50 protein-coding genes and 2 pseudogenes are annotated in these 56994 nt (G+C 69.1%); 34 read left to right on the top strand and 18 right to left on the bottom strand.

Annotation, left to right across the window (positions count from 1 at the left end; all coding sequences use genetic code 11):
• The first annotated feature begins 91 nt into the window (after positions 1-91).
• From ACZ4W9_RS33190 to ACZ4W9_RS33180, 3 genes and pseudogenes are all read left to right on the top strand, one after another.
• A pseudogene (locus ACZ4W9_RS33190) lies at positions 92-1317 on the top strand (PP2C family protein-serine/threonine phosphatase).
• 130 nt (positions 1318-1447) lie between these two features.
• On the top strand, positions 1448-3292 hold the full coding sequence (locus ACZ4W9_RS33185; RefSeq protein ID WP_467942057.1) for a thiamine pyrophosphate-requiring protein: 1845 nt from the start codon (positions 1448-1450) through the stop codon (positions 3290-3292).
• A 99-nt stretch (positions 3293-3391) separates the two neighbouring features.
• Positions 3392-5167, top strand: coding sequence for a glycoside hydrolase family 15 protein (locus tag ACZ4W9_RS33180; RefSeq protein ID WP_467942055.1), 1776 nt, complete (start codon positions 3392-3394; stop codon positions 5165-5167).
• Positions 5168-5183: 16 nt separating this feature from the next.
• Here the strand turns inward: ACZ4W9_RS33180 and ACZ4W9_RS33175 are convergent, their stop codons facing one another.
• Together ACZ4W9_RS33175 and ACZ4W9_RS33170 are read right to left on the bottom strand one after the other, a co-directional pair.
• Positions 5184-8240, bottom strand: a complete 3057-nt coding sequence (locus ACZ4W9_RS33175; RefSeq protein ID WP_467942054.1) for an FAD-binding and (Fe-S)-binding domain-containing protein — start codon at positions 8238-8240, stop codon at positions 5184-5186.
• 86 nt (positions 8241-8326) lie between these two features.
• A complete protein-coding gene (locus ACZ4W9_RS33170; RefSeq protein ID WP_467942052.1) occupies positions 8327-8887 on the bottom strand; it encodes a hemerythrin domain-containing protein in 561 nt (186 codons plus the stop codon).
• A 197-nt stretch (positions 8888-9084) separates the two neighbouring features.
• Here ACZ4W9_RS33170 and qcrB point away from each other — a divergent pair, with 197 nt between their 5' ends.
• Positions 9085-10749, top strand: a complete 1665-nt coding sequence (gene qcrB, locus ACZ4W9_RS33165; protein ID WP_467942050.1) for a cytochrome bc1 complex cytochrome b subunit — start codon at positions 9085-9087, stop codon at positions 10747-10749.
• Between the two features lie 63 nt (positions 10750-10812).
• Here the strand turns inward: qcrB and ctaF are convergent, their stop codons facing one another.
• The 3 genes from ctaF to ACZ4W9_RS33150 all read right to left on the bottom strand — a co-directional run bounded on the left by ctaF (position 10813) and on the right by ACZ4W9_RS33150 (position 14384).
• On the bottom strand, positions 10813-11202 hold the full coding sequence (gene ctaF, locus ACZ4W9_RS33160) for an aa3-type cytochrome oxidase subunit IV (RefSeq protein WP_467942048.1): 390 nt from the start codon (positions 11200-11202) through the stop codon (positions 10813-10815).
• A complete protein-coding gene (gene ctaD / locus ACZ4W9_RS33155; protein WP_467942089.1) occupies positions 11199-12926 on the bottom strand; it encodes an aa3-type cytochrome oxidase subunit I in 1728 nt (575 codons plus the stop codon). The genes ctaF and ctaD overlap by 4 nt, the downstream gene beginning before the upstream one ends.
• 990 nt (positions 12927-13916) lie before the next feature.
• Positions 13917-14384 (bottom strand): hypothetical protein, encoded by a 468-nt coding sequence (locus ACZ4W9_RS33150; RefSeq protein ID WP_467942045.1) that lies wholly within the window; start codon positions 14382-14384, stop codon positions 13917-13919.
• 234 nt (positions 14385-14618) lie between these two features.
• Here ACZ4W9_RS33150 and ACZ4W9_RS33145 point away from each other — a divergent pair, with 234 nt between their 5' ends.
• Together ACZ4W9_RS33145 and ACZ4W9_RS33140 are read left to right on the top strand one after the other, a co-directional pair.
• On the top strand, positions 14619-15458 hold the full coding sequence (locus ACZ4W9_RS33145) for an SDR family oxidoreductase (RefSeq protein ID WP_467942043.1): 840 nt from the start codon (positions 14619-14621) through the stop codon (positions 15456-15458).
• The gene (locus ACZ4W9_RS33140) at positions 15455-16234 is read left to right on the top strand and encodes a type I phosphomannose isomerase catalytic subunit (protein ID WP_467942041.1); all 780 of its coding nucleotides are present in this window, start codon (positions 15455-15457) and stop codon (positions 16232-16234) included. The genes ACZ4W9_RS33145 and ACZ4W9_RS33140 overlap by 4 nt, the downstream gene beginning before the upstream one ends.
• Here ACZ4W9_RS33140 and ACZ4W9_RS33135 read toward each other — a convergent pair.
• The 5 genes from ACZ4W9_RS33135 to ACZ4W9_RS33115 all read right to left on the bottom strand — a co-directional run bounded on the left by ACZ4W9_RS33135 (position 16143) and on the right by ACZ4W9_RS33115 (position 22853).
• The gene (locus ACZ4W9_RS33135; protein WP_467942039.1) at positions 16143-17078 is read right to left on the bottom strand and encodes a PP2C family protein-serine/threonine phosphatase; all 936 of its coding nucleotides are present in this window, start codon (positions 17076-17078) and stop codon (positions 16143-16145) included. The genes ACZ4W9_RS33140 and ACZ4W9_RS33135 overlap by 92 nt on opposite strands.
• Positions 17079-18516: 1438 nt before the next feature.
• Positions 18517-19605 carry a tyrosine-type recombinase/integrase gene (locus ACZ4W9_RS33130; protein ID WP_467942037.1) on the bottom strand — a complete coding sequence of 363 codons (1089 nt, stop codon included), beginning with the start codon at positions 19603-19605 and terminating at the stop codon, positions 18517-18519.
• Between the two features lie 63 nt (positions 19606-19668).
• Positions 19669-19875 carry a helix-turn-helix domain-containing protein gene (locus ACZ4W9_RS33125; RefSeq protein WP_467942035.1) on the bottom strand — a complete coding sequence of 69 codons (207 nt, stop codon included), beginning with the start codon at positions 19873-19875 and terminating at the stop codon, positions 19669-19671.
• A 1271-nt stretch (positions 19876-21146) separates the two neighbouring features.
• On the bottom strand, positions 21147-22064 hold the full coding sequence (locus tag ACZ4W9_RS33120) for a formylglycine-generating enzyme family protein (RefSeq protein ID WP_467942033.1): 918 nt from the start codon (positions 22062-22064) through the stop codon (positions 21147-21149).
• Between the two features lie 9 nt (positions 22065-22073).
• A complete protein-coding gene (locus ACZ4W9_RS33115) occupies positions 22074-22853 on the bottom strand; it encodes an aminotransferase class IV family protein (protein ID WP_467942031.1) in 780 nt (259 codons plus the stop codon).
• A 261-nt stretch (positions 22854-23114) separates the two neighbouring features.
• Between ACZ4W9_RS33115 and ACZ4W9_RS33110 the strand changes: the two are divergent.
• From ACZ4W9_RS33110 to ACZ4W9_RS33060, 11 genes and pseudogenes are all read left to right on the top strand, one after another.
• Positions 23115-25003: pseudogene (locus tag ACZ4W9_RS33110) on the top strand (glycoside hydrolase family 15 protein).
• A 140-nt stretch (positions 25004-25143) separates the two neighbouring features.
• Positions 25144-26502 carry an ATP-binding protein gene (locus ACZ4W9_RS33105; RefSeq protein ID WP_467942087.1) on the top strand — a complete coding sequence of 453 codons (1359 nt, stop codon included), beginning with the start codon at positions 25144-25146 and terminating at the stop codon, positions 26500-26502.
• Between the two features lie 53 nt (positions 26503-26555).
• Positions 26556-27056, top strand: a complete 501-nt coding sequence (locus ACZ4W9_RS33100; RefSeq protein WP_467942029.1) for a roadblock/LC7 domain-containing protein — start codon at positions 26556-26558, stop codon at positions 27054-27056.
• A complete protein-coding gene (locus ACZ4W9_RS33095; RefSeq protein ID WP_467942027.1) occupies positions 27053-27481 on the top strand; it encodes a DUF742 domain-containing protein in 429 nt (142 codons plus the stop codon). The genes ACZ4W9_RS33100 and ACZ4W9_RS33095 overlap by 4 nt, the downstream gene beginning before the upstream one ends.
• Complete coding sequence (locus ACZ4W9_RS33090; protein WP_467942025.1) at positions 27453-28097, top strand: GTP-binding protein; 645 nt, start codon at positions 27453-27455, stop codon at positions 28095-28097. Before ACZ4W9_RS33095 ends, ACZ4W9_RS33090 begins: the two co-directional genes overlap by 29 nt.
• Positions 28094-28696, top strand: coding sequence for a GAF domain-containing protein (locus ACZ4W9_RS33085; RefSeq protein ID WP_467942023.1), 603 nt, complete (start codon positions 28094-28096; stop codon positions 28694-28696). Before ACZ4W9_RS33090 ends, ACZ4W9_RS33085 begins: the two co-directional genes overlap by 4 nt.
• A gap of 48 nt (positions 28697-28744) precedes the next feature.
• On the top strand, positions 28745-29998 hold the full coding sequence (locus ACZ4W9_RS33080) for an acyl-CoA dehydrogenase family protein (RefSeq protein ID WP_467942021.1): 1254 nt from the start codon (positions 28745-28747) through the stop codon (positions 29996-29998).
• 133 nt (positions 29999-30131) lie between these two features.
• Positions 30132-30782: a DUF6624 domain-containing protein gene (locus ACZ4W9_RS33075; RefSeq protein WP_467942019.1), complete on the top strand. Its 651-nt coding sequence runs from the start codon at positions 30132-30134 to the stop codon at positions 30780-30782.
• Positions 30783-31011: 229 nt separating this feature from the next.
• A complete protein-coding gene (locus ACZ4W9_RS33070; protein ID WP_467942017.1) occupies positions 31012-31758 on the top strand; it encodes a hypothetical protein in 747 nt (248 codons plus the stop codon).
• Between the two features lie 97 nt (positions 31759-31855).
• Positions 31856-32509, top strand: a complete 654-nt coding sequence (locus ACZ4W9_RS33065) for a GntR family transcriptional regulator (RefSeq protein WP_467942015.1) — start codon at positions 31856-31858, stop codon at positions 32507-32509.
• A gap of 3 nt (positions 32510-32512) precedes the next feature.
• Positions 32513-33358, top strand: coding sequence for a dTDP-4-dehydrorhamnose reductase family protein (locus tag ACZ4W9_RS33060; protein ID WP_467942013.1), 846 nt, complete (start codon positions 32513-32515; stop codon positions 33356-33358).
• A 128-nt stretch (positions 33359-33486) separates the two neighbouring features.
• Here the strand turns inward: ACZ4W9_RS33060 and tgmC are convergent, their stop codons facing one another.
• From tgmC to ACZ4W9_RS33045, 3 genes are read right to left on the bottom strand one after another with little or no spacing between them, the layout of a single operon-like run.
• Positions 33487-34683, bottom strand: coding sequence for an ATP-grasp peptide maturase system methyltransferase (gene tgmC, locus ACZ4W9_RS33055; RefSeq protein WP_467942011.1), 1197 nt, complete (start codon positions 34681-34683; stop codon positions 33487-33489).
• On the bottom strand, positions 34680-35669 hold the full coding sequence (gene tgmB / locus ACZ4W9_RS33050) for an ATP-grasp ribosomal peptide maturase (protein WP_467942009.1): 990 nt from the start codon (positions 35667-35669) through the stop codon (positions 34680-34682). The genes tgmC and tgmB overlap by 4 nt, the downstream gene beginning before the upstream one ends.
• 4 nt (positions 35670-35673) lie before the next feature.
• Positions 35674-35946 (bottom strand): putative ATP-grasp-modified RiPP, encoded by a 273-nt coding sequence (locus tag ACZ4W9_RS33045; protein ID WP_467942007.1) that lies wholly within the window; start codon positions 35944-35946, stop codon positions 35674-35676.
• A gap of 157 nt (positions 35947-36103) precedes the next feature.
• Between ACZ4W9_RS33045 and ACZ4W9_RS33040 the strand changes: the two genes are divergently transcribed.
• Positions 36104-37468 (top strand): Tat pathway signal protein, encoded by a 1365-nt coding sequence (locus tag ACZ4W9_RS33040; protein WP_467942005.1) that lies wholly within the window; start codon positions 36104-36106, stop codon positions 37466-37468.
• A 57-nt stretch (positions 37469-37525) separates the two neighbouring features.
• Positions 37526-37771, top strand: a complete 246-nt coding sequence (locus ACZ4W9_RS33035) for a DUF6087 family protein (protein ID WP_467942003.1) — start codon at positions 37526-37528, stop codon at positions 37769-37771.
• Positions 37772-37892: 121 nt separating this feature from the next.
• Here the strand turns inward: ACZ4W9_RS33035 and ACZ4W9_RS33030 are convergent, their stop codons facing one another.
• Entirely contained in the window at positions 37893-39152 is a 1260-nt protein-coding gene (locus ACZ4W9_RS33030) for a helix-turn-helix transcriptional regulator (RefSeq protein ID WP_467942001.1), read from the bottom strand.
• Positions 39153-39433: 281 nt separating this feature from the next.
• On the opposite strand from ACZ4W9_RS33030, the gene ACZ4W9_RS33025 reads away from it, so the two are divergent.
• The 9 genes from ACZ4W9_RS33025 (at position 39434) to ACZ4W9_RS32985 (ending at position 46999) form a co-directional block, all read left to right on the top strand.
• Entirely contained in the window at positions 39434-39991 is a 558-nt protein-coding gene (locus tag ACZ4W9_RS33025) for a nucleoside/nucleotide kinase family protein (RefSeq protein ID WP_467941999.1), read from the top strand.
• An 11-nt stretch (positions 39992-40002) separates the two neighbouring features.
• Positions 40003-40509, top strand: coding sequence for a dCTP deaminase (locus ACZ4W9_RS33020; RefSeq protein ID WP_467941997.1), 507 nt, complete (start codon positions 40003-40005; stop codon positions 40507-40509).
• A 36-nt stretch (positions 40510-40545) separates the two neighbouring features.
• Positions 40546-41082 carry a dCTP deaminase gene (locus tag ACZ4W9_RS33015; RefSeq protein WP_467941995.1) on the top strand — a complete coding sequence of 179 codons (537 nt, stop codon included), beginning with the start codon at positions 40546-40548 and terminating at the stop codon, positions 41080-41082.
• On the top strand, positions 41079-41582 hold the full coding sequence (locus ACZ4W9_RS33010) for a cytidine/deoxycytidylate deaminase family protein (protein ID WP_467941993.1): 504 nt from the start codon (positions 41079-41081) through the stop codon (positions 41580-41582). Before ACZ4W9_RS33015 ends, ACZ4W9_RS33010 begins: the two co-directional genes overlap by 4 nt.
• Before the next feature lie 10 nt (positions 41583-41592).
• The gene (locus ACZ4W9_RS33005) at positions 41593-42507 is read left to right on the top strand and encodes a class I SAM-dependent methyltransferase (protein ID WP_467941991.1); all 915 of its coding nucleotides are present in this window, start codon (positions 41593-41595) and stop codon (positions 42505-42507) included.
• A 114-nt stretch (positions 42508-42621) separates the two neighbouring features.
• A complete protein-coding gene (locus tag ACZ4W9_RS33000; protein WP_467941989.1) occupies positions 42622-43554 on the top strand; it encodes a UTP--glucose-1-phosphate uridylyltransferase in 933 nt (310 codons plus the stop codon).
• A 58-nt stretch (positions 43555-43612) separates the two neighbouring features.
• Entirely contained in the window at positions 43613-44758 is a 1146-nt protein-coding gene (locus tag ACZ4W9_RS32995; protein ID WP_467941987.1) for a hypothetical protein, read from the top strand.
• Between the two features lie 44 nt (positions 44759-44802).
• Positions 44803-46350 (top strand): glycosyltransferase family 4 protein, encoded by a 1548-nt coding sequence (locus ACZ4W9_RS32990; RefSeq protein WP_467941985.1) that lies wholly within the window; start codon positions 44803-44805, stop codon positions 46348-46350.
• A gap of 31 nt (positions 46351-46381) precedes the next feature.
• On the top strand, positions 46382-46999 hold the full coding sequence (locus tag ACZ4W9_RS32985) for an HAD family hydrolase (RefSeq protein WP_467941983.1): 618 nt from the start codon (positions 46382-46384) through the stop codon (positions 46997-46999).
• Between the two features lie 117 nt (positions 47000-47116).
• On the opposite strand, the gene ACZ4W9_RS32980 is transcribed toward ACZ4W9_RS32985, so the two are convergent.
• From ACZ4W9_RS32980 to ACZ4W9_RS32970, 3 genes are read right to left on the bottom strand one after another with little or no spacing between them, the layout of a single operon-like run.
• Positions 47117-47557 (bottom strand): NUDIX domain-containing protein, encoded by a 441-nt coding sequence (locus ACZ4W9_RS32980; RefSeq protein WP_467941981.1) that lies wholly within the window; start codon positions 47555-47557, stop codon positions 47117-47119.
• Positions 47558-47567: 10 nt separating this feature from the next.
• Entirely contained in the window at positions 47568-48842 is a 1275-nt protein-coding gene (locus ACZ4W9_RS32975) for an MAB_1171c family putative transporter (protein WP_467941979.1), read from the bottom strand.
• Positions 48829-49476: a hypothetical protein gene (locus ACZ4W9_RS32970; RefSeq protein WP_467941977.1), complete on the bottom strand. Its 648-nt coding sequence runs from the start codon at positions 49474-49476 to the stop codon at positions 48829-48831. The genes ACZ4W9_RS32975 and ACZ4W9_RS32970 overlap by 14 nt, the downstream gene beginning before the upstream one ends.
• A gap of 650 nt (positions 49477-50126) precedes the next feature.
• On the opposite strand from ACZ4W9_RS32970, the gene ACZ4W9_RS32965 reads away from it, so the two are divergent.
• Positions 50127-50951 carry an MmyB family transcriptional regulator gene (locus ACZ4W9_RS32965; protein ID WP_467941975.1) on the top strand — a complete coding sequence of 275 codons (825 nt, stop codon included), beginning with the start codon at positions 50127-50129 and terminating at the stop codon, positions 50949-50951.
• A 224-nt stretch (positions 50952-51175) separates the two neighbouring features.
• On the opposite strand, the gene ACZ4W9_RS32960 is transcribed toward ACZ4W9_RS32965, so the two are convergent.
• Entirely contained in the window at positions 51176-52051 is an 876-nt protein-coding gene (locus tag ACZ4W9_RS32960; protein WP_467941973.1) for a helix-turn-helix domain-containing protein, read from the bottom strand.
• A gap of 664 nt (positions 52052-52715) precedes the next feature.
• Here ACZ4W9_RS32960 and ACZ4W9_RS32955 point away from each other — a divergent pair.
• The 5 genes from ACZ4W9_RS32955 (at position 52716) to ACZ4W9_RS32935 (ending at position 56847) form a co-directional block, all read left to right on the top strand.
• A complete protein-coding gene (locus ACZ4W9_RS32955) occupies positions 52716-53627 on the top strand; it encodes a helix-turn-helix domain-containing protein (protein WP_467941971.1) in 912 nt (303 codons plus the stop codon).
• 2 nt (positions 53628-53629) lie between these two features.
• On the top strand, positions 53630-54322 hold the full coding sequence (locus tag ACZ4W9_RS32950) for a zinc finger domain-containing protein (RefSeq protein WP_467941969.1): 693 nt from the start codon (positions 53630-53632) through the stop codon (positions 54320-54322).
• Between the two features lie 160 nt (positions 54323-54482).
• On the top strand, positions 54483-55127 hold the full coding sequence (locus tag ACZ4W9_RS32945) for a WhiB family transcriptional regulator (protein WP_467941967.1): 645 nt from the start codon (positions 54483-54485) through the stop codon (positions 55125-55127).
• Entirely contained in the window at positions 55124-56659 is a 1536-nt protein-coding gene (locus ACZ4W9_RS32940; protein ID WP_467941965.1) for an ICP22 family protein, read from the top strand. Before ACZ4W9_RS32945 ends, ACZ4W9_RS32940 begins: the two co-directional genes overlap by 4 nt.
• A complete protein-coding gene (locus ACZ4W9_RS32935) occupies positions 56656-56847 on the top strand; it encodes a hypothetical protein (RefSeq protein ID WP_467941963.1) in 192 nt (63 codons plus the stop codon). Before ACZ4W9_RS32940 ends, ACZ4W9_RS32935 begins: the two co-directional genes overlap by 4 nt.
• Positions 56848-56994 lie beyond the last annotated feature (147 nt).

Here is a 56994-nt window from a genome sequence, read left to right as displayed (position 1 = left end):
CCACCTCCCCCCGCTCTGCCGAGAGAATCACGCCGCATCGTGACTCCCGGGGTTTTCGGGAAAGAAGTGCAGGGGATCCAGGGAGGCTGATGTGGCGGATGACCGGTTCGGTCTGGATGAGGTTCTCGCAGCGGCAGAGGAAGCCGCACCCGTAGAGTCGCTCGACGTCGTCGCGCGCAACCTGCGTGACCGGTTCGGCGCCATTGACGTGTCTTCCTCTTCCTGGCCCTGGCCGGGCAGGAACTGGTCCGGCTGATCGGAACCGACGCATCCCAGGGTGGGGAGAAAGCCGACCGGGTGACGTTGGACGGCAGCCTCCATGACGAGGTGTTGCGCACCCAGAGACCGATAGTGACACCCGACGAGGAAGGCGAGCGGGTGATCGCGCCGGTCACCAACCGCGGTGACGTCATCGGGGTCCTGGAGCTGGCCCTGCCGCGTGTGGGCGAGGGCGTACTGGATCAGATCGCGCAGGCAGCGCACGCTCTGGCGTACATCATCGTCACCGACCGCCGTTTTACTGACCTTTACCATTGGGGCCGACGGACCACACCGGTGAGTCTGGCCGCCGAGATCCAGTACCAGCTCCTGCCCACCGCGTCCTGCTGCGAGGCCGATCAGTACACCCTGGCCTGCGCCCTGGCCCCCGCCGACGACATCGGCGGCGACACCTTCGACTACTCACTCGACCACGACACCCTGCACCTGTCCGTCACCGACGCCATGGGGCACAACGTGGACTCCGCCCTGCTGGCCACCATCGCGGTCAACGCCTCCCGCGGTGCCCGCCGTGCTGGGTGCGACCTGGCCGAACAGGCGCGTCAGACCGACCAGGCCATGCTCGACCACGGTCGTGGCGCCTGGGCCACCGGCCAGTTGCTCCGCATCGGCCTGGACGGCAGCGGTGCCCAGTTGGTCAACGCCGGCCATCCCTGGCCACTGCGTCTGCGCGACGGCACCGTCGAGGAGATTCGCTTGCGGGTCGACCTTCCCTTCGGGGTGCACGCTCCCACGCCCTACCAGGCCCAGAGCATCGACGTACGCCCCGGTGACCGGCTCCTGCTGTACACCGACGGCGTCCAGGAACGTGCCGCCCAAGCCGTCGACCTGCCTGCTCTCCTGCTCGACACTCGCCGTCTGCACCCGCGCGAAACAGTGCGGGCCGTGGTCGGCGCCGTCCTGGAGGCGTGTGAGAACCGCCTCCGGGACGACGCCACGGTCGTGTGCCTGGACTGGCACGGTGACCAAGCCCGCAGTAGTACCTGGGCCGCAACGGTGCCGGGCCGCCTCCGTGGACGCCCGTCTCCGCCGAGGTGAGCGGAGCGGGTGTTTCCTCTCGTACACGCCAGGTTACCCATGCACTGACCTGTCGCCCAGGATCTCGGGATCCACGGGTCGGCCCGCCCGAACAGCCGCCTCAGCAGGCGTGATGAGGAATGGAGTGTCCATGGCCAGTACGAAGGTGTCCGATTACATCCTCCAGAGGCTGCGCGAGTGGGACGTCGACCATGTCTTCGCCTACGCCGGCGACGGCATCAACGGCCTGCTGGCGGCCTGGGGACGGGCGGCGAACAAGCCGAAGTTCGTCCAGGCCAGGCACGAGGAGATGGCCGCCTTCCAGGCCGTCGGGTACGCCAAGTTCTCCGGCAAGGTGGGCGTGTGCGCCGCCACTTCCGGGCCGGGCGCGATCCACCTGCTGAACGGGCTCTACGACGCCAAGCTGGACCACGTGCCGGTGGTGGCGCTGGTCGGGCAGACGAACCGCAGCGCCATGGGCGGCTCCTACCAGCAGGAGGTGGACCTGGCCAGCCTGTACAAGGACGTCGCCTCGGAGTTCTGCGAGACGGCGACGGTGCCGGAGCAGCTGCCGAACCTGATCGACCGGGCCTTCCGCACCGCGTACGCCAAGCGCACGGTCACGGCGATCATCCTGCCGGCCGACGTACAGGAGCTGGACTACTCCCCGCCCACGCACGCCTTCAAGATGGTGCCCTCCAGCCTCGGCCTGAGCCGGTACGCGTCGGTACCCGCCGACGAGGAGATCGAGCGGGCCGCCGAGGTGCTGAACGCCGGCGAGAAGGTCGCTGTCCTGATCGGGCAGGGAGCGCGCGGGGCCAGGGCCGAGGTGGAGCAGCTGGCGGACGTGCTGGGCGCCGGCGTGGCCAAGGCGCTGCTCGGCAAGGACGTGCTGCCGGACGACCTGCCCTACGTCACGGGCTCGATCGGCCTGCTGGGCACCCGTCCCTCGTACGAGCTGATGCAGGAGTGCGACACCCTGCTGATGATCGGCTCCAGTTTCCCGTACACCCAGTTCATGCCGGACCTGGATCAGGCCCGCGCCGTGCAGATCGACATCGACCCGCACATGATCGGCCTGCGCTACCCCTTCGAGGTGAACCTCGTCGGCGACTCCCGCGAGACTCTGCGGCGGCTGCTGCCGCACCTGGGCCGCAAGAAGAACCGCAAGTGGCGCGAGGGCATCGAGAAGAACGTCTCCCGCTGGTGGGAGGTCATGCAGCGGCGCGCCGCCGTGGAGGCCGACCCGGTCAACCCCGAGTACGTGGTGCACGCCCTGGACGGCAAGCTGCCCGACGACGCCATCGTCACCTCCGACTCCGGCTCCGCCGCCAACTGGTACGCCCGGCACCTGCGTTTCCGCGGCCGGATGCGCGGCTCTCTGTCCGGCACGCTGGCCACCATGGGCCCCGGCGTGCCGTACGCCATCGGCGCCAAGTTCGCTCATCCCGACCGTCCGGCGATCGCCCTGGTCGGCGACGGCGCCATGCAGATGAACGGCATGATGGAGATGGTCACCGCCGCCAAGTACCACCGGGAGTGGTCCGACCCGCGGCTGATCGTCGCCGTTCTCAACAACCGTGACCTCAACCAGGTCACCTGGGAGATGCGGGCCATGTCCGGCGCGCCGCAGTTCGAGGAGTCACAGCACATTCCCGACCTGCCGTACGCGGAGATCGCGGAGCGTATCGGCCTGGACGGGGTGCGGGTGGACAAGCCCGAGGATGTGGAGGCCGCCTGGGACCGGGCGCTGGCCGCCGACCGGCCCTTCGTCATCGACTTCCGCACCGACCCGGCCGTGCCGCCGATCCCGCCGCACGCCTCACTGGACCAGATCGAGGCCGCGGCGTCCGCCATCCTGCACGGCGACAGCGACCGCGGCTCCATGATCAAGCAGGGGTTGAAGGCCAAGGTGCAGGAGATGCTGCCCGGCAGCCGGCATCGCGACGACCGTCCGGGCGCCGGCTCTCACGACAGCACGGAAGGGAACAGGTGACGCGGACGGGCTCCGGACCGGGCGTTTTGCGACGGCCCGTCGTGGAACGCCCGGCTTCTCGCCTGTGACCTCCTGGCCGTATAGCACCGGGTGAAGGACATGACCGACCGCGTGGACAAAGCCGTCGAGAGCCCGTGGGTGCTGCGCGACTACGCCCTGATCGCCGACGGAGAGCGTGGCGCCCTGATCGACCCCCGTGGCGGGATCGCCTGGCTATGTGCCCCCAGTTGGCACAGCGGTGCCGTCTTCTGCGGTCTGCTCGGCGGTCCGGGCCACTACCGGGTCCGCCCCGCGGACCCCTGGAACGTGTGGGGCGGCTACTACGAAGACGGCACCCTCATCCGCGTCAACCGCTGGGTCACGTCCAGCGGCATCATCTCCTGCCGGGAGGCGCTGGCCGTGCCCGCGGAGACCGGACGCGTCGTACTGCTGCGGCAGATCCGGGCCGTCCGCGGCGCGGCCTCCGTCGGCGTCGATCTCGACGTACGCGCCGAGTACGGGCGCCGGGCCATGACGGACGTCCGCCGCGCCGACGTCGTCTGGCGAGCCCGTAGCGGATCGCTGCACCTGCGGCTCGCCGGTGCGGACGATCTGCGGCCGTGCCGGGACGGCGGGCTGCGCGGAGAGCTGTGCCTGCCGGAGGGCGCGGCCCACGACCTCGTCCTGGAGATCGCCGCCGAGCCGCAGAACACCCCGCTGCGCCCCCGCGCTCTCTGGGAGGCCACCCAGCGGTGGTGGAAGGCGGCCGTACCGGATTGCTCGGACACCGCGGCGCCCCGCGATACCCGGATGGCGTACGCCGTCCTCAACGGGCTGACCAGCACCAAGGGTGGCATGGTCGCCGCAGCCACCACGTCGCTGCCCGAACGCGCCGACACCGGACGGGACTACGACTACCGCTACGCATGGATCCGCGACCAGTGCTACGCCGGCATCGCGGTCGCCGCGCACGGCCCCCACCCCCTGCTGGACCGGGCGGTGCGCTTCGTCGCCGACCGCGTCCTGGAGGACGGCGCGCGGCTGCGTCCCGCCTACACGGTGGGCGGCCGGGCGCTCCCCGCGGAGCACACCTTGCCGCTCGTCGGCTACCCCGGCGGCGGTGACCGCACCGGAAATCGCGCCGGCCACCAGTTCCAGCTCGACGCCTTCGGCGAGGCCCTCCAACTCTTCGCTGCCGCCGCCCGTCACGATGCCCTGGACGAGCGGTCCGCCAAGGCCGCCCAGCTGGCCGCCGAAGCCGTCGCCGAACGCTGGACGGAGCCGGATGCCGGGCTGTGGGAGCTGGACGACCGCTGGTGGACGCACTCCCGGCTGTCCTGTGTCGTCGGTCTGCGAGGACTGGCCCACCACATGCGCACCCGGGCCTCGGCCGACTGGTCCCGGCTGGCGGACCGCGTCCTGGACACCACCCGGGCCCGCTGTCTGCACCCCGACGGTCACTGGCAGCGTTCCGCCGACGACGCCGGCCCGGAGGCGGCCCTCCTGCTGCCACTGGCCCGCGGTGCCGTGCCGCCCACCGACGCCAGCCTCCGGCTCACCCACGGGCAGGTCGTGCGGCGCCTGGCGGAGGACGGGTACGTGTACCGATTCCGCCACGGGGACGAGCCACTGGGGGACGCGGAAGGGGCGTTCCTGCTGTGCGGCCTCATGACGGCACTGGCCGCCCACGCGCAGGGGCACACGGCGGAGGCGTTGCGATGGTTCGAGCGGACCAGGTCCGCCTGTGGGCCGACGGGGCTGTTCGCCGAGGAGTACGACGTCGCGCAGCGTCAGCTGCGCGGCAACCTTCCCCAGGCGTTCGTGCACGCTCTGCTTCTGGAGTGCTCGGCGCGGTTCGGCGAGGGCCCGGAAGGCGGCGCCCGCGCCGGGTGGTGAACCGCCGGCGGCGCGGTTACTGGTTGCGCGGACGGCCGAGGCACCGCGCCGCGGCCAGCACCGCCAGGACCGTGCCAGCCGCTCCGGCCGCGCCCAGCGGCAGCAGGGCGCGCTTGCCAGGGGCTTCGGGCCGTTCCGGTGCGGCTTGCTGGTCCTTGAGCCCGGCCGCCAGTACCTCCGCCAGGTGCAGTGGAGTGCGGCCGGTGTCGGCCTGTTCGACCTGGGTGCGGCAGCTGAAGCCGTCCGCGAGCACCAGCGTCGCGTCGTCGGCGTCGCGCACGGCGGGCAGCAGTCCGGCTTCGGCGCAGGCCATGGACACGTCGTAGTGCCCCTTTTCGAAGCCGAAGTTGCCGGCCAGCCCGCAGCAACCGGCGTCCAGGACGTCGGCGTCGACCCCGGCGCGCTCCAGCAGCTTCCGTTCGGCGTCGAAGCCCATGACCGCGTACTGGTGGCAGTGGCGCTGGACCACAGCGCGTGCGTCGACGCGCGGCGGCCGCCAGTCCTCGGCGCGCTCGACGAGGAGTTCGGCCAGGGTCCGGGTCTGCTCGCGCAGCCGCCCCACGTCCGGATCCTTCGGCAGGAGTTCGGCCGCGTCCGAGCGGAACACCGCCGTGCAGCTGGGCTCCAGGCCCACCACGGGCGTGCCCCGGCGCAGGTCCTCGCGCAGGACGTCGATCGTGTGGCCGAGCACGCGTTTGGCGACGTTCAGCTGGCCGGTGGAGATCCACGTGAGTCCGCAGCACACGGCCCCGTCGGGCACCTTGACGCGGAAGCCGGCCGCTTCGAGGACCTCCACGGCGGCCTTCCCGATCGCGGGGTGGAAGTGGTCGGTAAAGGTGTCGGGCCACACCACGACTTCGCCCCGGTGCCCTTGCCCGCGCGGTCCTCCCCGCTCCCGCCACCAGTCGGTGAAGCGTTGCTCGGCGAAGACGGGCACGTCACGCTCCTGAGCGACACCACCGAGAGCCTTGGCCACCCGGGCCACCCAGGGAACCGACACCAGCGCATTGACCGTGCGCGGGGCGAGCGCGGCCAGCCGGGCCACCGCCGGGAGCCAGCCCATCGAGTAGTGCGCGAGAGGGCGCAGCCGTCCCTTGTAGTGGTGGTGCAGGAACTCCGCCTTGTAGGTGGCCATGTCGACGTTGACGGGGCAGTCCGTCTTGCAGCCCTTGCAGGCCAGACACAGGTCGAGGGCGTCGTGCACCTCGTCGGACCGCCAGCCGTCCGTCACGGGTGAGTCGGCGTCGTTGTTGACCATCTCGAACAGCAACCGGGCCCGGCCCCGCGTGGAGTGCTCCTCCTCACGGGTGGCCCGGTAACTCGGGCACATCACCCCGCCCTGCGAGGAGCGGCACTTGCCGACACCCACGCACCTCGCGGCGGCCCGGCTGAACCTGCCGTCGTCGTGGGGGAAGGAGAAGACGGTCTCGGGTTCCCAGGGCAGGTAGTCCGCTCCCAGCCGCAGGTTCTCGTCGAGGCCGTACGGCAGGACGATCTTGCCGGGGTTCATCCGGTTGCCCGGGTCGAACAGTCCCTTCAGCCGCTCGAATCCCTCGATCAGCTCGGGCCCGAGCATCTTCACCAGCAGCTCGCCCCGCGACTGCCCGTCCCCGTGTTCGCCGGACAGCGATCCGCCGTAGGACACCACCAGGTCGGCGGCCTTCTCCACGAACGCCCGCATCCGGACGATGCCCTCCTCGGACTCCAGGTCGAAGGGGATGCGGGTGTGCACGCAGCCGTGGCCGAAGTGCCCGTACACGGAGGGGTGGCCGTAGTCGAACTCCTCGTACAGGTGCTTGAGGTCGCGCAGGTAGTCGCCGAGGCGGTCCACCGGCACTGCGGAGTCCTCCCAGCCCTCCCAGGTGTCGGGCTTGCCGGGAACGTGCGCGGTGGCGCCCAGACCGGATTCGCGTACCATCCACAGCTCGCGTACGTGCTGCTCGTCGTCGTACCAGGTGTGGTCGACGTCCTCCGGCTTGGCGTCGATCAGCGCCCGTGCCTTGGCGTCGGCCTCTTCGCGGGTGCCGGCGGTGAACTGCACCATCAGGTAGGCGCGGCCGTCCGGCAGCTCGTTCAGCGCCTCGGGGTTGAGGTGCTTGACCTGCTGGAAGTGGATCAGCTGGTGGTCCACGCCCTCCAGGGCGGCCGGTTCGTGCTCCAGGACCGCCGGTACGTGGTCGGCGGCCTGGCAGATGTCCTCGTAGCCGAGGACGACCAGAGTGGTGTGCTCCGGTACGGGAACGAGCTCCAGCTCCGCGCGCAGGACGGTGACCAGTGTGGACTCCGACCCGGTCAGCAGGCCGGCGACGTCGAAGCCGTGCTCCGGCAGCAGCGAGTCGAGGTTGTAGCCCGACACGCGCCGGGGAATGTCGGGGTAACGCTCCCGGACGAGGTGGGCGTACCGGTCCCGCAGGACCACCAGCCCCCGGTACAGCTCCGCTTCCCGCCCCTCGGCGCCGGTCAGCCGTTCCAGGTCGGCCTGGTCGGTGCGCCCGACCCACATGCGCGTGCCGTCGTAGGTGAGGACCTCCAGGCGGTGCAGGTTGTCCACGACCTTGCCGTACGCCTGGGCCGTCGACCCACAGGAGTTGTTTCCGATCATCCCGCCGATGGTGCAGTTCGGGTGGGTGGCGGGCCTCGGACCGTACTGCAGGCCGTAGGCGGCCAGCTGCCGGTTCAGATCGTCGAGGACGATGCCCGGCTCGACCACACACCGCCGGTTCTCGGCGTCCACCGACAGCAGACGGTTGCAGTACTTGCTCCAGTCCAGCACCACCGCGGTGTTGCAGCACTCCCCCGCCAGGCTGGTGCCGCCGCCACGCGACAGCAGCGGCGCCCCGTGTTCCCGGCACACCGCCACCGCCTCCACGGCCGCCTCCACCGTCCGCGGGACGACCACCCCGATCGGCACCTGGCGGTAGTTGGAACCGTCCGTCGAGTACGCCGCCCGTGAACCCTCATCGAACCGCACTTCCCCGTCGACCCGCGCGGACAGATCCCGTTCGAGGGCCTTCACATCGATCCGCGCCCGCGAGCGGGCCACGACGGGAAGGGGCAGGTCGACCGGTTCCATGGATGACACTCCACTGAGAGACGGATCGTGCGCAGCGGGACGTGGTCAGACATGCCGGGGCGGTGCACAACCCCGGTGTTGCCGGGTCAGTCCTTGCCCCGGCCGCTGAGGGCGTCCCTGATGCGGTCCACCATGCCCGCGCCGGGCGCCAGCAGCTTGTTGGCGGGCGGCGTGTCCGGGGCGGAGGGGTGCGGCCTGGTCGGGGCGGTCTTCTTGGCCTGGCGGACCTTGTCGCCCAGCTTCATCAACGCCTCCTCGGAGGCCGCGTCACGCAGCTGGGGGAAGAGGTTGTCCTCCTCGTCACGCACGTGGGAGCGGATCTCCGTCATCAGCTCGCCGATGAGCCGGTCGAACTCCGGATCATCCGCCTCGACACGCTCCAGTTCCTTCATGGTCCGCTCGGCCTCGGCGTGGTCCTCGATCTCCTTGTCGGCGACGCGATCGCCGCCGGGCAGGAACTCCCGGACAGCCGGGTAGAGGTAAGCTTCCTCGGCCACCGAATGCCGTACCAGCTCGATCACGGCCTGGTCGGCGTACTTCTTGCGCTGGGCGTCTCCCGGGGGCAGGGCCTCGATCTTCCCGAACAGTTCCTCCACCTCACGGTGGTCGGTGGTCAGTTCCGCGATGACGTCTCCGCCGTGACCCATGTGCGTCCCTCTCTCTTCCGCGCCGGCCGGACTACTCCGACCGTGTATCCCCGGCCTCGCGCACGCAAACGGGGGCGGGCATTCGGCCCACGAGGATCGGACGTGAGGACCGCACGGGCGGCACCGCGATGAAATATCGCCCTCGGGGTACGCCTGTCCTGACCCGGGTCCGCCATCGTCGTCGAGGGGTGTTGCGTGTGCTGCTGTCCCGAAGCAGAGCACGGCTGAAGCAGAGGGCCGCGCGGACGGCCGGAGAGGCCACGGCCTACCTGGACCGGCGTCTGCCCCTGCTGGACATCGCGAAGGGCACGCTGCGCAAGGCGTTCCCCGACCACTGGTCGTTCCTGCTGGGAGAGCTGGCGCTCTACAGCTTCGTGGTGCTGCTGCTCACCGGCGTCTGGCTGACCTTGTTCTTCGAGCCCGGCATGACCGAAGTGGTGTACCACGGCTCGTACGCGCAGCTGCGCGGCGTCCGGATGAGTGAGGCGTTCGCCTCGACCCTGCGCATCAGTTTCGACGTGCGCGGCGGTCTGCTGATCCGCCAGATCCACCACTGGGCCGCACTGGTGATGACCGCGTCCATCGGTGTACACATGCTGCGCGTCTTCTTCACCGGCGCGTTCCGCCGACCCCGGGAGGCCAACTGGGTGATCGGCCTGACCCTGTTCGTGCTCACCATCCTGGAGGGCTTCGCCGGCTACTCGCTCCCCGACGACCTGCTGTCCGGCACGGGGCTGCGCACCGCGCAGGGCTTCGTCCTGTCGGTGCCGGTCGTCGGCACCTACCTGAGCATGCTCCTCTTCGGCGGTGAGTTCCCGGGGCACGACATCGTCTCGCGGCTGTATTCCGCGCACATCCTGCTTCTGCCCGGCGCGCTGCTCGCCGGGGTCGTGCTGCACCTCGTCCTGGTGTTCCACCTCAAACACACCCAGTGGGCCGGACCCGGCAAAAGCAACCGCAACGTGGTCGGCAAGCCGATGTTCCCCCAGTTCGCGGTGCGCTCCCTCGGACTGATGGCCATGGTCTTCGGTGTCCTCGCCCTCCTCGGAGCGCTCGCGCAGGTCAACCCCGTGTGGATGTACGGCCCCTACCGGCCCGACCAGGTCTCCAGCGGCGCCCAGCCCGACTGGTACCTGGGGTTCATCGAGGGCGCGATGCGGCTCCTGCCCGGCTTCGAGACCCGGCTGTGGGGTCACACGATCAGCTGGAACCCGTTCCTGCCCGCCATCGTGTTCCCTCTGCTGTTCTTCCTCGTCCTCTATCTCTACCCCTTCCTTGAGCGCTGGATCACCGCAGGCAAAGGCGAGAAGCACCTGTGCGACCGGCCGCGCGACGTGCCCGTCCGCACGGCTCTCGGCGCCGCCGGTATTGCCTTCTACGGCCTGCTGCTGGCAGCCGGCGGGCAGGACGTCCTCGCGCACGTCCTCCACATCTCGCTCAACGGCCTCACTTGGGCCCTGCGCGTGGCCGTCGTCGCCGGCCCCCTCATCGTGTTCTGGCTGACCCGGCGGGTCTGCCTGGCGCTGCAGGACCACGACAGGACGCGCCTGCTGGAAGGGGACGAGACAGGCGAGGTGGGGCAGTCGGTGGAGGGAACGTACCGGGAAGGCCACACTCCCCTGCCCTCGGCCGCGCGGCACGTCCTGCTCCACCGCGACGTACCGCGTCCGCTGCCACCGCCGCCCGGGGGAGCCCGAGCGGGTCGGCGGAGCAGGTTCAAGTCCGCGCTCAGCGGCTGGTACTACGGCGACCGGGTGCCGTTTCCCAGCGGAGACGGCACCGGCCAGGAGGAAGAGCACCATCGAGAGGAGGCCGACCGGCTCGTGAGGCGTGCGAGAAGCTCTGCGGTCAAGCGTCGGTAGCCGGCATTTGGATCCGCGGAACGCGCCGATCGGCAATCCCGCCCGTGTCACTGCTGCCTTGGGTCAGGTGCCGCGGTTGCCGTACTGGAAAACGAATCCCCAGATACCCGGCGCGAGGATCCCGGCGCCGAGGAGGAAGAGCCACAGCCCGTACACCACACCCGCGCCCATGAGGGACGTGCCCAACGCTGCCAGGGCCGGGTAGGCACTGCGCGGCGGGAAGAACGCCACGGGCCCGGCGGTATGGTGCACCGCTGCCTCTTTCCGGTCTTGTGGCAACGACCCGACCTTCTCATGCTGGCGCCAGAGGAAGAGCGCCACGAGGGCCGACATGAGACAGGCGATGACGAGGACGGCGGTCCCGGCCGGCTCCCGGGAGAGCCACCCGTACACAGTGGCACACGTCGCGAAGAAGAAGCTGACCCCTGCGAAAAGGGTGGTTTCGGCCTTCACTCGCGCTCTCCCTCGCCGCCGGCCGCGTCTTTGGCGTTCCCGCTGTTGCCCGAACCGGACGGTGAGTGGGAGTGCGCGTGTTCCGCATGCTCCGGGTGGTGCAGGTCGAAAGCCGGGGATTCCGATCGGATGCGAGGCAGAGCAACGAAATTGTGCTTCGGGGGCGGACACGAGGTGGCCCACTCCAGCGAGCGGCCGTAACCCCACGGGTCGTCGACGGTGACCTTCTCCCCATACCGCGCGGTCCTCCAGACGTTGTAGAAGAACGGCAGTGTGGAGGCGCCGAGCAGGAAGGCGCCGATCGATGAGAGGGTGTTGAGCGCGGTGAAGCCATCGGCGGCCAGATAGTCGGCGTACCGCCTCGGCATGCCCTGCACACCCAGCCAATGCTGGACGAGGAACGTCAGATGGAATCCGACGAACAGCGTCCAGAAGTGGATCTTCCCGAGACGTTCGTGGAGCATGCGTCCGGTGAACTTCGGCCACCAGAAGTAGAAGCCGGCGAACATCGCGAACACGACGGTGCCGAAAAGCACGTAATGCATGTGACCCACGACGAAATAGGTGTCGGTGGTGTGGAAGTCGAGCGGCGGCGACGCCAGGATCACGCCCGTCAGTCCGCCGAAGAGAAATGTGGCGAGGAATCCCAGCGCCCACAACATGGGCGTTTCGAAGGACAACGCGCCGCCCCACATCGTCCCGATCCAGTTGAAGAACTTGACCCCGGTGGGCACCGCGATCAGGAACGAGGCCAGCGAGAAGAACGGCAGCAGCACCGCACCGGTGGCGAACATGTGGTGCGCCCACACGATCGCGGACAGCCCGGTGATGGCGACGGTGGCGCCGATCAGCCCGAAATAGCCGAAGACGGGCTTGCGGCTGAACACCGGGATGACTTCCGTGATGATGCCGAAGAATGGAAGGGCGACGATGTAGACCTCAGGATGTCCGAAGAACCAGAAGAGGTGCTGCCACAGCAGCGCGCCCCCGTTGGCCGCGTCGAAGATGTGGGCGCCGAACTTCCGGTCCGCCATCAACGCCAGCAGCGCCGCTGTGAGCACGGGAAACGCCAGCAACGTCAGGATGGAGGTGAACAGCACGTTCCAGGTGAAGATCGGCATCCGGAAGAGCGTCATGCCAGGGGCCCGCAGACAGATGATGGTCGCGATGAAGTTCACGGCGCCCAGGATCGTGCTCAGGCCCGAGACGACCAGGCCCATCACCCACAGGTCCGCGCCCGTGCCGGGAGAGTCCGTCGAGCTGTTCAGCGGCGCGTAGGCGAACCAGCCGAACGGCGCCGCGCCGCGGGAGGTGAGGAAACCCGACACCACCATCAGGCCGCCGAACAGGTACACCCAGTAGGTGTAAGCGTTCAGCCGTGGGAAAGCCACGTCCGGGGCCCCGATCTGCAGGGGCATGACGGCATTGGCGAACCCCACGAAGGTCGGAGTGGCGAACAACAACATCATCACAGTGCCATGGATGGTGAAGAGCTGGTTGTACTGTTCCTGGCTCACGATCTGCAGTCCCGGCCTTGCCAGCTCCGCCCTCATCACCATCGCCAGGACCCCGGCGAACACGAAAAACCCAAAAGCCGTGGCCAGGTACAGGTGAGCGATGACCTTGTGATCGGTGGTCGTCAGCCACCGCACGACGGCTCTGCCCGTACGCAGCCGCCTCTGCGCAGCGCCGGACTCCGCGGCGCCGCTGTCCACTGCCGTCATCCACACCTCTTTCCGTCGGCGCACGCGCGGCCACGGGACCCGTCGCTCATGCGCGCGATACTCCCACGAGAGTTGACTCCTCAGCCGGTTGTGAAACCGGCGGCGTGGCAGCCGCTCTTCCGGCTGCATGAACGCTCCAACGGCTACGCGGAGGACGGCAGGCGAGGGTCGCTCGAAGCGGCCGGCATCGTCACCGTCCGAGTGACCCGCCCGCCCAGGCCGGCCATGATGGCGGTGAGCTCGCACACCAAGGACAGCGAGTCGCGCCCGTCACCTCCGGCCTCGTCCCTGCGATGAGCGATCAAGGTGCCGAGCCACCGCACGGCACCTCACCGACATCGACAAGGTGCGGCGGCAAACAGGCGACGACGGCGCCGACGGGGCGCTCGGTAGTGCATCGCCTGCACGGCGAGCGGCAGCGGTCCATCGGCAGCGGGACACACCGCGTGGGCGTGGTCGGGTGTCGGACCAGTCGTCCGGCTTACTGCGGAGTCCTCGGAAGGGTCGGCGCCGCGCGACCTCGCCCGGTTCGTGGATTGGCAGACAAGAGAGGTCAATACGCAGGCAAGGTGACGGCTCCGCGTCGGCCGGGGGCTCGCGTTAGGGATGACGCTGCTCCGCGGGGACGTGCTGCTCGCAGAAGCAGGGACGTGCGCCATGCTCGCGCTCTGGCCGGCCCACGAGACGGTGCTTCGAGCAACCGAGCCGGTTCTGCCGAAAGGCCGGGCCGCAGCGGCGCTGACCCGCGTCCACGGTGCGGGGGCGACGGTTGGCGGCTCGTACACAAGGCGGTCCACGTCGCCAGAGAGACTCGAGTGTGTCCGGCCAGGCCGCCGAGCGCCTCCGCAGAGGCTCACCGCCGGGCGGCACCGGACGCCCCTCACGCCACCGACCTCATTGTTTGCCGTCGCCGCCCGCCACGACCATCTCAGCCCGAGCCACCGCTCACCATCGCTCAGCCGATGAGCGGATCCCGAACGGCCGGGCTCGTCACGACCGACGGTCGGAGGCGGCCAGCACCCCATAGGTGGTGAGCCCGTACATCAGATGCGGTACGACGTCCGATGCCCATTCGCTCGCCGACCAGCCCTTGGGGTCGCTCACGCCCAGCCGCGCCACCGGCAAGTCGGTCGCGGTCATGGCCAAGGCGCCGGTGACCACGCCTCCCAGCCACCACGGCAAGCGGATACCGATGCCGCGCGTGAGCGAAACAGCCACTCCCACACCGCAGCCGACAGCGATGCCCGCCAACGCGCCCAGCGCGGAAAGCCGATTGTCCCGAGTGCCATCCGTCCCCGGAATCGGGTGTCCCGCGTCGCGGGTCATCTTGTCCACCGTCTGAGCGGGCGCCTGACTCGCCGGCCTGCCTCGCAGCGCCATGTCGGCGTAGGTCACGGCATTCAATACCGCCGTTCCGGCGGCACCTGCCGCGCCGCCGCGCACAATGCTCTGCATCACGCCTCGCCGAGTTTCCCGAACATGCACACATTAACCAGACGAAGGAGGCATAAAGGGATGTTCGAGCCATTTGGCGTGACGGGTACGGCGCCCGGACCGGTTCGGTCAGGGAGCGAACCTCGCTGTCAGGCGGATAGGCAGTGGGTGCGGCGGGGTACTCACCGCCTCGATCGTCCGTGGGACGGCCCGCCTGGCGCCGGCCCTCGCAGTCCGAGCAATCCCCCAGGAGTCACGATGTCCCAGCCCCGTCAGCAGCAGGTGCCGCCCGGTGTGACCGGTGAGATGGCGCCCGAGCCTGATCACGGCGAGCACAGCTACCGAGGTTCCGGACGGCTGGCCGGCAAGGCCGCGGTGATCACGGGTGGGGACAGCGGTATCGGACGCGCGGTGGCGATCGCCTACGCCCGTGAGGGTGCGGACGTCCTGATCTCCTACCTGGACGAACACGAAGACGCCCAGGAGACCGCACGGTGGGTGCGGGAGGCTGGCCGTACCTGCGGGCTGGTGCCCGGAGACGTGGCCGACCCGGCGCACTGCCGCTCCATCATCGACACGGCCGTGAAGGAGTTCGGCCAGGTCGACGTACTGGTCAACAACGCCGCGCACCAGATGACCCGCGACTCCATCACCGACATTCCCGACGAGGAGTGGGACCGCACACTGGCGATCAACCTCAGCGCCTTCTTCCACCTGACCAAGGCCGCCGTCCCCCACATGCGGCCCGGCTCGGCGATCATCGGGAGCACCTCGGTCAACTCCGACAGTCCGCCGCCGCAGCTCCTGGCCTACAACGTCACCAAGGCCGGCATCGCCAACATGGTCGGCTCGCTGGCCCAGATGCTGGCTTCGAAGGGCATCCGCGCCAACAGCGTCGCCCCGGGGCCCATCTGGACACCGCTCATCCCCGCGACCATGCCGCCCGAGCAGGTCGAGTCCTTCGGATCCCAAGTACCGCTCGGCCGGCCGGGCCAGCCGGCGGAACTGGCGCCGGTGTACGTCATGCTGGCGTCCGACGAGGCCAGTTACGTCTCGGGGGCCCGGGTCGCCGTCACCGGCGGGCAGCCGATCCTGTGAGCGGGCAGGAGACGACCCTCTACCCGTTGCGGCTGTCCGTCACGGCGAGGCCACTGGTGTTCGGCGGGCACGCCATCGCCCGCCGCCTGGGAAAGAGGGGCCTGCCGGACTGGAGCGTCGCGGAGACCTGGGAATGCAGCGACGTCGAGGGCAACCGCAGCGTGGTGACCAATGGTCCGTCGGCGGGCCGGACCCTGCGCCAAGTCCTCACCGACCATCCCGAAGCTCTCATGGGCACCGGTTGGTCCGGCGAGCGCTTCCCCCTGCTGACCAAGTTCATCGATGCCACCGGCACCCTGCCCGTTCACCTCCACGCCGACTACGAGGCCGCCCGACGCCTGGAAGGCCAGCCCAACGGCAAGACCGAAGCGTGGCACATCCTGGATGCCGCCCCCGGCGCGACCGCCCTGTGCGGCGTCAAGAAGGGAGTGACGGCCGAACGGCTGCGCGCCGCGCTGGAGGCCCAGGACTTCGACGCCGTACTGCGCCGTCTGCCGGTCCGCGCGGGAGAGACCCTCTACGTACCCGGCGGCACCCCGCACAGGTCCAGATCACCCCTGACGATGAGTATTATGCAGTCGTCTGCCAGACGGTTGAGCCGTACGTCGACAGGGGCGGCACCCTCCCGGTCGTCGGGCGCGGGCGAGTCGGCTCTCAAGCCTGCCGGGGCGGAGCTCCCGGGTCTCACGGAGTCAACTCCTCCTGGTGGCCACCACGCCACTCGGCAAGCAGGACCGTCGCGTCGTCGTCAAGTCGCCCCTCGTGGTGTTCCATGATCGCGGCCATCAGCCGGCGCAGCGTCTCGTGCAAGGTGAGCCGCCCGGCGTGATGGCGGCGGACGAAGTCGACGAAGCGGTCCCGGCCGAACTCCCTGCCCCGCCCGTCGCGGGCCTCGACCACCCCGTCGGTGTACAGCAACAGACGGTCACCGGGCTGCAGGTGCTCGACGCACTCGGTCACCGGCAGGCCCAGGTCCGTGCCCATGGGGCCGGCCGGCGGGCATTCCAGCTCGGTCGTCCAACGGTTGTCGCGGATGAGGACCGGAAGGTGATGGCCACGGTTGATCCAGGTCAGCCGTCCGCTCGCGGTATCGAGGTCGGCCAGGATGCCGGTGACGTAACGGCTGGTGCTGAACTGCTCCAGCAGCACCTGTTCCACCCGCTCGCTGGCCTGCGCCAGCGACGCGCCCTGGCGACGGGCGTTGCGGCAGGCGGCCACCGCGACGTTCGCGGTGATCCCGGCGGTCGTGTCATGGCCCATCGCGTCGAAGACGCCCAAGTGCAAGGTGGTGCCGTTGATGGCGTAGTCGAAGGCGTCACCGCCCACCTGGTAGGCCGGTTCCATCGTCGCGCCCACCGTGACCTCGTGCCCGGCGTACGCGGGCGGCGGAGTGAGGTTCCACTGCATCTCCGCAGGGACATTCATCGGCTCGGTGCGCACCAACTGCGCGTAGGAGTCGCTGAAGGACCGCTTGCTGAGCAGCAGCAGAGCCGTCATCGACGCCAGATCGCGCAAGGTGTCCCGGGTCGGCTCGTCATCGGTGTCGGTGTCGGCCCGCAGCACGCCCAGCCGCTCCACGCCGTCGGTGACGGCCACCCACCACCGCCGCCGTCCGTTCACCTCCCCACCCGGTGTCGGCTCGGCGAGCACCGCCACGCGGTGTCGGCTCGGCGAGCACCGCCACGCGGTGGTACGCCTGGCCCGGCAGGCTGCCGCCGACGGTGAACTCCTGCCCACCGCCCGCGGCCTCGGGGCTCTTGCCCGTGAGCCGGCGCAGCACCGTCTCACGGATGTCCACGACGAACAGGGCCGTGTCGTATATGCCGACCTCGGCAGCGTGCTCGGCGATCACGTCGGGAAGCTGCTCGAACGTGGCTGTGTGGCTGACCTGCATCATCTTTTTGCCAGCGCCAGGACTGCCGCGGGCCTGTCAAACACGACAAGCGCCCCGGGCGGAACTGCGCTTCCCGGCAGCAGGGACTGCCGACCGCAGCGGTCGTCCGGGCTGCGAGCGCGTCATCGGCATGCGCGGTTCCTCCTCACCAGAACCGGACGAAACGATCGCCAGCCCCCTCAGTGGACGTCACCGCGACCGGCGTGGCACCCGTCGACTTCTGGCCTCTTCCCGGGTACCCCCGTGCCGGCCAAGAACCCCACGGTCCCGAGAGGATCTTCCCTACTGAAGTTCAAGAGTCAGGTCAGAGATATCAGACGCCGCTCTCCCGGCTCTCTGGGCAGCCGTTCGGCCCATAAGAGCATCCAACGAGGAGCACGACACCGACCCCCACGAACCGGTCGGTGATTTGCCACAGCGGCACTCTTTCCAGGGGCGGCTTCCGCAAGATGAACCCGTAAGCAGGATGCGGTATGGCCCTTCGCGGCCTCGCGATAGCGGGCACACCGCGGTCGTCACTGCGGACGGCCGCTACTACCTTGAGCACGGCAAGCACGCCCGGGAGGCGCAGGCGGAGCGGGAGCGGTTGGCCGACGACGCCCGGCAGGCCGCTCTGGCTCCGGCCGGTGGGGCCGAGCTGATCGCCCTGTTGCGCTCGGCCTCCGGGAGGGTCACCGTGCCAGATCCCGCTCCGCGGACCCGGGGCCGGTGGCGGGCGGCTTTCTACGACGCGGTGCATCACGGTCACGTACCCGAAGGGCACAAGCTGCGCTGGACCGGGCGGCAGCGTGGTGACTGCGTCTTCACCCTGGTGGGCGAGGAGACTGAGAAGTCTGCGCAGCCGCCGCCGGTACCGGCACCGGTGATCGATGTACCCGGTGTGCTGGGCCGTCCTCATCGGCTGGTCCGGGCCACACGTACGACCCTCGGCAGGTCCAAGACCGTGGGCGGGTGTTGATCCGCTGCGCGGCCGCTGAGGGATCCGCCTGATCTGCCGGCCAGCCGTCAGGCTCTGGCCGAACTCCTACAGGCGGGTTCTTACGCCCATCCCTGGCCGTACGACAGTGACGGCCGCTGGACTCCGCCCGACGAGGAGCTAACGGAACATCCTTGAGTGCGCGAACACCTCCGCCCTGTCCTTGAGGTGACAGGGCGGAGGCATGTTTACGCGGCGATGACGAGCGGGGAGTCCAGGCGTTGCCAGGCGCCGAGGACGGCCTTGTGAGCGTCGGGCTGGAGGTGGGCGTAACGCTGGGTGGTCTGGAAGCTTTCGTGGCCGAGGAGGTGCTGGACCTCGTAGAGCGAGACACCCTTCTGCACCAGCCACGAGGCGCAGGTATGGCGCATGGAATGCGGCGAGTAGTGCGGGACGGGCTGCTGTTCGCCGTCACTGTCGAAGTAGCAGGCGGCGTCGACGGCCGGCCACCAGGTCTGCCGACGCCAGTTGCCGTCATCGAGGCGGCGGCCGGCCCGGCCCTTGGTGATGGTGGTGAAGACGAGCGCGTCACGGTCGAGCCGGTGGATGTGGCGTTCGAGTGCCTCCAGGACGTGAGGCGGGAGCGGGACCTCGCGTCGGCTCTTGGAGCTCTTGGGGTACTCCTTGATGCCGCTCTTGGTGTTGACCTCCACCACGAACAGGCGCGAGCGGCGCCGGTCGATGCGGTGGCAGTGCAGCCCGGAAAGTTCACCCCAGCGCAGCCCGGTGTAGAAGCCGAGCAGGCACATCGTCTTCCACGCGGTGGGGAGTTCGTCCAGGATGCTTTGCGCCTGGTCGAGCGTGAACCACTGCGGCGGCTTGACCGCGATCGGGGGGAGGTCGATGCTGCGGCACGGACTCACCGCGATGACGTCGTCGTCGACGGCCGCCCGCATGATGGAGGACGTCAGGTTGTAGGCCCGCTTGATGGCCGCGGGGCCCGTGCCCTTCTCGATCAGGGAGCGGATCCAGCTCTGGACGTCCATGCGGGTGATGGCCCGCATCTCCCACTCCGCCCAGTAGGGCAGAACATGGTTCTTGATGCTGGAGGCGTCTCCCCGCAGGGTGTGCGGCTCGACCACACGGGCGTTCCACCACCGGTCGTGCCACTCGCGGAAGGCCATCTCACCGGCCCGCGGATCACGCATGGTGCCGCGGGCGAACTGGGTCTCCATCTCGATACCCCAGGCACGGGCCTGGGCTTTGAGCGGGAAGCTCTCGCTGAACCGGTCTCCGCTCCGGTTGCGTACGGTCGCCTGCCACTTGCCTGACGTCAACTTGCGCAGATACGCGGTACTACTCCTTTGTTCGGGGATGAGGGACAGGCTGACAGCACGAGGTCAGCGACGGTTGCGCGGGGAAACGACCGACCTGCTGGCGATGAACTCCTCCAGCCCGCCGACAGGCACACGGACACGGGAGCGGCCCGTTCCGGTACGCAGGTCGACAACCGGCAGTTCCCCGGCGGCGATGAAGCGGTAAACGGTACGCCGGTCGACGTCTAGAGCGGCGGCTACGGCAGGAACGGACAGCAAACGGGTAGACATCGATGAGTCCTCGCGGGAGCTGAAGAGGGAAAAGGGGCAGCCAGCGCACCGGCCCAGCCGGACGGCGAGAGGGACCAGGACAAGACCACAGCCGTCAATCCTCTATCCGGAAGCGATGCGGGTAGCGCTGGGCAAGCCAGCTTGCGTTCAGGCCAGCCCATTCGGCGACGCACCAGACGGGGACACCCGCCTTAAGCCACTAGTCCAGGGAGGACTCATCCCGCAGACGACGAGGACAGGGGGTATCACCGATGGGTACATGGATCGGATCTTCCTTGCTCGAAGACGAGAAATGACGGGACCGAGGCGACAGCCTCGGCATCGCGCGTGAGTCGCGAAGTTCCGTCTCTTCCAGGGAGGCGCTGCCAGGCAGGGCGTTTTGCGGCTCCTCTCCGCACACGCAAGGCCCTGCATCCGCTACGGCTCCACCGTCAAGAGCAGCCGAAGACGAACACCATCAATGATGATGACGATCGCCGGTTTGGCTAACCGGCGATCATGGTCTATGTTGCGCTCACCGTGCGCCGACTAGGTGCCCTGCGCCGGCCCCCATGGAGCCGGTGGACCCGTCGGCGGCGCAGGCACCACCCGATGGAGGATGGGATGAGCAGCACGCCCTCCCAGCGTCACTGATACCTCAGCGTGCGAGTTAGGCGAGACTAGCCACAACATGGCGGAACACAAGATGCACGTCGAGATAGGAAACTCCTCTGCCGTTATCCGACGCAACAGCCCGTCCCCCCTTCAGCCAGCGTGTTGTAAGTTGACATAGCACGAGGGAGGGTTCCAGTCTTTTGCGCGCTTTGCTCGTCTGCCGTGAGCGAATGCCGACTGCATGGCGACTCAGGTAATCCTGGGGGAGTCCGTGAATTCGGGCGAAGATTCCGCTGCATCCAAGAGGTACCGATATGCGGCGCTACGGCCCGCCGGTTAGGTCCGTAGCGCCCCAGTCGGAGTTTGCGATGAGGGTGCCGTGCTGGACCCGGGCGAAGGCGCTCTTGGCGGGAGCCGCGCGGGCAGCCTCCAGCAACGGGTTGCCATAAGCGGTGCTGGGTCGACCGAGATGGTCGTTGATACGCAAGTCCATGGGCCTGCAGGAGTATTTTCCGAGCCGTTCTCGCCGACGAGGGCGTTTAGTTCTCCTCAGGCCGTGTGAGTGATACGTCGACCGCGCCCCTAGACCCCGTGGCACTGGTCTCACCGTCCAGGACGTCGCGGTCACCCTCGACGGACTCATCAGCCGGCCCTGCGCCTATGGTGCGTGGGCAGCGTTACTCCGCGACTACGCAGCGAAATCCTGTGTCGTTATCCTGCATCGTGGCATCCGCCGAATTCACCAGGGATGGTGCCGCTCGTTCGAAGGGTGACGTGAAGGCACTTCCTTTCAATTCGTACCGGCCACTGCCGGGTGATTCCTCGGTGGAGCACCACTCCCATACGTTGCCGCACATGTCGCACACGCCGAACGGGCTGACACCGGACTGGTACCGGAAGACCGGCGTAGTCGTATCGATCCCAGTCTCCGCAACGTTGCATTTCGCAGCCGTGGGCTCGTTGCCCCAGGGGTAGATCCGCCCTCTCGACCCCCGAGCGGCCTTCTCCCATTGCAGGGCCGTCGGTAACATCTTTCCGGCCCAGCGGGCGTACGCGGTGGCGTCTGACCACGTCACCCAAACAACTGGGTGGGTAGCGAGGCCATCTGGGCATCGGCCGTCCGGCCAGTGCCGAGGTGGGCGATGCCCAGTGGCCCGAACGAACCGCTCGTAGTCACGGTTGGTCGTTGGATAGACGTCAATGCGGTAGGAGTCCAGCCAGACTGATCGGCTGTCGGGACCAGAAAGGTAGATGCCCCCTTCAACGAGGGTCATGAGTTTTCCGTCGACGTGGTGCTGGCTGGCACGCGGATCGCGGCGCAACAGTTCTTGGGCTCGTTCGTCGTGCTCGGCGGCGGCACGCTCGGTGAGAAGAGCCGCGAACCGCTGTTGCACGGCGGGATCGGCTTGTGCGAGCACGGTGTCGAGGGCTGACTGGTTGTCGAGGCTGAGTTCCAACGTCTCTCCGCGGCCCTCCCATCGAGGAACCTGGCGGGGATTTACGCCGACCAACTCGGCGAATGCCTTGCCGGTCTTACGCATGGCGAAGCGAAGCAGCCCGGCTTCGCGACCGGTCCACCTGGTCACCCCTGTCACGGCCGCGCCTTATGGCGTCTCACCAGAGATTGACAAATAGACATCGCGCAGCTGTCTCAACGCCGGATGATCGACGGGGAGTTCGGTCTGATCGATTGCTGCGACGGCTCGCACGCCGATGCTCGTGTTCGTGGCGAAGGCGGCTTTCATAGCCTTGGCCTGGTCCAAGGTAATGGTGGCCACCCGGTGCTCGACTTGCTCTTGAAGCAGCGCCATGGTGACCCCTGGCAGAACCGGTGCCTGCGGCCAGACCACCATGCCGTTTTTGTCGATGAATCCCGCGTTCCAGGTACCGCCTTCGCTGACGAGCCCGTCATTACCGACGAACAACGCATCGTCGAATCCGTTAAGTTGGGCGGCTCGCCGGGCGTGCAGGGCACCGAATAGCCCGGTGTGTTTCACCTCAGGCAGGTCTCGCTCATACGGCACGCTCATGGCACGGAGCGGGGCCGGAGGCATCGCAGCGGCGCCCCGCACAGTCACCAGCACCTGCGGGTCGTCAGCGTCCCCGGGGCGCCCCATATCGACTGTGGGGTCATAGACCGTCACACGGATGACGCATGGCTGCGTCTGACCGCTCAGGGCTTGGCGGACGTACTCGCGGACACGTTCGGTGTCCAGGTCGGCACCCCACACAGTCCTGCAGTCCTTCGAGAGGCGCTCCAAGTGCAGGGACAGGCCGCGGATTCGGCCGTCTTCGGCGCGCATGGACGTGAAGTGGCCCACGTTGACCAGCGCCAGTGGCATCAGTTCATCGGCAGATACGGGCTTTCCATTGAGTGTCGCCATGCGCCCAGCATGGCAGGACAAGTCTTCCAACCGGCACCCCACAGTCGGTTACTGACGAGTCAACGTCACTGGGAGGTCATTCCCAAGTTATGAGGGCCCGGTGTTCTCTGTTCACACTCCGGGCATGCCTGGTCACCACCTGCGGGCGGCGCGACCGGCTGCCTGGGCTCCGGCCGTGACGGTCAGCACCACCCACCACTGCCCCACAGGGCTACCCCAACGGCTCTCCTAACTAGGGAGCGCTTTGGAGAACCGGACATAATGAAACATACCCCCCTTATCGAGCAGTACGGTCTGATCGGTGACATGCGGACGGCGGCGCACGTCTGCGACAACGGTTCGATCGACTGGTTGTGCCTGCCGCGCTTCGACTCGGACGCCTTTTTCGCACGCCTGGTCGGCGAGAAGGAGCACGGTAGTTGGCACTTAGCGCCGGACTCTGCGGGTTCGGACGACACCGACACGGCCGCTCAGCGGCGTTATGCCGGTGACTCCGCCGTCCTCGAATCGGTGTGGAAGACGCCGACCGGCACGGTGCGGGTCACCGACTTCATGCCTCCGGACGGTAACGCGCCTCAGGTAATTCGGATCGTCCAGGGCGTGACCGGCCAGGTGCCGATGGTTTCCACCATGTGCTCGCGGCCGGGTTACGGCAACGTCACTCCGTGGATCCACCAAGTGGGCGAGCGCGTGGTGGCCGAGGCCGGCGCCGATGCTCTCTGGCTCGATGCCGACACCGAGCAGACGGTCAGGAACGGTGTGGTCGTCAGCGTCTTCACCGTCGCCGCCGGGCAATGCGTGGCGTTCGTGCTGAGCTGGGCGCCCTCGAACGGTAGGCCGCCGCGGGTCACCGATCCTCAGGGCGCGCTCGTGGCAACGCTCGGGTTCTGGGAGGAGTGGGCAGGGCAGTGCACGTACGACGGACCCTACCGTGACGCCGTGATCCGGTCCCTGATCACGCTCAAGCAGCTGATCTACGCGCCGAGCGGCGGGATGGTCGCGGCGCCGTCGTCATCCCTGCCCGAGGCGATCGACCTCACGATGAACTACGACTACCGGTACGGCTGGTTACGGGACTCCGCCACCGTCGTGGTCACGCTGCTGGAAGCAGGGTACCGAGAAGAGGCCGAGGCGTGGCGGCGGTGGTTGCTCAGGTCGGTGGCCGGCGATCCGGAGAATCTCCAGATCTTGTACTCGGTCACCGGAGAGCGTGACGTGCTCGAACGGGTGCTGGATTGGCTGCCCGGCTATGAGGGCTCGGCGCCTGTCCGGGTCGGCAACGCGGCGGCCACGCAGCTGCAGCTGGATGTGTACGGCGATGTGTTCGAGGCCCTCTATCTCGCGCACGAGAGAGGTGTCCCCCAGTGCGAGGAGCCGTCCTGCACCAGCAGCTCGTGCAGTACCTGGTCAAGAGCTGGCAGAAGCCGGACGAGGGGATCTGGGAGATCCGTGGCCCGCGCCGGCACTTCGTCCACTCGAAGGTGATGGTCTGGGCCGCGGTCGACCGCACGATCCGCCTGGCCGAGGTCGGCGCGCTCGACGTCGACCTGTTCGAGCTGATCGAGGTCCGCGAGGCGATCCACCGCGAGGTGTGCACGAAGGGCTTCGACCCGGTCCGCAACACCTTCACCCAGTCCTACGGCTCGCAGGAACTGGACGCGGCACTGCTTCTGATTCCCCTGATGGGTTTCTTGCCGCCTGACGACCCGCGCGTCATCGGCACCATCAACGCGGTCCAGCGGGAGCTGACCAGCCCGGAGGGACTCGTGTATCGCTACGTAACCGCCGACGGCCGCACCGGGGTCAGCGGCTTCGCCGGCCACGAAGGCACCTTCCTGCTCTGCTCGTTCTGGCTCGTGGACACCCTCGCGGTGAGCGGTCGTTTCAATGAGGCCCGCGCGCTGTTCGAGCGCCTTCTGGCACTACGCAACGACTTGGGGCTGCTCGCCGAGGAGTACGACTCCGAAGCCGGGCGTCAGCTGGGGAACTTCCCGCAAGCCTTCAGCCACAAGGCTCTGGTGCGGTCCGCCGTCCTGCTTCACCGGCTCTCGGTAACCACGGCGGCGAGCCTCCCGGTGCCGGTGATGCCCCGGCCCGCCTCCAGGGCCGAGCAGGACGCCAGGGCCCTGGCCGCCGCCCCCCGCGTCTGACCGCCGTTGCTCTCCTTTACCTCCTGAGGATCGTCATGCCGCACCGCGTCTCACCCATCCCCTCGGCCAGATCTCACGGCCGCAGACGCCGGCCCACGCCGATCGACCAGTCCGTTCTGCGCCGGATCCGACACGCCGTGATGGTGCCGCTGGTGCAACTGGTGGTGCTCGTGGCAGTCGGTCTCGTGGTCTGGCGGACAGGCATCTGGCCGGAGACCGGGGTGCTGGTCGGAGTGGTGGGCGGCCTGGTCATCGTCATCTTCTTCGCGGCGCGGGAGGCGCGTGCCGCGGCAGGCTTCGCGCACGGCGTCGCGGAAGAGGCTCGCACGGCGGAGCAGGCGGCGGTCCTGGGTGCGCTGTCCATCGCGGAGAAGACGCTGCTGTGGTCGACCGACCAGCTGTGCGGCGGAACCCGGCCGCCGGTCCCCGCCGTACCGGAGCCGCTATCGACGGAGCCGGCCGCACGCGCCGAAGCGGCGGTGCACGCGTTGCAGGCCCAGATCGTGGTGTCTCTGGTGCGTGTCCACGACGAGGCCGCGCCGGACGTACTGCTCGACGTCCTGCGCCGACTGGCCTTGCGCGAGCACGCCTTGGTCACCAGAGCGCTGGTCGGCCTCACCGAGCTGGAGAGGGCGACGGACGATCCGGAGTGGCTGGACCCCCTCTGGCGAATCGACCACCTCATGACCCGGCTACGCCGCCATGTGGAGAGCACGGCCGTGCTGGGCGGACAGTCGCTGCGCACCAGCCAGCAGCCGCTCCGCGTAATGACGGTGCTGCGCGGAGCCAGCTCCGAAGTGGTCCAGTTCTCGCGGGTCTCGTCTGTCGCAGGCTCAGCCACGGCGGACATCGGCCTGGCCGGGCACGTGGGACCCGACGTGATGCACCTGCTAGCCGAGCTGATCGAGAACGCCTGCGAGAACTCCGACCCGGCCACCCAGGTGACCGTGCGCGCGCAGCCGGTCCAGACCGGCCTGGCGATCGAGGTGGAAGACCGCGGTCTGGGGCTGCGTCCGGAGGTACGCGACCAGATGAACCGCCTGCTCGCCACGCCGGACGAGGTGGATGTCAGCAACCAGGTGCGCGCCGGACAGATCGGGCTGCTGACGGCCGCGAAGATCGCACAGCGACACCACATCTACGTCCAGTTGCAGGAGAACCCCACCGGCGGCACCACGGCACTCGTCGTCGTGCCCACCAGGGTCCTGGTCCAGATGCCGCCGGTGCCAACGGTGAGCGCCCAGCGCACCGGACCACACCCGGTGGGCGCCCCACCAGCACCGCCCACGCCAGTGCAGCCCGCCGCTCGCCCGGCTCGGGAGAAGCAGTCTCAGCAAGGCGGCGAGCCGCAGCTTCCCCGGCGTCCGCGCACCCACGGGGCTCTGCGGGCCACTTCCCCGCAGCAACCAGCCCCGATGACGGCCGCGACCTCAAGCATGGCCGCTGACTTCCTGGCCGGCAGCCGGAAAGGCAGCACGCCTCAGCCGTCCGAATCCTGACGCAGGCAACCAGTGCGCCTGTCCCCCCACTATCCCGTTTGGAGCGATTCGCTATGAGCATCACCCGTGACGCGGAAAGCGCCGGTCGCCACGACGTAGCGCGCAGTGCAAAGGAAAGCATGGCCTGGATGTTGCAGCAGTTCACCGACGAACTGCCGGACGTTACGCACGCGGTACTACTGTCGCGCGAGGGCCTGCGGCTGCTGGACGGCGGCGTCGATAAGGACTGGGCAGACGAATTGTCCGCGGCGATCAGCGGGGTGGCGTCGCTCGCGGCGAACGTGACCGGGCCGACGGGCAAGGAGCGGCCGGCCAAGCAGGTGCTGATCGAACGGGACGACTGTCTTCTTCTCGTGCAGAACGCCGGCGGCAGCTCGGCTTTCGAGAACCAGCCCGGCGCCATCGACGGGGTGGTGGACACCATTTTGGTCGTCGTCACCGTCCCGGACGCCGGCGTCGGCACCGTCTCGTTCGAGATGAGTCGCCTGATCAGGCGCTTCGCCGACTACATGGAGGTCCCGGTGCGGGCGGCTTCGGGCGATGTGGCCCCGTGACCGCCCATGGGACCAGCAGGGAGCGGCCTGAGAGCGCCGGCGAGCAGTCGGAGTTCGTCCGCACGTACACCCTGACGGGCGGGCGGACCAGGGCGCGGCATCCGTTGAGTCTGGACACCGTGCTGCAGCCCGGCTCCGGCAGGCCCGGGCCCGGTCTGCCGCCGGAGTGCCAGGAGATCGTCGCGCTGTGTCGGGAACACCAGCGGTCGGTGGCGGAGCTGGCGGGCTGGCTCGGCCGTCCCGTCACCGCTGTCAAGATCCTCGTCTCCGACCTCCTGGACGCAGACGCTCTCACTCTGTCCCTCTCGGCCGCCTACACCACCGACCAAGGCAAGCGGAGGCCCAGCACGCAGCTGCTGCTCGCCGCCGTGGTCGGGCTTCGAAAGAGGTATCCGGATGCTGTCTCCCACCTTCGGGCCGGCTGACCCCACGGCGCCGTCCGGGCCGCGGGCGGCGTCCCAGCAGCTGACCACTCTCAAGATCGTGATCGCCGGAGGTTTCGGTGTCGGCAAGACCACCGCGGTGGGAGCCGTCAGCGAGATCACGCCCCTGCGGACCGAGGAGTACCTGACCGAGTCCAGCGTCCCGGTGGACAGCCTGGAAGGCATCGAGGCCAAGACCACCACCACGGTCGCCTTCGACTTCGGCCGGCTCACCCTCCCCGACGCACCCGTACCCATGGAGCTGTTTCTCTTCGGCGCGCCTGGCCAGGACCGCTTCCTCGGCCTGTGGCGCGACCTCGCCCGCGGGGCGATCGGCGCCGTGGTCCTGGTCGACACACGCCGCCTGGAAACCAGCTTCACCGCCATCAACTTCTTCGAGGACAACGGCATGCCGTTCGTCGTCGCCAACAACGTCTTCGCATGCGCTCCCCGCTTCCATCCCGAGCAGATCCGCGCCGCGCTGGAGCTTGACCCGCACGTCCCCGTGCTGACCTGCGACGCGCGCCGTGCGGACCACGTAGCCGCAGCCTTGATCACCCTCGTTCAGCACGCTGTCCACACCGCCCCCGACCACTCCGTCTTCCAGGACGCCCGATGACCTTCCCCGCCCTGCCGACCCACCAGCCGCACTCTCCCACCCCGCTGTCCACCCGCAGCGCACAGAGCACTACCGGCGAACTGTCCCCCGTCTCTCAGGCCACCGAGGTGGCCCAGCGGTACCGGGTGATCCACCGCCTCGGCCTGCCCACCGAGGCACACCCGGAGTTCGATGAGATCGCCCGTCAGCTGTCCGACCGGACCGGCTTCCTGTACGGCATCATCAACTTGTTCCTCGAATGGCGGCAGACCTTCATCGGGCTGCACCAGCCGCTGCCCGGCAGCGGATACGTCCTCCTCGGCCGAACCATGAGCCTCGATCACGGCTATTGCCCGGAGGTCATGGACCGCCGCAAGGCCCTTCCCCTGCCCGATGTCCATGCCAGCCCTCGCTTCGCCGGCAACCACGTCGTCGACGTCATCAATATCCGTGCCTACTTCGGGGTCCCGCTCATCTCCGACGACGGCATCTGCATCGGCACCGCCTGCGTCATAGACCCGGAAAAACGGCCCCAGAGCGATGCCCGCCTCACGCAGAACAAGGTGAAGGACATCGCCCGCGAGGTCATGGCCCTCCCCGCCGGCCGCTCCGGTCACTGACTCGCCCCCTCCGGGAAACCCAGCCAGCATTCCTCCAGGCAGAGGGAGATGAGCATGTCCACCACCCCGCCCCCATCAGCACTCCAGCCATACCTCACCCCCCGCCACAGAGCGCTGTGGCAGGAGGCCGACACCGTCGCGGCCAAGGACATCGCCCCGCGTGTGGCCCGCATGGAAGCAGCTCCGCGCCGCGTGGAGCGCCAGGCCGCCGATCTCATCGCCCGGCGCGGCTGGTTCGGGGTGACGATCCCCGAAGCGCTCGGCGGCATGGGCGCCGGGCACGTTGCCAAGGCGATTCTGATCCACCGGATCGCCTGCGTCTCGGCCGCTGCCGCAGCCATCCTCCAGGCCACCCTCATCCCCGTTGGCGCGCTGCTGAACTGGGCCACCGACACCCAGAAGAAGCGCTGGCTGCCGCAGGTCGCCGAGGGAACGCTGCTGCTGTCGATCGCCACCACCGAGCCGACCGCCGGCGGCCACATCGGAGGCATCAAGACCACCGCCGACCGCCACGGTGACGAGTGGGTGATCAGCGGCAACAAGGCTCACATCGGCAACGGGAATCTGGCCGGGGCCCATCTCGTCATCGCCCGCACCGCCGGACCGGACGTGCCACCCTCAGAGGCGCTTACCGCGTTCATGGTCGAGTCCCACCGTAAGGGTGTCAGGGTGGGTGGTCATCATCCCAAACTTGGGCTACACGGCTTCTCGGTCGGCCGCCTCGACTTCGCCCGGGTCCGTGTGCCGGATGAGAACCGGATCGGCGAGGTCGGACGGGGGCTCGATGTCGCGATGAGCAGCAGCATCCTCTACGGCCGTGCCAACCTGGCCGCGGTCAGTCTCGGCGTGCACGAGAAGATCGTGGAGACCACTGCCTCCTACCTGAAGGGACGCCCCCGTTACGGCGGTTCCCTGTCCGACCAGCCGGTGGTGCGGGACCGCATCGGTGAGATGGAGTCCCGTCTGCGAGCCGCCCGCAACCTGGTCTACCAGGCCGTTTACCTCCGCGACCTCGGCCTGTCCTGCGACGCGGAACTGATCAACGCCAAGTACCGCAGTCACGCCTATGCTGTGCGATCCGCCCAGGACGCCATGGAGCTGCACGGCGCGCACGGCCTGAGCGCCGACTACCCACTCCAGCGGCTGTTGCGCGACGCCCAGTGCACCTACCCACCCGCCGGCACCGGCGAAGTACAACGCATCCGCCTGGCCGACGCCGCCTTAAGCGAAGACCCCATCCAGTGGTCCGAACGCCTGCCTCCGGAACCGGCCTGGATGCCTACCAGTCACGCCCCGGCATAAGCCCCCGCGCGACAGTGCCCGGGATCCGTATCACCGCGCACGGTCCCGTCCTCAGCCTCGACCCCCGTAAGAGGCATCGGCGGCTCCCCCTTCATTCCCCCTGTCACTACCGACGCTGACTGAAAGAGACACCGTGGACCACCGTACGGCGGACACTTCGCCCCCAGGCCCGTTCAAGGCCCTGCGGAAGGACTCCGTGATCGCGCCGCCGCAGCGACCTGACCTCGCCCGCGACCTAATCGCCCGCGCCGAACGGGCCAGTACGCACTGGTCGCGACGCATCCGCCACGAGCTGGAATCCATCCGGCTCGGCCAGGTCCGTCACGCCGATCACGCCAACGCCAGCATTCTGCGACGAATACTGGCCGAGTACGACTGGCCCGGCTACCAGCTCGTGGGCCCCGACGGCTGCTGCGCCGCCTGGCAAATCGCTCTGCACGCCGACGACGACCCCGATGTGCAGCGCTCGGCCGCTCGCCTCCTGCACCGTGCCGCCCAACACGATGACGCCCCGGCCTGGCAGTGGGCCCATCTGCACGACCGGGTCCTGATCAGCACCGGCCAGCCACAGGAGTACGGCACCCAGTACATACTGTCCCCCGAGACAGTGGAGCGGTACCCCGTGCGTGAACCGGCCGGCCTCGACATCCGCCGGGCACAAGTCGGTCTCCCGGCCGCCTCCGACGCAGACGCCGCTCTCCGTCAGCGCCTCGCTTCCACGCTCGGCCACCCCGACATCACGACCGACACGGTCGTCCTCGCCCAGCTGGCAACCGCGGCATGACCCCGTTGCGGCCGTACGCCTCACCTGCCGTCCGCTGTCCGCAGCGTCGGCAGCGCACAAGCACGGTCGGACCTCAAATCGTCCCCTCGGTCGCTGCTGCTCGAAGCGCGGCCGAGGGGGCTTCCAGCCACAGCGCCCCGCCTGGTCTCACCCTTCGTCGGCCCAGCCCGGCAGCGCGTCCCCGCTGCGCTCGTATCTCGTTCGCAGCTCCCGATCAATGGTGCCCAACATGCCCGACTCGATCTCACAGACCGACTCCACCCCGCCTCCGGACCCGCAAGAGGCACTCGGCGATGCCGTCAGGCGTCTTCGAAACCTTCTGCAGGACATCCCCGGGGTCCACCATCTGCTGCCCGACTCCGCACCCTGGGTCCACGTAGTGTCCTGCGACGGGGACGTGCTGGCCGTACCCGGCACCGATGCCTCTGACCCCGATGCCGTCACCATCGTGAAAGCCGTTTTGGCCAGGGCCGGCGTGCAGGCGTACGTCGAACAGCAAGAGCGCACCGTCGGCCCAGCCGTGGTCATCAGCTTGCGCACCGCCGAAGACGTGAACAAGCTGGTCCATACCGTCATAGCCACGCTGCCGGAACCGCTGAAGAAGGCGTGGGAGCTGACCGCGGTCATGCGCGGGCACGGCTTCTACGACCCCGCTGCCGTCTACAGCCGGCGCGGCCAGGTCAAGGGCATACAGCTCACGCTGGACGACGCTCGAAAAGTGCAGGCAGCCCTCGGGGACCGCGACGCCAAGCTGGTCGTGAAATCACCTCTCGATCTGTACATTGCCGCCGACGCCTTCGCTCGGTTCCTCAACGACAAGCTGACCGGGAACCCGGTCGATGTCAGCGCGTACCCTTCCCGGGGCGACCTGTGCGACAACTGCATGGACCACCTCCTCGTCCTTGGCCCACTCTCCGTGAAACAGGCGGAGCAACTGACCAGCGGGCTCACCAGGACACTGCTGGAGCTGCCGTGACCGCCCCCTGCCCGCGCCCGCCCTGGCTGCTGCCTGTCCCCGACCTCACCAGCGCCACAGCCCCCTGCAACCGCCCGTTACGAGAGAAGACCAGCTGATGCCCACCCCAGGCGAGCCGATCCTCGTCATCCTGCGCGAGGAGCTAAGGGCTGGCGTCTGGCCGGCCGGAGCCGCACTCAAGCCGGCTGAGCTGACCAAGCGCTTCGGCACATCGCCGATGCTGACGCGCGCCGCTCTCAGCGTGCTGAGCACCGAAGGACTCGTGCGGGTCGACAAATCCCGGAGCTACCTAGCCCTTGCTCCCGGCTCACCGCCGCCGGATCAGACGCCCGCGCCAACTGCCATCGACCGCGTCGCGGACACCATGCGCACGCGGCTGGCCGCACCCGAGCCGGTCTACCCACCGGGCAGCCGCCTGCCGCCTCTGGCCCAGCTCGCCACCGAGTTCCGTGTCTCAGAGACCGTAGTGCTTCATGCCACAACCCGCCTCATGCTCCAAGGACTGATCCGCAACCAGTTCCCGGGAGAAACACGGGGCCTGTACGCCGTGGACCCCGAGAGCCCCACGCGCGAAGCTCTCCTCATCGCTGACCTGCGGGCCACGATGTACCGCGGAGGCTGGTGCCTGGCCGACTTCCGCGAGGCCGTCGAACGAGCGCTGCCCGCCCTCGCCGATCCACCACGGCACGTCCGATCGGACACAGCGCTGCCCAGCAACACCCACTCCCCTAGCACCCACGTGACCGGCTGACCCATGCGCGTACTGATCTTCGGCGCTTCCGGGCTCATCGGCCGTGCTGTGATGCGCGCCTTCGCTGACAGCCACGTGACGGGTACCAGCTTCTCCCGGCAGCGCCCTGGACTGATCACGGTCGACGCCACCTCCAGCAACGCCGTGTGGAGCGCCCTCAACCACGCACGGCCCCACGTCGTGGTGAACTGCCTCGGAGAACGGCACCCAGATGTCTGGACTGCGGCGCCCGCGCGGACCCATGACCTGAACGTGGAGGCAGCGCGGTTCATCGCGGAGGCGACCCGCCATCACGGCGCGCACCTGCTCCATATCTCCAGCGACTACGTCTTCGACGGCATCGCTCCCCCGTACCGGCCCTCCTCCCGATGCAGACCGCTGAGCTTTTACGGGCGCTTGAAAGTCCTGGGCGAGGACATGGTCCGCACGGCCTACCCCAAGGCGGTCATCCTGCGGTTTCCGGAGCTGTACGGGCCCGTCGAGTACGCGGCCGAGTCGACCGTCACCCAGATCGCCCATCGAGTCAGCTCCGGCAACACCGTTGAACTGGACGATGTCTGTATCGGTTACCCGACGCATGCGGATGAGGCAGCGCAGGTGTGCCGCCAGCTCGTCACCGCGCGGTTGCAGGGCCGGCTTGCGGACCCTGTACACCACTGGAGTGCGAAGCTGGGATTCACCCAGTGCCAGATCGGCCTGATGATCGCCCGGCACTTCGGCTTGCCTGCCGGTCATATCAGGGCCGGAGCGGGCGATCTCGCGGCCGGCAACCGGCCTGTCGACCCCGTCTGGACTGTACGGACCTTCGGGCTGCTCTCGGCTGGCTTACGGAGGACGACCGCGTGTTGACCAACGAATTGCCGCACGTGGTCGCGCCCTGGGTGCACGAGAACAGCTAAGGGATGCGACCTGCCATGAAGTATTCGGAGCACCCCGCGCAGCATCCCACTGCAGCGGCAGCGCGCGTCCAGGGCCCGTCAGGGCCTAGGCAGAGGCAGACTGGGCAGGCGCGGGTGCCGGAGGTGCTGCCCGCCGTCGTAGACGTGCAGGGTGAACGTCTCCGGTCCCGGCTGGCCCGCCTCGTCGTACGCCGACAGCACCCGCTCGATCCGCTCCCACAACTTGACTGGGCCGGCTTCGCGCACCTCCCACCGTTCCTCGCCGGGTGTGAGGGTGGCGGCGGATCCAGTTACGACGTCGACCAGGTGCACGATGTCGCCGACGGTCGTCATCTGCGCGTCCGGGACGGCGCACTGAGCGAGGAACCGCATGTGGAACGCTTCATCGGTCGCGGCCGTGATCCGCTCCGGGGAGTGCCGGGTCGCCCGGCTAGTCTCGTGGAGCCCTGCGGCCCAGTGGGCGGGGTTGCCGAACGCCGGCGCCGCGTGGGTGCGGGCGGACATGAAGGACACGGTGCCACCCAGCAATCGGCCATCGGCGGTGCCGTCACCGTTCACGGTGAGCAGGACACGGGCGTAGCCGTAGAGCCAGCCGGACAGGGTGAGCAGGATCTTCCCGCCCGGCCGGGCCTGCGCTAGCAGCGCGGTAGGGACGGCGCGGAAGGAGCAGGCGGCCACGATCCGGTCGAACGACGCCTCCGGCCAGTACCCGTACAGCCCGTCCGCCACCGCCAGGGTGGGCGTGTACCCCAGGGAGTACAGTGCGCTGGCCGCCTGGTCGAGTCGGTGCGGGTCGACTTCGATCGACGTCACCCCGCCTGACCCGAGCCGTTCGCACGCCAGCGCGGTGGAGTAACCGGTGCCGGTACCGATCTCCAGCACCGTGTGTCCTTCCTGCACGTCCGCGTCCTCCCACATCCGCACCACCAACGACGGCAGCGTGGACGAGGAGGTCGGTGCCCCGCCGTGCCGCACCGTGGGAGCCTCCCAGCCCGGTTCGTCGCCGTCGAACTGCGTGATCAGCGTCGTGTCGGAGTACGCCGCGGCCAGCCACCGGCCATAGTCGAGTCCGGCGGTGACCGGCTCCCACACCGTCAGCCCCTGCCCGTCGCGCTCGCCGGCGGGCAGGTAGAAGCCCGGCACGAAAGCGTGCCGGGGTACCTTCTCGACCGCCGCCCTCCAATCGGGATCGGCAAGGAAGCCGTCGGCGGCGAGAACGTTGACCATCGCCTCGCGTAGACGGGCGGCGTCGGTCTCCAGGTCGGCGGGCATCATCGCGCTCCGCCTCCTTCCGTGCTCGTGCTCAGGATGTCGGCGAAGGCCACGGTGATGTCGCCAGCGTCGGGCAGCCAGCCCCACTGGCCGTTCGGATTGCACTCGATGAACACCCAGTCCTCCGAGTGATCGCCGTCGCCAGTCAAGGCGAAGTCGAAGCAGCCGAAGACCAGGGAGAACGCAGCCAGATAACTGTGCAGCGCCGACTCCACGACGGGCGGCACCGCGATGGGCGTGTGCAGCAGTTGGTCCCAGTCACCGCGGCGCCAGTCGAGCGCGCCGTCCGGGGCGGCGATCTGCTGGGCAAACACGCGGCGGCCGACCACGGTCACGCGCACATCACCGGTCTTGGGGATCTCCGCCTGGAACAGGTGGGCGGTCACTGTGAGGGCGTCATCGAAGGACTCTGGGGCCACGCGCTGGGCCCAGATCGCGCCGGTGTGCCCGTTCTCATCGCGCGGCAGCCCGCGGAACGTCTTGTAGATCACGGGGCCGTGGTCGGCGGCGAACTTCCGGGCGGCCTCGGTGTCGTTGGTGACCAGCGTCGGCGGAATCGCCAAGCCGAGCTGGGTCGCGGTCTGAAGCTGGGCAGGCTTGAAGTCCGCAGCCGTCACCGCGCCGGGGTGATTGACGTACGTCGCGCCGTGCAGGTGGTTCAGGATGCCGCTGAGCCCGTGGCGGGCCTCAGCGGCGGCGAAGTCCCGCTGCTGGGCGGGCAGGTGGCCGTACCGGACGGAGTACGGGGTGGGGCGGCGGTAGTACACCGCCGCCACCTCCCCCAGCTCCACCTCGCGGCTGGGGGTGACCAGCCTTCCGGTCCAGGCCGGCGCCCCGGCGCCGATGTGGGCGCCAAAGACCAGGTCCGGTCCGATGTCGGCCGGGTCAACGCGGGCGACGGGCACCTCACGTTCGTTTAGCGCGGTGATGACCAGGTCCGCGGTGACGTCCTCTAAAGACGTGATGACCAGGACGAGGGGAGCCGTCATCGCGTCAGTCCGATTCGTAGTCGGTGGTGTTGTCGTCCTGTGTCTGCGTCTGCGGGGTCTGTCCGTCACCGCCGCCGGACACCGACGCGGTCCCCTTCGGCTTGTTGGTGCCGTGCTTGCCCATCTCCACGACCTGGCCACCCGCGTCGGTATAGCGGGCGGTCTGCGTCATCGGGTCGAGCGTCACCGCGGCGTACGAAGGCGGGCCGACCGGGAGCCGGTCGGTGACCAGCCGCATCGCCCACGGAGCCTGAGCTGGGGGCACAAGCATCGTCATGTGTTCACCCTTCCCCTTGCCTCATGCGGATAGCCGGGACGGCTACCGCCTCAGCAGAATCCGCCCCTGGCCAGGCCCTGACCAGTACCGTAGGTGTCGCGAACCGTGGCGAATAAGTCGCGCTCCGTAATACGGGAGTCGGAGAGGGGAAGCACCGGTGCCGAGCAGATCGAGCAATCCGCACCTCGCACTGAGGATCGCGGCCACCGGCCTGTCCCACGGGGAGATCGCCCGCCGCATCGCCGCATTAGCGAAAGCCCAAGGTCACCTGCAGATCGCGCCCGATGCGACCCGGGTAAGGAGGTGGATCGAGGGCGAACGCCCCCGCCCACCGGTCCCGTCCCTCCTGGCGGCCGTTATCTCGGACGCGGTTGGCCAGCCGCTCACGCCGGGTGACTTGGGCCTGGCGGTCGCCGGGCCCACCCTGGACAGCATCCAGCTCCCGCTGCTGACCGAGGCAGCCGCCCAGACCCTGGCCGGATGGACGCAGATGGACCTCTTCCTCCACCGCCGCGACACCCTCAAGCTCGCTCTCGGTGCTCCTCTGATCCTGGCCGCCGAGCAGATGCTGGGCGGCACAGCCCGTCGGCTGGGCCGCGCCACCAAGGGCTTTGACGAGGACACTACAGCTGCCCTGGAGGAGGTCACCGAGTTCTTCACGAAGTCCGACGCCTCCAAGGGTGGAGGGTTGTACCGCAAGGCGATCGTCGCCCAGCTCGCCGAAGTTGCGAGCCGCATCGAGGACGGCGTCCCGCCCGCGCTCAAGGCCCGGGTGTTCGCAGCGACCGCCAGCCTTGCAGCTTTGGCCGGGTGGGTCAGCCACGACTGCGGCCGGTACGCCACAGCGCAGCGGTACTGGTCGTACGGCATCTACGCGGCCTCCGAGGCCGGGCAACCGGACCGCGGGGTGGAGATCGTCACCCGCATGTCCCACCAGATGATCTACCTCGGTCACCCCGGCGATGCACTCGGTCTCCTCGGCGTCGCCGCGAAGAAGGCCAGGCTGCCTGCAGTCAAGGCGCTGGTCGCCTCGCAGACCGGGCGGGTCCACGCCGCCTTCGGCAACGAGCAAAGCGCCGAGGAGCACCTCGGCGCCGCGGACGAGCTGCTCGCCGACGGCCTGGGCGACGTCCCGGAGTGGGTGGCGTATTTCGACGCCGCCGAGCACGCCGGCGCCCGCGCCGTCTCCGCCCGCGACCTCACCGGCATCGGCCGGAACCAACTCGCCAGTGACCACTTCACCGACGCACTCGCCCTGCGCAGGCCCGGCTTCGACCGGGTGAAGGTCATGGACCGCATCGGCCTGGCCGCCGCGCTGTTCACCGAGGGCGAGCCGGAGCGGGCCGCCGCCGCAGCCCACCAGGCGCTCGATGAGGCCACCCGGGTTGACTCCACCCTGGTCGCCTCCCGGCTGAACACGCTGCTGGACGCCGCCCGCCCGTACCGGACCACCGCGGTGAACGAGATCCGTACCCGCGCGGCCGATCTCGCCACGGCCCGGCCGACCACCGTCGCCGCCTGAGACCATCGGACCATGGGCAAACACTCGCGACCCGGCCCGCCAAACCAGCCGTCTCGCATGGTGCCGCGCGTCGACGCCGGCGACCCACTAGCCGCGTACGAGAAGCGACGCCGGGCCCCGATGGAGGTCTGGCGCCGGCACCGGCCGCTGCACGGCGGCGCGAGCCACCTCCGCCCGGACGAGCCGCGGGCCCTGGAGGAATGGGACGGCTTTGCCTACGTCCCTGCCGGAACCGCCGACGACCTCGCCGCCGCCCGCGCGTGGGCCAACCAGGCCGCAAGTCCCGAGGCCACGACCGAGTAGTCGCAGCGGACACCATGCCCAACCACCACGCTGTCCACCCGTGACCGCACGGTGCCGCAGGTGGTACACGCATGCAGAGCCCTTGGGGAGCGCGAATCCCACTCCGTCGAGTCCCGGCCGTTCACTCCAGTACCGATGATCCTGTGCTTCGGGCGAGCAGTGTGCGGGTGTCCAGAGCCGCGTGCAGGTTGCGTGCCGAGCCTGTGGTGGTGGCGATAGTGATGGCCTTGTCGACCAAGCGGCTGGCTTCACCGAGTTCACCGTGCGCGATGTACATTCTGGCGCTGGCCGTCAGCACTTCTGCCTTGCCGCGAACCAGACGGGCCGGCCAGTTGGAACGTGCGGCGTCCAAGGCGCGCAGGCCGGTACGGACCGACACCGGGCGGGAGTCGGCGAGCCGGATGGCGGTATGGCCCGTCCATTTGTTCAGTTCGGCTTCGTTCAGGTAGCCGATGTAGGGCGGTTTTTCGCCATCTTCGGTGTGGCCGAGGAGGTTCCAGGCGGCGTCGAGGTCGCTGTGCGCTGATGTGCTTTCGGTGAGGCAGGCGTGGTGGTGTGCCCTGATGGCGTGGAGCCAGCAGCGGACGGCTGGGTGCGCCTGGGTGCCGGCGAGGTGGAGGGCGTGGTCGGCGAGTGCCAGTGCTTTGTCGTGGTGGCCGAGGTCGGCCAGGACGCGGCTGGTCTGTCCGAGCAGGTTGCAGCAGGAAGAGACGTCCCCGGCTCGCTGTGCGTGGGCGGCGGCGTCCCGGTAGTGGGTGATGGCGAGTTCGGCCTGTCCGAGGTCGTAGGTCAGGAAGCCGACGAATCCTCCGGTGTCGGCGGCCAGGGCGTTAAGGCGGTGGCGTTCGGTCTCGCTGCTCGTGCGGGCGAGCCATCCGCGGATCTGGTCGTGGTGGTCGCGGGCGGCGCTGTAGACGGCCTGTGCCCCTCGAAGGTTGTCGATTCGGCCATGGACGGCGCGTAAGTCCTGATGGGCCACGAGCAGGTCGTCACTGGTTCCTTCCAGGGGGTTGTCATCGGGCGTCAGGCCGGCCAGGGCGGCGGTCGCCGCGCCGACCGCGCTCAGTTTGAGGAGATTCCTGCGCAGCACGTCGTCGTCATCCCATCCCGGCGGGAAGACCTCCACAACGTCCTGGACCGGCGTCGCTGGTGTTTTCCCGCGCGCGTTCTTCTGCTCAAGGTCGGCTTCGGCTAGCTCCACCAGTGTGCCGTCACCGCCAAGCGCCGTGTCCAGGGCCCGCGCCAAGCGGACGGTGGGTGAGCGGCGACCGGATTCGAGGTCGCCGACGGTGCTTTTGCCGCAGTGGGCCATCCTCGCGACATCGCGCAGGGACCGCTCGCCGCGCAGTCGGCGCAGTTCTTCAGCGAAGGATCCCGGCATCACAACCTCCGTGGCACAAAGGTGTCCGCTGGAAGGGTGCGGACACGGGGCGGACAGCGTTGACCTGCATGGATGAGGTGCAACAGTGGAGGGGAGAGCGCTGCGGCGGCATCGGGTTGCGGACGGGTGCGGACAGCGGATCCCTTCCGCGGGGATGGTGCGGCTGGCCACTATCGCAGCCACGGACCACCGCCGTGGGGCGCAACGCAGAGCATGAAGGTACAGCGTTCTCACGGGCTCCGGTGGCCGGGTTGTTCCCTTGGCTGAAAGGAGGTATCCCCGTGCGGAAAATCGCCCTGCACGGCAAACCGGGTGCGGGCAAGAGCACGCTCGCGGGCTTGCTGGCGGAGGAGTGCGAGCGCGCCGGAGCACCGGTGCGCCGCCTCAAACTCGGTGCACCGCTGTACGACGTACAGGCCCTGGTGTATGCGTTGGCGGGTCGGCCGCTGCTGGACAACACGGTTCAGGACGGGCCGCTGCTGAACGCGCTGGGCTCGGCGGTGAGGCGGATCAACCCGGAGGCGCTGACCGTGCCCTTCGCCGCCCGTGTGCAACAGGCGGCGGGGGACTGCCCGCAGGCGGTGCTGATCTGCGACGACATGCGGGCGCCGGACGCGGAGGCGGTCCTCGCGCTCGGATTTCGCCTGGTGAAGGTAACGGCACCGGACGACATTCGGGTGCAGCGCCGGGCACAGCGCGGTGATCTGGCCGTTGGCGACGACGAGCACAGCACCGAGGCCCCGGTCAGGGGCCCGGAGTGGCGGCGGATCGAGAACGCCGGCTCCCTGGAGGACCTGCGGGCCCAGGCCGCCGGCATCGTGTCCGAGGTACTGCGGTGATCCTCACCGGCTTGGAGATCGCACGGCAGTGCCGCGAGGGCGCGATCACGATCGAGCCGTTCGCGCCCGGGCGGCTCAACCCGCAGTCCTACAACTACCGGCTGGGCCGGACGCTGAAGGTGCACCGGACGCCGGTCGCCGACACCCACGCGGAGCACGAGCTGAAGGAGATCCGGATCTCGGCGCAGGGCATCGTGCTGCAGCCGGGCACGGTGTACCTCGGTACGACGATGGAGGTCCTGGGCAGCAGCGAGTACGCGATGCGGCTGATCGGCCGCTCCTCGCTCGGCCGGCTCGGCTTGTATCTGCAGTACAGCGCCGACCTCGGGCACCGCGGCTCGAAGCACCGCTGGACGCTGGAGCTGGAAGCGACCCAGCCCGTCCGCGTCTACGCCGGCATGGACATCGGCCAGGTCACTTTCTGGCAGACCGCCGGTGCGGTCCTTCCCTACCTCGGCACCTTCGGGCACCGCTCGGACGCCAGCGTGCCGCCGCCCGGCCTGCTCGCCGCCAGCTGAGCAGCACCGTTTCTGAACCAAGAAGGGAGTGGGCACGTGATCTTGACCGGTCCTGAGATCGACCGGGAGCGGGCCGAGGGTCGTCTGCGGCTGGAGCCGTACGACAAGGAGCACCTGTCAACCAACTCGTACGACCTGACTCTGGGCAGCGAACTTGTCTGCTACACCGGTGACGTCCTGGACACGCACCGGCCCAACCCGCACCGGACGGTGCTGATTCCGCAGGACGGGTTCGTGCTGCGGCCCGACCGGATCTACCTCGGCGCCAGTGTGGAGGTGCTGGGCAGCAACGCCTACGTGCCGCTCATCCACTCCCGCTCGGGCGCGGCCCGGCTCGGTCTCTACGTGCACTGCACGGCCGACCTGATCGACATCGGCTCCTTCGGGCAGGTGACCTTCCAGCTCCGCGCGGTCCAGCCGGTCCGTGTCCATGCCGGAGACCTCCTCGGTCAGGTCACCTTCTGGCGCACCCTGGGCGAGATCACCCTCTACGACGGGAAGTACCAGGGCTCGCGCGGCCCGCAGCCCTCCCAGATCCACCGCGACGCCCCCATTCTGCAGGAGGCGGGGTGAACGCCAGGGTGGTGCCCGATCCGGCCGCCGGGTGCACCGACCGGGTCATCCGGCTGCTTGTTTCCAGCGCCTTCGAGGTGATCAGCCGCCGTTATATGCTCGCGCGCCACCAGATCGCCGCCGCGATCCTCGACGCCGACGGCGGTGTCCATGTGGGACTGCATCTGGACGCCATGATCGGCCGGGCGGCGGTCTGCGCGGAGGCAAGTGCTCTGTCCGCCGCCCGGCTGGCCGCGAACGCCGGCCTTGTCGCGGTCGCCGCGGTCCGCTACCCCAAGCCCAGCGAACCGCCGAAGGCCCGCGTCGTACCACCGTGCGGACTGTGCCGCGAACTCCTCCTCGACCACGCTCCGGACCTGGCCGCCGTCATCCACCCGCCCGGCAGCGGCATGGAACTGAGCCACCTGGGCGGCCTGCTTCCGCACAAGTACGTGGGCACCAAGTGGCCCACCACCCCGCCCGACGGGCCATTACCCGCAGTCCACGACTCTTCTCGCTGAGAGGCCCACCATGAAGACCGAGCCCGACTTCCGCACGCCCGAACTCGACGCCTTGGCCCAGCAGGTGATCCCCGAGGACCACTTCGTGTTCTCGGCCGACACCGCCCGCGACCGTTTCTTCAACGACACCCGCATGCTCGACGTCAAGCAGAACGTGCACAACCGCTTCCGCACCAACCCGACGTCGATGATCGACCACATGATCGCCAACCTGCGGCTGACCGGAACCGAGGACCTGCTCGACCTGGGCTGCGGCAACGGCTTCATCCTGGAGCACCTGCGTCCGCACCTCGCCCAGGGCACCATCACCGGCCTGGACATCGCCCCCGCGGTCCTGGAAGCCGCCCGGCTCCGGCTACGTGGCACCGCAACGCCCTGCACGTGGATCGAGAGCAGCGCGGACGAGCTGTCCATGCTGGACGAGGACAGCTTCGACCGGGTCATGGCCAACTACATGATCCACTACGTACCCGACCTCGACCGCTGCTTCACCGAGGTGCGGCGAGTCATGCGGCCCGGCGGGATCTTCCACCTCACCACCGACCGCCCCGACAGCATGCTGGAGATGTACGACGTCCACTTCACCGCCCTGAAGGCGATGGACGCCCCCCGGCACCTGTTCAAGGCCACCCCGAAGGGCCGGCTGTCGCTGGACAACGGCGCCGGCATCCTCGGCCGGCAGTTCGGGCACGTCGAGAAGGTGGTGTGGCAGGACCAGCTCCGCTTCACCGACGCCGAACCGTTCATGCGCTTCTACACGGTCGGTCACAACCACTGCTGCGCGTCCTCCGAGCCCGACGCCCGGCTCAACGAGGCGTTCTTCGCTGAGCTGCGCGACCGCGTTCGTACCCAGGTCATCGCGGCGATCGAGGAGGACGGGTACTTCGCGGTCACCAAGTACACCGGTACCTTCCTGTGCCACTGACCGGCCGGGCGGGTGGCGGCGGCCGGGAACAGTCCGGGGCGCCGGTGGGCATTGGTAGCGTCGGGATGCGCCGTTCCGGCCGGCACGGCGCCCCGATCGACCGAGAGAGACCTGATGTCCCCGACGATCCGCAGGGCCGTGATCCCCGCCGCCGGACTCGGCTCCCGTCTGCTGCCTCTGACCAAAGCGATCCCCAAGGAGATGCTCCCGGTCGGCGACAAGCCCGTCGTTGAGCACACGGTGCGGGAGCTGGTGGACTCCGGGATCACCGACATCACCATCGTCGTCTCCGGCGGCAAGTCGTTGATCCAGGACCACTTCCGGCCCAATCCCGCACTCGTCGCCCAACTGCGGGCCGACGGCAAGGCCGCGTACGCGGACGCGGTGGAAGAGGTCGCCGAGCTGGCGCGCCGGGGCCACATCACCTACCTCGACCAGCACGGCCCGTACGGCAACGGCACCCCCGTCCTGAACGCGGCCCGCTCCTTCGGTGACGAGCCCGTCCTCGTCCTGTGGCCCGACGATGTCTTCGTCGCCGAAGTGCCGCGCGCCCAGCAGCTGATCCGTGCCTACGACCAGACCGGCTGCCCGGTCCTGGCCCTGCTGCCCATGGATCCCGGCGACTCCCAGCGCTACGGCGTGCCCATCGTCAAGGAGGACCTGGGCCAAGGCCAGTTGCGCATCACCGGCCTGGTGGAGAAGCCCGAGCCGGCCGATGCACCGTCCGCGTTCGCGGCCATCGGCGGCTACGTCATCACCCCGCGCATCGTGGACGAGTTGCGCGAGCAGACCCGCCGCTGGTACGAGGCCCGCGAGAGCGGCCGGCCGGTCGGCGAGGTCTACCTGACCGATGCGATCAACGCCTACGCCGCCGACCATGCCGTCTACGGGCAGGTCATCGAAGGCACCTGGTACGACACCGGGAACCCGGCCGACTACCTGGTGGCCCAGATGGCTCACGCCCTGGCCCACGCCGAGTACGGACCCGTCCTGCGCGACCTGGTCCACCGCCTCGACGCCACCGCCGAACCCAACACCACTACCTGAGCCGCTCCTGTTTCTTGGACCGCCCCAAGCCGGGAGCGGCCCAAGAACCAGGAGACTCGTGTCCCCCAGCCTTCTCCCCCACTTCGAACCGGTCATCGACCAGCACGACACCTGGCTCGCCGTGAACCCCGTCCAGGGCTGCAACCGCGATTGCGGCTACTGCTACCTGCAGGACCTGAACCTCACCCGGGTCAAACCCACCGTGCTCGCCAGCCCCGAGGAGACCCTGGACCAGCTGCTGGCGCACCGCTACTACCACCCCGACCTGGTCCTGGCCCTCTACACCTGCACCGACGCCCTGGCCACCCGCAGCACCGCGGCCCACCTGTCCGGCATGCTCGACGTCCTGGCCGACTCCCCGGTCCGCAATCCGGTGTGTTTGATCACCAAGTGCCACATCCCGGACAAGGTCATCGACCGCATCCAGCGCGCCCGCGCCGCCGGGCTGCCGGTTCTGGTCTACCTCAGCTACTCCGGCTTGGACTCCGCGGTCGAACGCGGCATCCAGCACGACGCCCTGCGCGCCAACTTCCCCCATCTTCACGCGGCCGGCATCCCCGTCATCCACTACTGGCGACCCTTCCTCCCCCAGAACAGCCAGTCCGACGTCCTACACGACGTCCTGGAGTTGGCAAGCCAGTACGCCCAGTGCTCCGTCACCGTCGGGACCAAGGTCAAACCGAGCGCGCTGGAGCAGATCACCAGTCTGTGGCCCCAGCTCGCCACCCGTGGCCTGGATCCGCAGTCCGCCGACTCGGTCTGGCCCCGCGCGGCATGGGACTGGCTGCGCCGGCTGCCGGACCGCTACGGCGACTACCCCGTCTACCAGACCAACTCCTGCGCGCTGGCCTACGTCCTCGGCCGTCAGGACCGCGCCGGTGTGCACCGCTCCCCGACCTGCCTGAGCGGAAACCGCTGCCCTGCCACCCAGCGCGAGCGCTGCCGGGCCGCGGTTCACCAGGAGAGTCGGCTGACCCGGGATGCCATCGACCGTCACCTGCAACGACTCGGGCGCAGCGGCCTGCCCTACGCCCTGCGCGAGGACACCCGCACCATCGCCTTCACCGATCCGGTGCCGCTGCGCGACCGCCACAATCTCGCCCAGGTCCTGGCCGCCACCGTCCGAGCCCCCCAGCACCCCGACGAGCGCTACTGGGCCGGCCGCCTCTCCGGCGCCCAGCCGCTCATCATCGACACCCCCTGACCCGGCGCCCCGCGCCTCCCTGACCACTACGCCCGGGAACTCCCATGCCTCTTTCCGTGGACACCGCCGTCCTCTTCTACCCACGCGGCGGCAGCGCCCAAGTGGTTCGCTACCTCCTGCAGGAGCTGAACGCCCGAGGACACGCCACCCGCCTGCACGCCGGCTCCCTCGGGCAGGCCGGTGACTTCTCGCACGCTCCGACCTTCTACCGCGGCCTGCGCTTGAAACCGTTCGACTACAACGACTCTTTCGCCGCCTGGAAGCGCGGGGACAACCCGCAGCTGGCCGATCTGCCCCACCACCCCTCCTACGAGGATCGCGGTACCTGCCCCGACCCGCTGTTCAGCGCCGTGCCGCCCATGGCCGCAGGGCATCTCACCCGCGCCTGGACCCGGCACCTGACCGACCACCGCAGCACCGAGGTAGACCTCCTGCACCTGCATCACCTCAGCCATTTGCAGACCAGCGCCCGCACCGCCTACCCCGGCATCCCGCGCCTGACCACCCTGCACGGCACCGAACTCAAGATCATCGCTGCGATGCGGGAGCGCCTGGCCCTCGCCGCCCGCACCGGTCGCTCGTTGAGCGACCTGGGCAAGCTCCTGCACAGCAACAACCCGCACCGGGACACCGAGGCCGACCACCTGGCCATGACTGCCGGGTTCAACGACGAGGACCGGGCGCTGCTGGCCGGTACCGCCTGGGAGAAATGGACCCACAGCGGCTACTGGCTCCCCCGTCTGCGTCAGGCCGCCCGCGACGCCGGCCAGCTCGTCGCCGTCTCCGAACACGACCAGGCGCTCGCCGCCCGCCTGCTGCACCTCACCAAGGACATCCCCGTCGTTGCGAACGGAGTCGACACCCACTCCTTCCGGCCCCTGACCCTCGACACCGACCAGCGCCTTCAGCACCTGCGCCACTGGCTCGTTGAAGATCCCCGCGGCTGGGCCCCCGGTGGCGAACCGGGCAGCATCCGCTACACCGACCGGGATCTGCACCGCTTGCGTCTGCCCGACGGCAGTCTGCGTCCCCTGCTGCTTTGGATCGGGCGCTACCTTGACTTCAAACGCGTCCCCGTGCTGTTGCAGGCGTTCTCCGCCGTCCGCACGCGCCTCGACCCCGCGCCGGCGCTCCTGCTATGGGGCGGCTACCCCGGGGAGTACGAAGGCGACCACCCCGCAAACCTGGCCGCCAAGTTCGGCATCGCCGACGATGTGTACGTTGTGGGCTGGCGCGGCCACGACGAACTGCCCTTGGGCTTGAACTGCGGCGACCTGATGGTCGCCCCGGCCGTCAACGAACCGTTCGGAATGGTCTACCTGGAAGCCCAGGCGTGCGGTACTCCGCCCATCACCACCAACACCGGCGGTCCCGCCACCATCATCACCCCCGACGGACCCAATGCAGACGGCTGGTTGGTCCCGCCCGATGATCCCGCCGCGCTCGCGGACACCCTCACGGTCGCACTCACCAACCGGGACGAGCTGAGCCGCCGCGCCGCGAACGCCCGCTCGCACGTCGAGAGCACGTACAGCTGGCAGCGCACCACCGACCAGTACCTGGCCCTCTACGCATCAGTCCGCGCCAACTGAACCGAACCAGTCCCGAAGGAGCCACTGCACCATGACACCGTCGTCCATCCAGGGCGTCTTGTTCGACATGAACGGCCTGTTCCGTCACTGGCGCAACAGCGGCGCCCGCCTCAGCGAGCAACTCGCCGACCTGCCCGAAGGAACCATCGACCGCTACGCCTACCAGCACCCCTCTTACAGGCTCGCCCGCGTCGGCGTCTTCACCGACCAGCAGTGGGCCGATGACGTCGCCGACCGCCTCGCGGTCGACTACGGAGAGCACGTCCGGGACGCCCTCGCCCCCTGGCGCCAGGACCGCGGTGAAGCGGACCCGGACATGCTCAAACTGCTTCCGTTGATCCGCGAGCAGCTCCCCGTCGGCGTGCTGTCCAACTGCACCGACGCGCTGCACGCCGACCTCGAACACCACGGCATCACCTTCGACCACGTGATGCCCTCCGCCGACCTCGGTGTCGACAAGCCTTCCCCCCACGCCTACCGGCTTGCCGCCGAGCGCATGGCCATCGCGCCCGGCAATCTCCTCTACTTCGACGACGAGCCCACCTTCGTCAAGGCGGCAGCGACAGCCGGCCTGCGAGCACACCTCTTCACGTCCGTCACCGACGTTCAGCAGCACTTGCACAGAAGCGGCGTGAAGGTTCGTATGTGACGTGTTGGCAACCTGGTGGGGCCAACCGGGTGGGCGCCCGTAGCGGTTTCGAGGAAGGCCCCACCGAGATCGGCAGGCGGCAACGCGGTTGCTGTGTCTCGGGGTTCGCCGTAGCGATCACACGGGCCCCGTAACGTATGCGATTCGCTTCGTTGCGGCGGCGATGCACGTCTCCGTCCACACGTCGTCCAGATGAGGGGGGATAAGGCCAGCCTCCTCTTCTGGGTGGCAGAACCGGTACTCGCTCAGTTCGCTCTCCTGCAAGGTGATGGCCTCTTGGTCCTTCCGGCTGAGGATGCCGCCACGGAAGATGTACAGGATCTGTGCTCCCTTGCCGGGGACTGTGATCCAGGCGTGGGTCAGCAGTCGGCCGATGGGCGGGGTGATGCCCAGTTCTTCGCGGACCTCGCGGACGGCTGCGTCGTATGGAGTCTCGCCGCGCTCGATGTCGACTCTTCCGCCGGGCAGGTTCCAGTAGTCCTTGTAGGTCGGTTTGACGATGAGGACCTCGCTGTCCTCGTTGCAGAACATGGCGGCGGCTGAAGCGGTCAGGTTCATGGTGTGCTCTTTACGCTGCTGGGACGGGGGCTGGAGGCCGAGCGTCCAGCACGGGGTGGATGTGAGGGCCGGCGTGGCGGTATACGCGGGCGACACGCTGGAGCCAGGGCACTTCGGAGGCGAAGTCGTCACTGGCCGTGTGGTAGGCGACGGGCGCTCCGGCGGGGGCGTCGGCGGTAGCGAGCGCCGCCCTGAGCCAGTACGCCTCGGCTGCGGCGTCGGCGTCCTCGCCGGTGTGGCCTTGGGCTTCGGCGAGCCGTCGGGCGCGATGGAAGAGGTCTGCCGGGGCGCGGCGACGCAGCTCGTGGGTGGCGTCGCGGATCTCGGTGACGTAGCGGCCGAGTCGGATCTGCGGGGTGGTGTCGTGGGAGAAGATGTCCCGCAGCATGTTGATGACGGTGGCGGCGCGGCGCCCGCCGAGGACCATGCTGGGCTGATGCAAGGCGATGCCGTCGACGGCCAGGACCAAGTCGCGCCACAGGTTGTGCAGTGCGACGAGTGCCTTGGTGGCGCGCCACCTGGCGGCGAGCGCGTGAGTGGCCGGCGTGATGGAGCCGAGCATCCACAGCAGGAATCCGGCGTACAGGAAGGCGTCGGTGATGTGTTCCTGCAGGGAGCCGGCCCTCGCAAGGGCCGGGTGGACGGTGATGGCGACGACGTAGACAGTGCGCAGGACGGCGTACAGAACCAGCAGTGTCATGCCGAGGGCCATCATGGTCAGGCCGGTTCGCAGGCTCTTGCGGGCGGCGAGGCGCGCGGCGCGTCCCCACTGGTAGGCGCAGACGGCGGCGGCTGCACCTGTGTAGATGTAGAACAGGCCGAGGTAGAGGATCAGGCCGGGTTCGCCGACGTGCCGTCCTACGAAGTGCGGGCTGTCGGCGAAGGTTTTCGAGCGGTCCAGGGCCAGGAAGAACACGGTGGCGAGACAGAGCACGGTCGCCAGCGAGGCACGAGCCGCTGCACGGTGGACCAGTGAGGTGATCTTGATGTGGCGCGCGTTGGCGTCCTCGTCGTGGTACACGTCGCTGACATAGGTCAGCAGTTCGCAGATGCCGACGATCGCCAGGGCGTGCTTGAGGAGGGTGGGCAGGTCGTTGACGCCGAGGTGGTTGACGACGAAGCGACCGCTGTCGGTGCGCAGCCACCAGGCGGCGGCGAAACATGCGAAGGCACCCGACAGAGAGCGGCCCCGGTGCCGGCCACGGAGAGCGGCGGGGAAGCGGACGGCTGCCTGCAGCAGCAGGAGGCCGGTGATCAACGAGACAAACGCTTCAGAGAAGGACACGGTTCTTTTCGGTGGTTGAGCGGCGAGGACGGGGAGCGAAGTTCGGCCTGGACAGGTCCTCATCGAGATGCCTGAGGGTGGCGTCTTCGATGTAGTCGACGTCATAGGCTTCGTGGCGCAGCAGATCGGCGAGCATCTCGGCGCGACGCTCAACGACGGAGTCGTAGCGGTGCCGGGTCATGATCCGGCCGCGTTGGGTCAGCCTCTGCAGGAGATCGGGCGGGAAGTCCGGCAGGAGGCCGGCGAGCTGCTCGAGGCTGGCCTCCGTTGTGTCGTCGCACCACAGGTGGGCCAACTCGTGAAGGATGATCCTCTGCCGGTGGAAGGCGGTCGTGCCCCCGACGTACATGATCAAGTCGACCGGCACGTCTTCGAGCTGGAGCCACAGACCACAGACATCGGTACCGGCCAGCAGGTAGTCAGGGATGGCTACGAGTTTGATTCGCCGGCCGCGTTCGGCCTCGATCCCGGCGATCAGGCCGTCCAGCGTGAAGGGCCGCGGCACGGGCATCTGCGCGAGCAGCGCCCGACATTCGTAACGTAGCGTGCGCCGGCTGAGTGGGCGGCTGCCTGAACCGGCGTGGCCGGCGGCAGCTGGAGCCCGACCGCGCTCCGGCGATTTCGTCCACCACATCGTGCGTCATAGTCTCCTTGCCCCCCGTTGCACTACCCATGGCTTTGTCGAACGCGGTTCAACGCCTCTCAGGCAGGGTCAGCGCCCGTCAGGAGGCCGCCGCCGGCCGCCGTTGCGGCGCACGTGGCGTAGGAGGCAGCTGCAGCTACGGCCTCGTTCGTGCCGGTGAGGATGTGCTCGGGGCCGGTGGCCTCGGAGTGCTTCGCGCGCAGGTCCGGTCCTACCGGGCGATGTCCGGTGCGGCACGTGAAGGCGAGCCTGTGCCCCACGCCAGTGGACACGAGCACCGTGGGGCGACCGATCCCACGGATTCCGCAAGCGATCGGTGTCGAGCGGGACATGGTGATCCTTTCCGTGATCGAGATGCGCGAGTGGCCGGTTCAAGGAGGCCGGCAGCGGCTGTGTCGGCGACTTTAAGACCGGAGATGCGCGAGGAATGGGAAGCCGTAGCAGCGCTTATCCCGCTCATGAGAACTGGCAGTTCCCAGTATCATGGACTAGACCACCCACCGACGTGAGGTCACTAATTCAGGCTGGACGTCAACTCGCTGAATTCATTCGGCATTTGACTCAGAGCGTGTAGCCGTGCGGGGCGGCAGACCCACGCGGGTGTGTGACATAGATCCCACCCCGAGCGTTATAGGAACGTTATGAATGGTAAGGCCGCAGAGGCACCAACCATCTCCCGCATTCTGCGGCAAGCTCGCGCACGCCGTGACACATCAGACATCCCGGGGTTCAGTGCGGCGTTTGGGGGCAGATCACGGCCCGGGATCACACAGGAGGAGGCCGCGAAACTGGCCGGCGTCAGCCGCCGCTGGTACAGCGCTTTGGAATCCGGCCGCCCTGCGAACTACAGCGACGCCTTCTTGCAGGCGGTACGGCGCATCCTCGACCTGACTACGGACGAGTGGCACATCGTCTACCGCCTCACCCGGGGGCACGCGCCCGCCGAGGCCCCCGTCAGTCCGCTGACGGCTTTGCTACCCGATTCGGTCCGTGACCTCGTCATCCACAGCGAGAAGTGGCCCCTCTACGTCAACGACCATCGTTGGGACGTCCTGGTTCACAACCCCGCAATCCTGGAAATCTTCCCCTGGATGACGTACGGCCTCAACGTGATGGAGTGGGCCCTTACCTGGCCCGAGGCGCGCACGCAGCTGATCAACTGGCAGGAGGAATGGGCTTTCCCCATGATGGCGCAGCTGCGCGTGCACGCCGAGCAGTACCGCAGCGACCAGCGACTCCAAGAGGTCATCGAGGTTGTGCACCGCGACCCGATCGCCCGAAAACTCTGGAATTCCCCCGAATTGCCAATCAATGTCACTCACCCGGTATCACACCGGCTCCGCCGGCTCTACCTGCCGAGGCAAGGCGGGCAGGAGTTCGCCGTGCGCTTCATGGCTCTCACTCCCATAGAACTTCCTTCCTGCCGCCTGATGGCCATCATTCCGGCCGAGCCAACAGGGCGTTAAGCAGCGCGCGTTCACAGCACTTTTCCGCAAATGGCTTCACCCCAAGGGAAACTGGCTGCGTTTCAGGTGGGGTGTGCGCGCCAGCTCGCAGTCTCGGCGGATGTGTTGGTCATTAACAGCGTCCGGGGACCTCTGCTGGCGGTGTGATTGCCTGCACTGACTCCACGCGGATTAGTGCGGGCGGTCCCCCGACGCCCCCTCTCGTGCAGACCGCGACAGCGGCGTCAGCCCCGGTGGCCCCGGGGGGCGATTGCTTCCGTGCGGGCTTTGGCGACTTCTTTGTGGATGAACGCAAGCAGCTCTGCGGACAGCCCTGCTTCCGCGCCTCCGCGGGCGGCGATGGCGGCCACCTGGTTACTCAGCACCAAGGTCTCAGCGATCACCCGCTCGACGCCGGCATCGCCGGGCTTGAACATCAAAGGCGTGGTGTCCAGGGCCTCTGCGAGAGCCCGGAGGACCTCGTCGGGCGCGCTCACCACCGCACCGGTCCTCAGACCGCGCACCAGGTCCGCCGTGAGGACTTCCGCCCCAACCAAACCGTTGCCCCGTGCGGCGAGGGCGGCGTCGGTCATCGGCGCGGGCAGCCGGCCCAGTTGGTAGGCGATTTTGCCCGCGAGCGTGGTCGGCAGCACGGCCGCCTCCACGGAGGCGGCCTCCGGCGACTCGTCCGGCTCGGGCACGTCGTGCCCGAAGGACCGCTCCTGCGCTCGCCGCAGCACGTCCACGCTGACGCCGTAGGCATCAGCGAGCCGCTGTTCATACTCCCTGCTCAGCCGCCGCTGCCCGTTCTCGGCTGCAGCCACCGGCCCAGGCGTCCGCGTCCCGGTCAACGCGCGGGTCGCGCTCTGGGAATAGCCGGCATCGGCCCGCAGGTCCGCCAGATCCGGTCGCCCCTTCCGGGGGAACAGCTCATCGAGATCCTTGCGGACGGCCGCGGCCAGGCGGGGCAGCTTCTCAGGGTCCGGTACCGACCGGGCCTTCTCCCAGGCGCTGACGCGGGCGGCACTGACGCCGACCTCTTTCGCCACGTCGCTCTGCTTGGCGCCCAGGGCTCGGCGTGCGAGCAAGAGGGCCTGGGCGTCGAACAGCCTGGCCGGCATCCAACACTCCTTCCTCTTCGGCGAGATGCGCGTGGCGTCTGCTCACTTGATCGTTAGGCTAAACGAAGATACTTTCGTTCCACCGATCGAGTGGGCTGCTAGCTTACCTCCGGTCGTGCCGTCACGCCCGCACTCGGACAAAACGTCACTGCACATCCGCACCGCGCACCGAGGAATCACCACATGCCCCGCCCGACTCCTTGCCCGGCACGACTTCTACAGAGTTCTAGAGCCAACTCTGGACCTTGACACGGGTCCGTGCGTATGTTCGTCGTCCCCCGGGCAGCCCGTCCGGGGCACCCGCGAACGTGAGGAACGCGGCGGGTACCGACAGCTCACGCAGGTCCGCATACAGCGACGGCGCCCAGGAGCGGCTACTCCAGGACGCCGAACGCGTAGCGGCCTACCGCTCCGAGCAGGGCCCGGCTAGGCCCGACGGGGCGGAGATTGCCCACCATCACCACGCTGACCCCATTCCACAAGGCGCGTCAGCGTGGCAACACTGCAAAGGGGATTCTTGCATGCCTTCCGCCCTGCGCAAAAGGCCCGACGATCCGGCCGGCGCGGCTGCCACCTTCTCCATGACGTCTCACCGCCTCGGTACTCCCGGTGACGCTCCGTCGTCCGGCGAGCGCCCCGCGATCGTCGCGGCCTGGGGTGGCCGATGAGCGTCAGTGCCCGCGAGTGGGTGTGGGAGCACAGCTCCAGCCGGGGCACCGCACGGCTGGTCCTGCTGTCGATCGCCGACCGGGTCGCGGACGACAAGTGCGTCGCCTGGGCGTCGGTGGCGAGTCTGGTGGAGCGGGCGAACGCCTCCCGTACGGCGGTGCGGGACGCGCTGGTCGCGCTCGACAAGAGCGGCGAGCTGAAGGTCCTGAGCCACCTGGAGGGCCCGCAGCGCACCACGGTCTACCGGCTGCCCCGGGCTGCCGCGTGGCTGGCCAAGGTCGCCGCCGCGCGACGCGAGGACCCGGAGGCGTACGTCGAGCCGCCGACCGACTCCGACCCGGTGCCGGAGCTGGACGACGACGATGAGAAGGACCTGCGGCGGTACGGGATCTGGCCGAAGAAGGGTACGGAATCCGACCCCTCCGGCCGGAATCCGACCGGTGCGGAATCCGGCCCCTCACGACGGAATCCGACCCCTCGACGGGCCGGAATCCGACCCCACCACGGTACGGAATCCGACCCCCAGAACCGTAGAGAACCGAAGGTGAACCGGAAAGGCAGCAGTAGTGGTGCTGCCGTCACCTCGGCTGCCGACTGGCAGGTCGACCCAGCCAGCCACACCTGGGCCCGCCAGCACGGTCACCTCAACCGCCTCGGCGAGGACGGCCTGCTCGCGGCGGATGCGAAGTGGCGTGCGCACCGTGCCGGGCACGCACCGAGGTCGGCCGCTGCCTGGGCTGCCGACTGGCGGGCCTGGATCGCCCGGGAGCACGCTCCCACCCGCCCGAACCTCTACGCCCTGCCCGGTGGCGGGGCCGCCCCGGCGGGCGGCATGACCCGCTCCGAGGCCCACACCGCCGCCCTGCTGGCCGCCCTCAACGAGCCGACGCCGACCGGAACGGAGTAGCCATGGACCGCCGCGAAATCGCCGCCCTGCTGGCCTACATCGGCCGACTCGACCCCCGCATGATCCGCACCGACGAGAACGAGGCCCGCGACCAGCTCGCCCAGTGGCACGAGCTGCTGGAGGACGTGCCGCTGGCCACCCCGCACGGCTGGGACGCCTGCGTCGTCGCCCGCCGCCACATCCGCCTCTCGCCGTACCAGATCCTGCCCGCGGACATCGCCCGCCCGTGGGAGAGCTACAAGCGCGACCGCCTGCACCGGCACACCGACCCGACCCCGGTGGCCAACCCCGACGACCAGGCGGCCTGGACCGCCGAGCTGGTCGGCACCCGCCGCGCCGTCGCCACCGGCACCGCCCAGCCCGTCGTCTACCGGCAGCTCACCGCAGGCCGGGCCAACCCGAGGCTGAAAGCACGGCTGAAGCAGGTCGGCTCCTGCATCCCGCCGGAGGCCCGCGCCGCCCTCGCGCCCTTCCGCCGTGCCCGCGCGGCCCGCGAGGAAGCCCTCGCCCAGGGCGAGCCCGACGCCCTGTCGGTGCCCTGCGACTGGTGCGAGGCACCGGTCGGCGAGCCCTGCCGGCGTCGGCGCGTCGACCCCGACGGCTTCGCACGCGGCAGCGCGCCGCGCAAGGAGCCGCACCCGGGCCGCAAGGACCTCGCCGCCGCCCAGCAGCGGCAGCAGACGGCCATGGCCTGACCGGCCCTCCCAGGTGCACCACCGCGTGGTGCACCTGCGCAACACCATCGTCCCGCCCTGCCGCAGCACCCCTGCCCGGTGCCGCGGCAGGCGCCCGACGCCGCGTCCGCCCACCACCATCCCTCCGGCCGGCCGACGCGGCAGCACACCGGAGACTTCCTTGCGCCACATCACCACCCACACCTCGCCGGCCACCGGCCTGCGCGGCATCGGCGACACCAGCTGGCAGCCCCACGGGGTGTGCCACGGCATGGACCCCGAGGACGCCGACGCCACCTTCTTCCCGCTGCCCCGCGACCACGAGGCCATCGCGGACGCCAAGGAGCTGTGCGGCCCGTGCCCGGTCCGCCGCGACTGCCTCAACTACGCCCTGGAAAACGACCTGAGAGAAGGCGTCTGGGGCGGGCTGACGGAAGCCGAGCGCCGGCCCTGGCACGACGGACTGCCCCGCCGCCTCGACTACCAGCGCGTGGCCGCCTTCTTCAACGGCCGCGACGTCCACCTCACCGACGCCGAGCGGCAGGCCGTCATCGACCACGCCTACGTCCGCGGATGGCGCCCCGACCGGCTCGCCGTCGCCCTGCAGATCAGCACCAAGCACGCCCGGGACCTGCTGCGGCAGGCCGCCAACAAGGTCTTCGACCGCGACCGCACCCTCGGCGTGCCCCGGCGGAAGAACCCTGCCAAGAAGACCACGGTGGCCCGGCGGAACCGGCCCGCGACCGCACCGCCCACTACGCAGCAGCCCCTGGCCCGCCCGGCGACGCCGACGTCGGCGTGCGCCCCTGTCGGAAAGGCCGCATGACCCAGCCCGTCCTCTCCCTCGGTGCCGTCACCGACCCGTCCCTCCTCCTCACCCTCGGCATCCCCGGCGCCGCCACCGCCCTGGCCCTGACCGGCTGGGCAGCCCGTCGGGCACGACGCTCGCAGCAACGAGCCAGCAACAAGGCGGTGGTGGCCGCCGCCCTGGCCGCGCTCGGCTGCACCGCCTACAGCGCCGACACCTCCTGGCGGTTTGCCGCCGACTACCTCGACGTAGCCGGCACCGCCGAACGTGCGTCGATGTTCGCCGCCGCCGAACTCGGCCTGTTCGCGACCGCCCTGATGGCCCGGCAGAACCTGACCACCCAGGGCACCCCCGGCATGCCGGGCACCCTGGTCTGGGTCATCAGCGGCGTGCAGGTCATCCCCGCCTACGCCGAGAGCGGGATCGTCGGCGGCACGGTGCGGGCCTTCGTCGGCCCGGTCATGGCCGGCATGCTCTGGCACCTGGCCATGGGCATCGAGCTGCGCCTGCGCACCCCCGGCGCCGCCTCCAAGGGCCTGGTCGCCACCCTCGGGCGCGAAGCACGCGAACGGCTGCTGTCCCGCCTCGGCATCGCCACCCGCGACCGCGACGCCGCACAGATCACCCGGGACCGCGCCACCACCCGAGCCGTGGACCTCGCCACCCGGCTCGCCGAACTCACCACCGCACAACGCCAGAGCCGACGGGGCCGGCGCCTGACCCGGCGGCTGTCGAAAGCGATCGGCCGGGCCTCGGTCGGCTCCGACCCCGCCCAGCGCGCCGAACTGCTCGCCCAGCTCGCCGCCCGCCGCAACGCCCTCACGCTCGCCACGGTCCCGCTCTCCTCCCCCTGGTCCCCGGACCCGACCGGCGAGACCGCCACCGCGGTCCCCGCAGCGAGCCCACAGAGCAGCCCGGCCCCCGGCGGCGGGCCCCGCATTGGCAGCGGCTGGAACGGGGGCGGGGAACTGCAGGCTCGCCAGGGGCTGGGGACCGACCACGGGGACTGGGAGCCGGGGACCGACCACGGGGACCGGGGACCGGGGACCGACCACGGGGACCGGGGACCGGGGTCCGACCACGGGGACCGGGGACCGGGGACCGACCACGGGGACCGCGGACCGGGGACCGACCACGGGGACCGGGGACCGGGGACCGACCACGGGGACCGGGGACCGGGGACCGACCACGGGGACCGCAGCCGGGAACCGACCACGGGGACCGCAGCCGGGAACCGGCACAGTCAGCACCTGCGCCGGGCGCCGGGCTCGAAGGGTAAGGCGAGGGCGAAGCGAAGTGGCCGGTCCCGCGGCCCGCAAGCGCAGCGTCCGTCTCGCGCGCCCGAGGGGGACGTCGACCAGCTGGTCGATCTGATCCGTCCTCACGTGCCCGCCCTGCTCGACCGGGACGGCAACGACACCGTGACCCGAGTCCAGCTCCGCAAGATCCTGCGGGACCAGAACCTTCCCGGCATCCGAAACGAGCGCATGAGCCTGGTTCTGGCGGCTCTGCGCAGCCAGACCAGCACGACGGCAAGGAGTAACAGATGAGGACGTGCCCGCAGTTTGCGGCGCTGCGCGCGGAGTACGAGCGGGAGATCAGCTATCTGAGCGCGCACTCCGAGCGGCATGCCGGCAGGTCGTCGGCGAAGGCCAGCGCGACGTATGCGACGTCGACCAAGGCGCGGATGGCCAGGGCGCTCAGCGGCCATGTCGCACGCTGCCCCGAGTGCGGCTGACCCGCCCATCCCGCGGGTCCCTTCCCTCGATCACTCGCGGTGGCCCGGCCGTACGGCGGGGCAACGCCCGCGCAACGAAAAGCACCACGTTATCCCCCGTTCTGCTCCCGCGTCCCCGGACGTGGGCGCTGAGGCGGGTCCCTAGGA

The organism is Streptomyces sp. NPDC029296 (genome assembly GCF_055569255.1).
Note: the sequence above shows the minus strand (reverse complement) of the source record. Positions and strands in the feature narration are given on the sequence as shown.

Excerpts from the sequence above, each read along its gene's own strand:
- ACZ4W9_RS33170 (WP_467942052.1), bottom strand. The coding sequence starts at position 8,887 with ATGGGTCACGGCGGAGACGTCATCGCGGAACTGACCACCGACCACCGT.
- ACZ4W9_RS33000 (WP_467941989.1), top strand. The coding sequence starts at position 42,622 with ATGTCCCCGACGATCCGCAGGGCCGTGATCCCCGCCGCCGGACTCGGC.
- ACZ4W9_RS33115 (WP_467942031.1), bottom strand. The coding sequence starts at position 22,853 with ATGGCGACACTCAATGGAAAGCCCGTATCTGCCGATGAACTGATGCCA.
- ACZ4W9_RS33060 (WP_467942013.1), top strand. The coding sequence starts at position 32,513 with ATGCGCGTACTGATCTTCGGCGCTTCCGGGCTCATCGGCCGTGCTGTG.
- ACZ4W9_RS33070 (WP_467942017.1), top strand. The coding sequence starts at position 31,012 with ATGCCCGACTCGATCTCACAGACCGACTCCACCCCGCCTCCGGACCCG.
- ACZ4W9_RS33065 (WP_467942015.1), top strand. The coding sequence starts at position 31,856 with ATGCCCACCCCAGGCGAGCCGATCCTCGTCATCCTGCGCGAGGAGCTA.
- ACZ4W9_RS33180 (WP_467942055.1), top strand. The coding sequence starts at position 3,392 with ATGACCGACCGCGTGGACAAAGCCGTCGAGAGCCCGTGGGTGCTGCGC.
- tgmB (WP_467942009.1), bottom strand. The coding sequence starts at position 35,669 with ATGACGGCTCCCCTCGTCCTGGTCATCACGTCTTTAGAGGACGTCACC.
- ACZ4W9_RS33045 (WP_467942007.1), bottom strand. The coding sequence starts at position 35,946 with ATGACGATGCTTGTGCCCCCAGCTCAGGCTCCGTGGGCGATGCGGCTG.
- ACZ4W9_RS32940 (WP_467941965.1), top strand. The coding sequence starts at position 55,124 with ATGACCCAGCCCGTCCTCTCCCTCGGTGCCGTCACCGACCCGTCCCTC.
- ACZ4W9_RS32990 (WP_467941985.1), top strand. The coding sequence starts at position 44,803 with ATGCCTCTTTCCGTGGACACCGCCGTCCTCTTCTACCCACGCGGCGGC.
- ACZ4W9_RS33030 (WP_467942001.1), bottom strand. The coding sequence starts at position 39,152 with ATGCCGGGATCCTTCGCTGAAGAACTGCGCCGACTGCGCGGCGAGCGG.
- ACZ4W9_RS33100 (WP_467942029.1), top strand. The coding sequence starts at position 26,556 with ATGAGCATCACCCGTGACGCGGAAAGCGCCGGTCGCCACGACGTAGCG.
- ACZ4W9_RS33005 (WP_467941991.1), top strand. The coding sequence starts at position 41,593 with ATGAAGACCGAGCCCGACTTCCGCACGCCCGAACTCGACGCCTTGGCC.
- ACZ4W9_RS32935 (WP_467941963.1), top strand. The coding sequence starts at position 56,656 with ATGAGGACGTGCCCGCAGTTTGCGGCGCTGCGCGCGGAGTACGAGCGG.
- ACZ4W9_RS32980 (WP_467941981.1), bottom strand. The coding sequence starts at position 47,557 with ATGAACCTGACCGCTTCAGCCGCCGCCATGTTCTGCAACGAGGACAGC.
- tgmC (WP_467942011.1), bottom strand. The coding sequence starts at position 34,683 with ATGATGCCCGCCGACCTGGAGACCGACGCCGCCCGTCTACGCGAGGCG.
- ACZ4W9_RS33080 (WP_467942021.1), top strand. The coding sequence starts at position 28,745 with ATGAGCATGTCCACCACCCCGCCCCCATCAGCACTCCAGCCATACCTC.
- ACZ4W9_RS32950 (WP_467941969.1), top strand. The coding sequence starts at position 53,630 with ATGGACCGCCGCGAAATCGCCGCCCTGCTGGCCTACATCGGCCGACTC.
- ACZ4W9_RS33090 (WP_467942025.1), top strand. The coding sequence starts at position 27,453 with ATGCTGTCTCCCACCTTCGGGCCGGCTGACCCCACGGCGCCGTCCGGG.
- ACZ4W9_RS33035 (WP_467942003.1), top strand. The coding sequence starts at position 37,526 with ATGGTGCCGCGCGTCGACGCCGGCGACCCACTAGCCGCGTACGAGAAG.
- ACZ4W9_RS32960 (WP_467941973.1), bottom strand. The coding sequence starts at position 52,051 with ATGCCGGCCAGGCTGTTCGACGCCCAGGCCCTCTTGCTCGCACGCCGA.
- ACZ4W9_RS33085 (WP_467942023.1), top strand. The coding sequence starts at position 28,094 with ATGACCTTCCCCGCCCTGCCGACCCACCAGCCGCACTCTCCCACCCCG.
- ctaD (WP_467942089.1), bottom strand. The coding sequence starts at position 12,926 with ATGACGGCAGTGGACAGCGGCGCCGCGGAGTCCGGCGCTGCGCAGAGG.
- ACZ4W9_RS32985 (WP_467941983.1), top strand. The coding sequence starts at position 46,382 with ATGACACCGTCGTCCATCCAGGGCGTCTTGTTCGACATGAACGGCCTG.
- ACZ4W9_RS33185 (WP_467942057.1), top strand. The coding sequence starts at position 1,448 with ATGGCCAGTACGAAGGTGTCCGATTACATCCTCCAGAGGCTGCGCGAG.
- ACZ4W9_RS33145 (WP_467942043.1), top strand. The coding sequence starts at position 14,619 with ATGTCCCAGCCCCGTCAGCAGCAGGTGCCGCCCGGTGTGACCGGTGAG.
- ACZ4W9_RS32955 (WP_467941971.1), top strand. The coding sequence starts at position 52,716 with ATGAGCGTCAGTGCCCGCGAGTGGGTGTGGGAGCACAGCTCCAGCCGG.
- ACZ4W9_RS33175 (WP_467942054.1), bottom strand. The coding sequence starts at position 8,240 with ATGGAACCGGTCGACCTGCCCCTTCCCGTCGTGGCCCGCTCGCGGGCG.
- ACZ4W9_RS33125 (WP_467942035.1), bottom strand. The coding sequence starts at position 19,875 with ATGTCTACCCGTTTGCTGTCCGTTCCTGCCGTAGCCGCCGCTCTAGAC.
- ACZ4W9_RS32965 (WP_467941975.1), top strand. The coding sequence starts at position 50,127 with ATGAATGGTAAGGCCGCAGAGGCACCAACCATCTCCCGCATTCTGCGG.
- ACZ4W9_RS33105 (WP_467942087.1), top strand. The coding sequence starts at position 25,144 with ATGGTGCCGCTGGTGCAACTGGTGGTGCTCGTGGCAGTCGGTCTCGTG.
- ACZ4W9_RS32970 (WP_467941977.1), bottom strand. The coding sequence starts at position 49,476 with ATGTGGTGGACGAAATCGCCGGAGCGCGGTCGGGCTCCAGCTGCCGCC.